The organism is Rhizobium hidalgonense, from assembly GCF_005862185.2.
Lineage (GTDB): Bacteria > Pseudomonadota > Alphaproteobacteria > Rhizobiales > Rhizobiaceae > Rhizobium > Rhizobium hidalgonense.
The window spans coordinates 112,009-167,631 of the sequence record NZ_CP054028.1 but is presented as its reverse complement, the minus strand read 5'-3'; the positions used below and the strand labels follow the sequence as shown (position 1 = coordinate 167,631).

The following is a 55,623-nucleotide window of genomic DNA, read 5'->3' as shown; positions in this document are numbered from 1 at the left end:
CGGTGCTGCAAGGGCTTGTAGCCGGACCGCCACATTAATGCCGTCCCCATGAAAGTCATCCGCATCGAAGACGATGTCGCCCAAATTCAAGCCTATTCGAAACGCAAAGTGCCTGTCGGCTGGAAGCCCCATGTTGCGCTCCAGCATGCCGCGTTGGATTTCGACTGCGCATCGTGCAGCACTCAGCACGCTACCGAACTCGACGAGGAAGCCGTCACCCATCACCTTGATGATACGCCCGTCGTGGGTCGTGACAGCTGGTTCGAAAAGCTCGCGGCGATGCTGCCGAAGGGCATTAAGCGTCTCCTCTTCGTTTGCCTCCAAGAGACGGCTGTACCCCACCACATCGGCCGCCAGGATGGCCGTCAATCGTCGCTCGACAAGCTCTGCACACATGCCCGTCTCCCCAACGTGCTGGTGGCAATACTATGCAATTCGAGAAAGCTAGCCAGTAATGTTGCCGGACGAACGTATTACTGACAACTAGAATCTGCCTCTAGCTCGTAAGAACCTTCGGAGCCGCTTGATTTGAGTGCAGCTTCAAAATTGATAGTGCGGCCCCTCATTTCGCGAGATCGCCGGTGCCGGCATCAAGTCTTCGCAGCGGCAACGCTCTCCCGCAGAATAAGCCTGCTGCGGATGACGGTGCGTACAGCCGCTGTATCTTGCGCCTGGCCGATGGCATCGAGCAGGAGATCGACCGCCGCGCGCCCCATCTCTTCCACCGGCTGCTCGATCGTCGAGAGCGGCGGTGAAGAGAATTCGCAGACTGGGGAGCCGTCGAAGGAGACGACAGAGAGATCATCGGGAATGCGCAAGCCTTTCCGCTTGATGCAACTGACAAATGAAATGGCCATGTCATCGCTGGTGGCGATCACCGCTGTCGGCTTTTCGGTCAGTTGCGCGAAATCCTCTGCCGCCTGCACGCCGATATCGAAACCGTGCTGATAATCGAGACGGCCGCCAGAGCGATGCACTGTCTCCTTTGATAGGCCAGCTGCCTCAAGCGCTTCGAGCAGGCCGCCATAGCGCTCGACGTCGTGATAATTGCCTTCTGGCCCCGCCAGATAGAAGAATCGTTGATGACCCAGTCGGATCAGTTCGGCGGTCACGTCGCGCACTGCTTCGCGGTCGTTGGTGACCACGCTCTGCAGGCCGGCATCGCTCATGTCGAGCAGCATCGAAACGATCGGCAGGCCGGAACTCGCCAGCGAGCGCCCGTCGACCTCCGGAAGCTTCGACGACAGAATGATGGCGCCGCGCACGCTGCCGCCGAAGGCGAGGTCGAGTATGTGCCGCTCGGAAATCTCGTCGCGATCGAGGTTGGCGATCATCAGGTTGTAGCCGCCCTGGATCAGCGATTTGTTGATGCTTTGCAGCACTTGCGGAATGATCTGCGAGACGCCGTAATAGAGCGATCCCGGCAGGATGATCATGATGATGTTGGATTTACCGACCCTGAGGCCGCGCGCCATCGCATTGGGGGTGTAGCCGAGCTGCTTGGCCGCGGCATTGATCTTGGCGCGCGTCTTCTCGTTGACCCGTCCGGGATTGGCGAGCGCGCGGCTGACCGTAGAGATCGCAACGCCGGCGAGCCGAGCGACGTCGGCCATCAGCGCCCCCGATTGATCCTCTCCCGCCACATCCTTGTTTTTATTCACGTTTACTTCACTCTCTCGGATGCTTCGGTTTGCAACTGTAAGGCACCCAGCGATTTATAGCAAACGTTTGCCAAAAATCGCTTGCTTAAAAAACCAGCTTGATTATCATCTAGGCATGGCAAACGATTGCCATTCCTTAATGCATTGAAAATCCATGACTTATTGGACGTGGAACTGGTGTTCCGCCGCGGGTAGGTCATGCCTGGAGAAGTGGACAGTTTATGGCTAGTGGCGACAGGCTGCGCTTCGGTGTCGATCTCGTGACATTCTTCCATCCTGGTTTCTGGGGTGTCGATAGCCATGATGCGATCGTCGACCATGCGCGCACCGAGCCGCGCGCCTTCTGGGACAAGATCCTCGACAGCGTCCAGGCCGCCGGCGTCACCGGGGTCGAGCTGACCTTCTCTCCCTTCAATTGGCAGGATGCGATCAAGACCTATGGTTCCGTCGATGCCTTCGCCGCCGAGCTGGCAAGACGTGGGCTGACGCTGTGCAGCGGCTTCTTCGCGGAGCTGGAGGCGGCTGGCGACTTTGCCGAGCCCGAGGCCCAGCGCGCGCTGATCGACAAGGCGGAACGCTATGCCGACTTCCTGAAAGCCTGCGGCAGCGATATCATGGTGATTGGCGCACCGTTGCGCCAGACGCTCGGCGCCCAGCCGGTGCAGTTCCATGATTTCGACCGCGCCAAGGTGATTGCCGATTTTCTGAACCGGCTCGGCGCGACCCTCCATGCCAGGGGCGTGCGGCTGGCGCTGCACACCGAGGCGCATTCGATCTTTGCAGGCGCGCGCGATGTCGATCTGATGATGCTTCTGACCGATCCGGCCTATGTGCATATGTGCCCGGACACGGCCCATATCATCGTTGCCGGCTCCGATCCCGTCCAGCTCGTCGATCGCCATCACGAGCGCATGATCATCGCCCATTGGAAGGATGCGATCGGGCCGATGCCCGCCGACACCCCGATCGACAGGCATATCCATGAACGCCACCAGCCGTATTTCTGCAGCTTCGGGCTCGGACGGGTCGACTGGCCGGCCTGGATCCGGCTGCTGCGCGACCGGTCCTATGAAGGCTGGGCAATCCTCGAACTCGATGCCGCGCCGGATCCCGTCCGCGACATCGCCAACGGGCTAACGCTCGTCCGGCAGGCGCTCCTGCCGATCTATCGCTGACAGTCACTCCCAAGACAACAAACGCCCCGCAAAGAGGGCATTTTTTCAAGAGGTGGAACGATGAAGACCATGATGAAACTTTTTCTGGCCGGCGCGGCATTTGCCGGTCTGTTCGCCTCGGCGCATGCCGAGGACAAACCGACGATCGAGATCATGTCGTCCTGGACGTCGGGCGGCGAAGCGGCAGCCCTCGACGTCATCAAGTCCGAGTTCGAAAAGCGCGGCGGCGTCTGGAAGGACTCCTCGATCGCTGGATTCGGGGCTGCTGACGCCGCCTTCCAGAACCGTATCGTTGCCGGTGACGCGCCCGGCGCCAAACAGGGCGTCATCGGTCTTGCCGCCGCCGATTTCGTCAGCCAGGGCCTGTTCAATCAGATCGACGACGTCGCTGCCGCCGGCAAATGGGCGGACGCCCTACCGAAATCGATCCATGATCTGATCTCCTATGAAGGCAAGGTCTATCTCGCTCCGACCGGCGCCCATGGCGAAAGCTGGGCCTTCTATTCCAAGGAAGCCTTTGGCAAGGCAGGCATTTCAGACGAGCCCAAGAGCTGGGACGAATTCTTCGCCGACCTCGACAAGCTGAAGGCTGCCGGCATCGTTCCGGTCGCCTGGGGCGGTCAGCCCTGGCAGGAGACCAAGGTCTTCAACATGATCCTGCTGTCGCAGGTGGGGATCGACGGTTTCCTGAAGATCTATGTCGACAAAGACAAGAGCCAGGCCTCCGTCGAAGGTGTGAAGAAGACCCTTGCAATCCTCGGCAAGCTGCGCGGCTATGTCGATGCGGGGGCCGCCGGCCGCAACTGGAACGACGCGACCGCCATGCTGATCACTGCCAAAGCCGGCGTGCAGTTCATGGGCGACTGGGCGAAGGGTGAATTCACCGTCGCCGGCAAGCAACCGGGCAAGGATTATGGCTGCATGATCGTGCCGGAATCCAAGGGCATGGTCTATATTGCCGACGCCCTGTGGTTCCCCAAGACCAAAAATGCCGGGACCGACAAGGCGCAGAAACTTCTCGCTGAAGTCGTCATGGACCCGGCCGTCCAGGTCGAATTCGCCCTCAAAAAGGGAGCGATTCCGATGCGCTCCGACGTCGACAAGACGAAACTGGATGTCTGCGCCCAGAAGGGTGCTGAGCTGATGGCCGCCGGCGCCATCGTACCGGATCAGGCGATCGTGCTCACGCCACAGCAGGTCGGGGCGCTCGACGATTTCGTCGATGAATATTGGAGCGGCGGCTCGGACGATGCGGCTTCGTCGGCCGAAAACTTCTTTGCCATCTTCGAGTAGGATCGTGACCGTGGCGTCGGCTTGATGTCGGCGCCACGGCTGTAGACCGTTGCGCTCCACGCGGCGGCGCGAGCCCCGCTTTCATCCGTCAACGAGCTGGCCGATGCCCATCAAACGCAAGCCCAATCTTTCCGCCACCATCGCGCTGCTGCCGACATGGTTCGTCGCGGTCGTCGTCTTTATCGGCACCATGGCCTGGTCGATCCGCCTCTCCTTCACCAATTCGACGCTGTTTCCATCCTCGACCTATGTCGGTTTTGCGCAATATTCGAAGCTGTTCTCATCTGCCAAGTGGCTGGCATCGCTGCAGAACGTGTTGATCTTCGGCCTTCTCTATGTCGCAGGCTGCCTGCTGCTCGGCTTCCTGCTGGCGGCGGCGCTCGACCGGAAGATCCGTTTCGAAAGCGCCTTTCGGACGATATTCCTCTATCCTTACGCCATGTCCTTCGTGGTGACCGGGTTGATCTGGCAATGGATGCTCAATCCGACGCTCGGCATCCAGGCGAGTATGCGTTCGCTCGGCTGGGAAAGCTTCGTCCTCGACTGGGTGGTCAATCGCGACATGGCGATCTATGCGCTGGTGCTTGCCGGCGTCTGGCAGGGCGCCGGACTGGTCATGGTCATTGCGCTTGCCGGCATGCGCGGCATCGAGGCCGAGCAATGGAAGGCGGCGCGCATCGACGGCATTCCCGTCTGGCGGATCTATGTCTCGATCATCCTGCCGCAGCTCGGGCCGGCGCTCGCGGCTGCCGGCATGCTGCTCGCCATGGGCGTGATCAAGACCTATGACATCGTCGTCGCCATGACCAATGGCGGCCCCGGCAATGCGACCGAGGTGCCGGCGAAATTCATCATGGACAATCTGTTCGGCCGCCAGAACCTCGGCCTTGCCACTGCAGGCGCGACGGTACTCGTCCTCGGTGTGATCATCGCGGTCGCCCCGTTCCGCTACGCGATGCACATGCGCAACCGGGCGAAGGGAGGCGCGTGATGGTCCATCCTTATCCGAACGGCCCGAAGCCGGCACGCATCACGGCCGGACGCGCCGGCCTCTATGCCTTCCTTGTCGTCGCTGCGCTTTTCTTCCTTTTGCCGCTCTATACGATGGTGGTGACTTCGCTGAAATCCATGGACGAAATCCGGCTCGGGCAGATCTTCGCCCTACCGGCCAAGCTCGATTTTTCCGCCTGGGTTACCGCCTGGTCGGGCGCCTGCATGGGAACGGTCTGTGTCGGCATTCGCAGCGGCTTCTGGAATTCGGTGGCGATCACCCTTCCCGCGGTCGCACTCTCGGTCTTCATCGGCGCCGTCAACGGCTATGCGCTGTCGCTCTGGCGGCCGCGCGGCGCAAACCTGCTCTTCGGCCTGCTGATGGCCGGCGGCCTGATCCCCTACCAGATATTCCTCTATCCGATGGTCCGGGCGATGGCGAATATCGATCTCTACAATTCGCTCGCCGGCATCATCCTCGTGCATGTCATCTTCGGCCTGCCGTTGGTGACGCTGCTCTTCCGCAACTATTTCGTCACCGTGCCGGAAGAGCTTTGCAAGGCGGCGCGCGTCGACGGCGCCGGTTTCTGGCGCATCTTCTTCGAGATCATGCTGCCGATCGCCGTGCCGATGGTTGTCGTGGTCTCCATGCTGCAATTCACCGGCATCTGGAACGACTTCCTGCTCGGCCTCGTCTTTGCCGGCCGCGACAACCTGCCGATGACCGTGCAGCTCAACAATATCGTCAACACCACGATGGGCGAGCGAACCTATAACGTGAACATGGCGGCAACGATCCTAACCGCCCTCGTTCCGCTTGCCATCTATTTCCTGTCCGGCCGCTGGTTCGTCCGCGGTATCGCAGCCGGCGCAGTCAAGGGGTAACGCTTCCATGCAATCTGCCGTCTCCGTCAAGGACCTGAAGATCGTCTACGGCCACCACGCGGTGATCGAGAAAATGTCGATCGACATCGCGCCCCGCGAGTTCCTGGTGCTGCTCGGCCCTTCCGGCTGCGGCAAGTCCACGCTTCTGAATGCCATTGCCGGCCTTCAGGACATTACCGCAGGCGAGGTGTGGATCTCAGGCAGGAACGTCAGCTGGGAGGAGCCGAAGGACCGCGGCATCGGCATGGTCTTCCAGTCCTACGCCCTCTATCCCCGCATGTCGGTCCGCAAGAACCTCTCCTTCGGGCTTCGCGTCGCCGGTCTGCCGAAGGCCGAAATCGAGGCCCGTGTTGCCCGCACCGCGGCGCTCCTCCAGCTCGACAGGCTGCTCGACCGGCGCCCCGCCGAACTATCGGGCGGCCAGCGCCAGCGCGTCGCCATTGGCCGGGCGCTGGTGCGCGAAGTCGATGTCTTTCTCTTCGACGAACCCCTGTCGAACCTCGATGCCAAGCTGCGCAATGAATTGCGGGTCGAGATTAAGAAGCTGCACCAGCGCCTCGGAAATACGATGATCTATGTCACCCACGACCAGGTCGAGGCCCTGACGCTGGCCGATCGGATTGCCATCATGCGCGACGGCGTGATCCAGCAGCTCGCCTCGCCGGCGGAGATCTATCGCCGCCCGGCCAATCTCTTCGTTGCCGGGTTCATCGGCGCTCCGGCAATGAATTTCATCGAGGGTCAGATCGAGCGCGGCCGCGGATCGGCGGTTTTCCGAAGCCGTGAGCTTATCGTCGATCTCCGCGGCTATTCCTTCAGCCAGGCAGCGGCAGAAGGACCTGCCACACTCGGCTTTCGCCCTGAGCATCTTGTGCTCGACGGTGCATCGAGCGGCCTGCCGACCATTCCAGGCCGCGTTTCCGTCGTCGAGCCGATGGGTTCGGACGCCGTCGTCTGGTTCGATTGGGCCGATCAAAGCCTCTCGCTCCGGCTGATGGGCGACGTCGCTCTTGAGCCCGGCGATCCTCTCGCGCCCGGGCTCGATATCGCCAAAGCGTCGCTCTTCGGCGCCGATGGATCGCGGCTCTGATGCGCGGTCCCTTTGTTTCCCGCAGTTCCGAATGCGTTTTGCACTGCTTTGAGGAATTGCCCCAGGACAGGATTTGAAAAGACATGTCTGAGATTGTCTATGATGCGCTGGTGATCGGCTCCGGCGCGGCGGGTTCCTTCGCGGTTAGGGAATTGACGGAACAGGGGCTGTCGGTGCTGCTGCTGGAGGCCGGCCCTGCCGTCGGGCCGAAGGATTTCGACCCCGCGCGCAAGAAGGCGCCGGCAAGCAGCATCAATATCTGGGAGCGCGCGCGGGCCACCCTCAAGGGTCAACCGATCCAGGCGCGCGCAGCGTTTTTTACCGAGCGCTTCAGCCATTTTTTCGTCAACGACCGCAAGAACCCCTATACGACGCCGAAGGGCGAACCGTTCCTGTGGATCCGCGGCCGCCAGGGCGGCGGGCGCCTGCACAGTTTCGGCCGCGTGCTGCTGCGTTGGACCGACGACGATTTCAAGATCCGGTCGCGCACGGGAAAGGGCGTCGACTGGCCGGTCTCATATGACGAACTGACGCCGTTCTACGACGAGGTCGAGACTTATCTTGAGCTCTACGGCAACAAGGACGATGTGACCACCCTGCCGGACGGGGTCTATGCGAAGCCGGCAAACCTGACGCCGGCCGAACAGATCTTCAAGCAGGCTGTGGAAAGCCGCTGGCCGGAAAGACACGTCGTCTCCTGGCGCTATATCGCGCCGGACGCTGACCGCATGCCGCGACCGTTGCGCGATGCCAAGGCGACCGGCCGGCTGACGATCCGCTACGACGCCGTCGTCCGCCGCATCACCACGGACGAGAAAACCGGCCGCGCCACCGGCGCGGAATTCATCGATCGCAACACCGGCGAGCTATCGACCGCGCGTGCCGCCACGGTGGTTCTCTCCGCGTCGCCGATTGAGAGCGTGCGGCTGCTCCTGAATTCGGCTTCGGCAAGACATCCAGGCGGGCTCGGCAACAGCTCGGGCGCCCTCGGACGTTATTTCATGGACCAGCTTCCCTGTCTTGCCTTCGGATCCTTTTCGAAGGCGAAGGGCTGGGCGCACGACGAATCTGCCCCGACCGATCCGTTCTACAATCCGTCGGGCGGCATCTTCATCCCGCGCTTCGGCGAGGGTGACACGGCCCGCGGCGATTTCGACTACCAGGGCAGCGTCGGCCGGGCGCCGGTATCCGGGGAGACCGATGCGCGTCTCGCCTTCTTCGGCTTCGGCCGCATGCTGCCCTATGCCGACAATCGCATCACCCTCGATGGCAAGCGTCGGGATGCCTGGAATATTCCCGTGCCGCACATTCGCTGTGTCATGCAGGCGGAGGAGCAGGCGCTGCTTGCCCGGCAGGAGGAGACGCTGATCGCGATGATCAGGGAGGTCGGCGGCGAGCTCGAATTCATCGGCTCGCCCACCGGCCTCAAGGAGATGGGCAAGGGCGCCTTCCCCGAGGCTGATGCCTTCAGCCGCTTCATGTTCCGCAAATGGTTCCGCAAGACCATGTGCATGGGTGCGGCGATCCATGAAACCGGCGGTGCGCGCATGGGCGAGACCCCGCAGGCGTCGGTGCTCAACCCCTATAACCAGGTCTGGGACGCTCCGAACCTTATCGTTACCGACGCCAGCGCCTTCCCCGGCAGCGGCATCGCCGGCACGACGCTTACCGTCATGGCCCTGACGATCCGCGCCTGCCGGAACCTTGTCGACCAATACCGGACGGGGCAGCTATAGGCGTGGGAACGAGAGACGCGACTAATCCGTTTCAGCTTCGATCAGTGGTCGTCATATAACCTTCGCACTGACATGCTCCTGTCAACGAAAGCAGGAAGGAAAAGCCTATGTCGCAAACACATCAGGACCAACTCAGCCGGATCAAGGCCGAGATCGCCGACAGCTTCGATGAGGAGCTGGAAATGCAGATGGAGGAGGACCGGCTGGACGATCTGGTCGCCGAAGGAATGTCGGAACCGGCCGAGCAGACCCTCGAGCGAAAGATCTATTTCCGGGAACTCTTCCGGCTGCAGCACGAGTTGGTGCGGCTGCAAGATTGGGTTCAGCATAAGAAGCTGAAGGTGGTGGTGCTGTTCGAGGGCCGGGATTCGGCTGGCAAGGGCGGCGTGATCAAGCGCGTGACCCAGCGGCTCAATCCGCGGGTCTGCCGGACGGTGGCCCTGCCTGCGCCTACCGAGCGGGAACGCCATCAATGGTATTTCCAGCGTTATGTCCCGCATCTTCCCACAGCTGGCGAAATGGTGCTCTTCGACCGAAGCTGGTACAACCGCGCCGGCGTCGAGCGCGTGATGGGCTTCTGCTCCCCGGAAGAGCTCGACGAATTCTTCCGTTCGGTGCCTGAATTCGAACGCATGTTGGTCCGTTCCGGAATCGTTTTGATCAAATACTGGTTTTCGATCACCGATGAGGAGCAGGAATTCCGCTTCAAGATGCGCATCCACGATCCGCTGAAGCAATGGAAGCTTTCACCAATGGATATGGAAAGCCGTGTCCATTGGGAGGAATATACCAAGGCCAAGGAAGAAATGCTGGCGCGCACGCACACCAAGGAAGCGCCTTGGTGGGTGGTACAGGCAGTGGACAAGAAACGGGCGCGGCTGAACTGCATCGCCCACCTTCTTGAGCAGATTCCCTATGAGGATGTGCCGAAGCCGGATATCCAGCTGCCGGATCGCATCCGTCATGCCGATTACAACAGGGCGCCGGTCCCCGCTGAAATGCTCGTGCCGGAGCGATACTGAAAGCGCGGTCGTGGCCGATCCCTCTGGACCGTTTCCCAGCCGACACTAGGTTAGCTTGGAGAAATGAGACTTCGGACGTGGCGTTTGCGCTGAAAGACTGAGGTGACAGGAGGCTGGTTATGACGCGCTTTGCGAAACTGATCGTCCAGGAGGTTGCTCTGTCGGCGGTTCTGGCGGTCGGCACCGTCATCGGCATTCCAAAGCTGGCCGATCCGAATGCGATTGCCAATTATCCATTGGCAATCGTGGTTTTTCTGGCGATGTCATTGGCTCTCGTGGCCTATGAGCTTCTCACAAGGAAGCCATCCTGATTTATCGTCCGGCTTGAAAGCGTTAGAATTTTTCAACGGCCGGAAGGCACGTATCCAAGGTTATGATCGGTTTCGTCCAGCCGCGCCGGAGAAGATAGCGCACGCTCACATGGCTGTCAGGCGGCGATGTCAGCCATGCTGTTCAATTTTTCGACAGCATCATCCGGCAGCACCAGCTCGGCAGCTGCGAGGTTTTCCCTGAGATGACTGAGCGACGAGGTGCCGGGGATCAGCAGGATGTTCGGCGCGCGACGCAGCAGCCAGGCGAGTGCAACCTGCATGGGCGTGGCAGTAAGGCGTGCGGCGAGATCGGACAGGGTGGAGGATTGCAGCGGGGTGAAGCCGCCGAGCGGGAAGAATGGCACATAAGCGGTGCCCTCCCGGATAAGATCGTCAATCAGGCGATCGTCAGCCCGATGCACAAGATTGTATTGGTTCTGCACGCAGACGATTTCGGTGATCCCGCGACCTTCGACGATCTGCTTCGATGTGGCGTTGCTTAAGCCAACATGGCGTACCAGGCCTTGCCGCTGCAAATCGGCAAGCACCGTCAGCGGCGCTTCGATCGACCCTTCGGCAGGGCCATGCAGGTCGAACGCAATCCTGAAGTTGACAACGTCAAGCACGTCGAGGCCGAGATTGCGGAGGTTGTCGTGTACCGCCGCCGTCAACTCTTCACGCGAGAAGGCCGGAATCCAGGATCCGTCCGTGCCGCGGCGCGCGCCGATCTTGGTGACGATGACAAGGTCGTCGCGATAGGGATGGAGCGCTTCACGAATGATCTGGTTGGTGACGTGCGGACCATAAAAATCGCTTGTGTCGATGTGGTTGACGCCTGAAGCAACTGCCTCGCGCAGCACGGCCAAAGCCGCACCGTGATCCCTGGGCGGGCCGAACACGCCGGGGCCGGCAAGCTGCATGGCGCCGTAGCCGAGCCGCTTCACGCTGAAGTCGCCGAGTTTGAAGGTTCCGGACTGATCGATTATGGACATGATCTTACTCCTTTCAAGAGGTGACGCCAAGATAGGCGCTGTTGACGCGCGCGATAATCCGGTACAATCCGCACGGGCTGTGCGGAAAGGCGAACAATGAAGACAGACCTCGGTGATCTCACCGCCTTCGTGGCTGTGGCGCGGGCCGGCGGTTTTCGCGAGGGCGCGCGTGTCAGCGGCAGTAGCGCCTCCTTTCTCAGCGAGGCGGTGCGTCGCCTGGAGGCCGAGCTCGGTGTCCGGCTCTTCAACCGCACAACACGCAGCGTCGTCCCGACCGAAGCGGGCAAGGGCTTGCTGGAGAGGCTCGGCCCTGCTCTGACCGAGGTGGAGTTGGCACTGGACGTGGTCAACGGATTCCGCGACCGGCCGGCCGGCTCGCTGCGGCTCAACGTGCCGGTCAGCGCGGCGCGGCTGGTGCTGCCCGCCATCGTTCCGCCGTTCCTCGCCGCCTATCCCGACATTCGCCTGGAAGTGATTGCTGAGGAGAGTTTCGTCGACGTGCTCGCCGCCGGCTGCGATGCCGGCATCCGTTATGACGAGCGGCTGGAGCAGGATATGATCGCGGTGCCGATCGGGCCGCGTGTGCAGCGGTTTGCCACGGCCGCCTCCCCTGACTATCTCCACCGCCATGGCCGGCCGCAGCATCCAAGCGAACTGCTCGGTCATGCCTGTCTGCTGGGTCGTTTTGCCAGCGGCGTGCTGACGAGCCCATGGGAGTTCGAACGTGAGGGCGAAGTGGTTCGGGTGGAACCTTCAGGGCCATTGATCGTGAGGGTCGGCGGGGCGACCGACCTGACCGTCGACGCAGCGATTGCGGGCACGGGGATCATCTGCGTTTTCGAGGATTGGCTGCGCCCGCATCTCGACAGCGGCGCTCTCGAGCCCATCCTCGAACCCTGGTGGCAGCACTTTTCCGGTCCGTTCCTCTATTACCCCGGACGGCGACTGGTGCCGGCCCCGCTCAGAGCATTTATCGATTTCATCAAGGCCTCGGCCAGGCAGGCTTGAACGGCGCTTCATGCGTCAAAGCTTAACCTCGGCATTGTCGCCCATATCGGGCTTGCTGTTCGAAACCGCTGCGGCCGCCATTTTGATATAGCTGATGATCGTGCCCGGGCTGTCCCAGTATTCGGCCGAAGTCGGGGTGATCTTGAGGATGCGGATGGAGGGATCATCGGCATTGTCCCACCATGCCTTGGCTGGCGTGGCCCACAATTCTTTGATCTTCTCGCGATCGTTCTGCACCTCGGCCACCCCCGACACGGAAACATATTTTTGTCCCTTGGTGTCGGCAAAGGCGAGGCACACCTTTGGCGATCGGGCGATCTCGTCGTCCTTGTGGCTGGCCACATCCGTCAGAAAATAGACCGCATTCTCGAGCTGTGCGGAATAGGCAGACATCGGGCGGGCACGCAGATCGTCACCGCTGCGGCTCGTCAGCATGCAAAATCCTATTTTGTCGATCAACTCCCATACCCGTGTCGCATCGTCCTGCTCGGCCATCATTATCTCCATCTTTGCAGAAGACGGGATAACCATCTGCCGAAGCAGAGGTTCCGGCGTGTTGGCTGCTACTGAGCCAATTCCCGGAAGGTGATCGAATAACGCAGCCGATCGACGGGCGGGATGGAATGTTCCCAGAGTACTCGCGACGCGCCGGCCATGAGATAGGCCGAGCCGGGTTCGACGATGAGAGACCGCCGCTGCCATTTGCCGCCGTCCCGCAGCCTCAGCCTGAAGGTACAGGACGAGAGCAGGGAAATACCGACGACCCGGCCGAATACGAACTTGTCTTTGTGCCAGCCGATCGGAGCACCCGGGCCATATTCGGTTACCAGAACCTGCTCGAGCGCAGCCGGTTCGATACCGGCGAAACTTGCGGCTACCTCGCGAAGGGGCAGCAGCAAATGCGGTATCGGCTCGGCTTTCCTCACGCACCGGCTGTCGAAGTCGTATTTCCAGCCGAAAGAGACGGTCCTTCGCTTGCCTTCAAAACCGTGAAAATCAAAGGCTTTGAAGGGAAGCGTAGGAATTGCCTCTAGAACAGAATGCTGAAGCTCCAAGGGAACGATATCGGGAGAATATCGAAAGCCCTCAGGAAGTGGCTCGTCGGGCGCACCAAAGAGATCCTTCTGTGCCGTTACCTTCACGCGATTGTGCCTCAATGCACGCTTGGGGTTTCCATGACCATTGCGAAGTCTTCGGCCACCAGCTCGCTGACGGCGATGAGAATTTCCTCGCGGGAAAAGCCGGAGGACAATGCGCGTTGGATCAGATCCTGCAGATCCGGCTCCACGACATCGCGGCAATCCTCGAGGCGCTCTTCTGAAACGGTGAGGCTATTGAGTTCGTCCATGTTCTGTCCTTTCCGGGGAATATAAACACTAGAAGCCTGGGAAGGCCGGTCGAGATGGGCCTTAACGGGCGGCCGTCCGCTTTGGCCCGGCGATCAGGCCTTCGCGCTGCATTTTCTTGCGGGCAGCCTTGCGATGCCGGCTGATCGCCTGCGCCTTTTGCCTGACGCGCCGTTCGGAGGGCTTCTCATAGGCGCGCCGTTCCTTCATTTCGCGGAACAACCCTTCACGCTGCATTTTCTTTTTCAGAACCCTCAGCGCTTGGTCGACATTATTATCTCGGACGAGTACCTGCATTTCGAATTCTCCTTGTTTGGTTGATGAGCCGATCGCCGTTCAGCCAAGCTGCTCGGCGATCAGGGCCTGCAATTCGCGGCGGGTGAGAAGGCAGGGAGACGGCTTCCAGGCTCTGGCAGCACAGCGGGCGGCCTCGTCACGCTCACGCGGGTTGACCGCCGCGACCGCGGTGGCTGTATGTGTGTCGTTCAAAAGTAATCCTTTACCGGCAAGCGCCGGCGTCATCGATTGTTTGTGGGATTGCCTGTCGCAGCCTCGAGGGCGCGCAGCGGTTCAGCCGACTAAGAGGGCTCTGCTCGGATCGGTTATAGCCCTAAAATAGTCGTCTCGGGACGAGATTGCAACGACAGGCCGAATGGCACGGTACCAGCGTCCCGAATCACCTATAGATATATAAGTTCTAGATCTTCAAGTTAACCGGGTATAGTTTTCGCCCAATTTTCTTCAATTTCGCTTAAATATGACATTATTCCGTCGGCGATGAAGCAACGGGTAAATCGGCGAGGACATTAACCTTTCATTAAATAACCCATTGACTTGCAGTATTAATAGGTTGTTAAAGGAGCCGCTCGCTGAGGTCGAAATTGACCCGCCAATAAACAATTTTAGGAGATAGCGATGGCTTCGCCGATACACGCAACTGATGATAGTGCAACTTTTCTAGAAACTGACGTTATTTCCGGAAATCTGCTTTCCAACGATTCATCTGACAATGGCCACTTGTTCCTGCGCGCCTTTGACGGTGCGACCGTCGGCGCCAAGAGCGGCAACAGCCAGGTGACCGAGATCAAGGGCGACTACGGCACGTTCTTCGTCAAGCCGGACGGCAGCTACACCTATGTCCTGAGCGACGCTGCCAAGATCGGTTTCGCCAACGGCGAATCGTACCAGGAGAGGGTTTCCTACAAGATCTCCGACGGTAGCGGTCACACCGACGTCGGCGTCTTCTCCCTGAACATTCAGGGCGTAACCCAGGTCAAGCCGGTCGCGGTCGACGATACCTTCCACTTCACCGAAGGCAGCGCCATCGGCGGCAACGTTCTGGACAACGACATTGCCGGCGACAACGGCAAGATGTTCCTCCGTCAGTTCCTGAGCACCCAGGTAAACGGCAACACCAACGCCGTGACCGACGTCGCCGGCACCTACGGCACGTTCCATGTCAAGTCGGACGGCTCGTTCACCTATGATCTGAACACCAATCTGAACGACGGTCAGACCTACACGGAAGTTCTGCGCTACTACAAGATTTCCGATGGCGAAGGCCACACGGACACCGCCAAGGTGACTCTCAACATCACCGGCACCGATTTTGATGCGACCCATATTGCTTGATCAACCGCAATAGATGAGCGAGACACGCCCGCCGCGCAATCGGCGGGCGCTTTCGTATATTCGCCTACGGTGTGGCTGAAGTATTCGGTCGAATGCCCTTATAATTCTTTTTAGCTAGTTCTTATAAATGCCGGGGAGGCGTAGTCTCGAAGTTCGGAGGACACGCCCTTGACCGAACACATCGAACCAAAGCAAATCGAAACGGATGATCTGACGAAAGTCTGGTCCGTCACCGAGTATTGTGCTCGCCATCGGATAGATGCCGAGGAACAGGCGCTGTTGCTTAAACTTTTCGGGCCTTTCGCGACAGCCTGCGAACTACTCCACAACGCCAAGCGCGCACCACGATTCAGATGAGCCTTTCTCTATTCCCTGATTGATCTTCTCGAAAATATAGCTGGCTGGTCGATGAGCGAGGCTGCGCCAGATATCGCTTGATTGGGTGACCCCTGCCACCCTCCTGCTGAATACGGCCGGCGCGGGAGCCGAGTTCGAAATCAACATACCCGTGTAATTCTCTTATGACTGGCCGATTCCGTGGGAGGCGACGAACCGCCCTTCCCCGACCCATCGCTTGCGTCTTACCGCGTTGTATAACCGCCATCGATGACAAGTACTTCGCCGGTGACATAACTTGCCGCCGCCGAGCAGAGAAACAAGGCGGCACCCGCCACCTCCTCCGGCTGCCCGACGCGGCCCATCGGGGTCATGCTGCGCCAGGTCGGGAACCAGTCGGGATTGTCGATGCCGCCGCGTGACAGGTCGGTCTCGATGTAGCCCGGCGCAATGGCATTGACGCGGATGTTTTCGGCGGCGACTTCGCTCGCCAGGCTCTTGGTCATCATATGAACCGCCGCCTTGGAAGAGTTGTAGGCGACCTGGTTCTGCGGAATGTTGGAGACGATACCCGATATCGAGCCGATATTGAGGATGACGCCGCCCCCCTGGCGTCGCATGGGGGCAAGTGCCGCGCGGCAGGCGCGGAAGACGGCGTCGACGTTGACGGTCATGATCTCGCGCCAGATCGCGTCGGAAAACGCGCCGCTGTCGCCATGAATAGCGACGCCGGCATTGTTGACGAGGATGTCGAGCCGGCCCGCCCGTGAGAGCGCCTCTGTGACGAGCGCGTCGGCGGCATGATCTTTGGTCAGGTCGGCGGCGATGAAATCGCAATCGACGCCGGCCTTGGCGAGCCGGTCTTCCGCAGCCGCATTGCGCGACCTTCCCGCAATGAGCACCTTAGCGCCCGCCTCGCCGAGCGCCTCGGCGATCGCAAGCCCGATGCCACGCGTGCCGCCGGTTACCAGCGCCACCTGCCCGTCCAGGCGAAATCTGTCGAAGATCATGGTGGTTTCCTTTCTGGTTTGGGAAGGCGGCAAGCGCTGATCAGATGTCGGTGCTTTGCGGCAGGATGACGAGGTCGCGGATCGTGACGTTGCGCGGGCGCGTCAGCATGAACAGCACCGCCTCGGCTACTTCCTTCGGCTCCATCAGGCCGCCGGCGGCAAGCGCCTCATCCAGCTTCTCCTGCGGCCAATCGCTCAAAAGAGCAGTGACCACGGGGCCCGGCGCGACCGCCCCGACCCGCAGGCCATGCTTTGCCACCTGGCGCCTCAGCGTATGGACGAAGGCCTGCACCGCATGTTTGGAGGCTGTGTAGATCGGCTCCCATACAACGGGAACCAGACCGGCGACGGAACTCGTCAGGATGATATCGCCGGACTTGCGTTCGACCATATGCGGCAGGACGGCATGCACCGAGCGGAAGGCGGCGTTGACGTTCAGATTGAGCATCCGATCCCAGGCGTCGGGGTCACCGCCCAGCACCTCGCCGCCGATATAGGAACCGGCATTGGCGTGGAAAATATCCAGCTGGCCTGCCTTCTCCAGGATCGCAGGCATCATGCAAGCCATGCTCTTCGGATCCATGAGATCGATGACCAGCGGAATGGCGTCTGCACCGAGCGTCGAGCAGATTTCCTTTAGCGCTTGCTCGTTGCGATCGACCAGCACGACCCGGGCGCCGGCGGCAAGCATGGTCTTGGCGCATTCCAGACCGATACCCGATGCCGCCCCGGTGACGGCCGCGACTTTTCCAGACAGATCCTGTCCCATTTTCTTCCTCTGCTTTCCTGTTGATTAGGCCCGGCCGTGCGAAATACGCGATCGGCGGGCCAGCGAGTCGACAATGACGGCGACGGCAAGGACGGCGCCGGTGATCATGTACCGAAGCGACGACGACAGATCGAGAAGCGTCAGCCCGCTGGCGATCGACTGGATGACGATGATGCCGAGAAGGGCCGAATAGGCACTGCCGCGCCCGCCGAACAGGCTGGTGCCGCCGATAACCGCCGCTGCGATGGCGTTGAGATTGACGTCACCGGTGCCGGCCTGCTGGCTTGCGGTCGCCAGCCGCGCCGCCGAAAGCACGCCCCCGGTCGCCGCAAGCAGGGCGCAGGTGACGAAGGCGCTCGCATAGATGCGCGACACATCGATGCCCGAGCGGCGGGCGGCTTCCCTGTTGCCGCCGACGGCATGCATGGAGCGCCCCCATTTCGTGCGCGTCAGCGCATAGTTCATGGCGGCGACGAGCCCGACGAAGAGGCCGAACATCCAGGGGATGCCGCGCGACTGGTTGAGATAGAAAGCAACCGCTTCCAGGGCGACCGTGATGACGACGGCACGCAGAAGCAATCCTCCGACCGATTTCGAAGATAGGCCGGCAGCCCGCCGCCGTGACGCCGTGCGGTAGCTGGAGTAAAGGAAGGCAGTGCCGGCAAGTGCGATGAGCGCATAGGCGATCGGATCCGGCATGACCATGATCTGGCCGAAATTCACCAGCCAGGAGCCATAGGTCAGATTGATCGAGCCTGTCGATCCGAGGATATAGAGCTGCAGGCCGAGAACGGCGAGAAGTCCCGACAGGGTGGAGACGAAGCTCGGCATGCCGAAGCGGTTGAAGAGGAAGGCGTAAAGCGAGCCGATCAGGGCCCCGACTGCCATGGCGGCGAGAATGGCCAGCACCACCGGCCAGCCCTGATTGATCCAGAAGACGCCGGTGAGTGCCGAGGCGAAGCCGCCGACGGAGCCGACGGACAGATCAATCTCACCGACCATCAGGATGCAGACGATGCCGAGCGAGATGACGCCGACCGTCGAGCAATCGAACAGCATGTTGACGAGATTGGCGCTGGAGAGAAACACCGGATTGAGCGCCTGGAACACCGTCCAGATGATCGCCAGGCCGACGATGACCGGCAGCGAGCCGAGGTCGCCGGAGCGGATGCGGTCCCAGAAGGCGCGGACCCATCCGGCAAGGCTTTCGTCGTGGCGCACTCTTTCGTCGCGCCGGTCGAGGAGAACAGGTGCGGCCGGTTCATTCTGCATGGTCTTCGTCATGGTCTTCCCTCCTCGTTCTCTCTGCTTTGCGCCTTGCGGCGCGTGGCGCGGCGGGAGACGGAATTGTTGGATGCGCCCGTGATCGCGCTGACGAGCTCTTCGTTGGAGGCATCGGGCATGAAGGTGCCGTTGTTGCGCCCCAGCCGAAGCACGACAATGCGGTCGGCGACGGCACGCACATCCTCCATATTGTGGCTGATCATGATGACGGCGAGACCGCGTTCACGCACGCGCTCGATCAGATCCAGCACCTCGGCGGTCTGGGCGACACCAAGCGCTGCTGTCGGTTCATCGAGCATGATCAGTTTCGGCTCGAGCAGCAGCGACCGGGCGATCGCCACGGTCTGGCGCTGGCCGCCGGAGAGCGAGGCGACGGGCTCGCGCACGCTTGGGATTCGGGCCGAAAGCTCGTTCAGCAGCTTCCAGGCGCGGATCTCCATCGCGACCTCGTCGAGCTGGAAGGGATTGAGCTCCTTGCCGAGGAAGATATTGGCGACGACGTCGAGGTTTTCGCAAAGGGCCAGATCCTGGAAGACGGTGGCAATGCCGAGGTCGAGGGCGGCACTCGGGCTCGACAGATTTGCCTGTTTTCCCTCGAACAGGATCGTGCCCGAGCTCGGCTGATGCACACCGGCCAGGATCTTGACCAGCGTCGATTTGCCGGCGCCATTGTCGCCGACGAGGGCCACGACCTCGCCGGCATGCACGTCGAGCTCGATATCGGTGAGCGCCGACACGGCCCCGAAGTTCTTCGATATTCCGCGCAGGCTGAGGACAGGCTGACGGGAGCCGTCAAGGATATGAGAGGTTTCAGACATCGCCTGGCCTTTCGGAAAAATGAAACCGGAAGCGCGACCGGTGGCCGGCCGCGCTTTCCCTTGGCTCGATTATTTGGTGATGCCGAGCTTCTTGCAGCCTTCGGCATAACGGCCGGTGCACAGTTCTTCGGCGGTGTTGATCTTCTTGTCGATGATCTCGGCCTTGAGGTTTTCGGCAGTGACGACGGCAGGGACGAAGAGCTGCGCCGGCGTGTCGTAAAGCGTCATTTCGGCCTTGATCGTTTCGCCTGCCAAGAGCTTGACGGCGACGTCGGCGGCAGCCGCGGCGACGATTTCGCTCGGTTTCGAGATCGTGTTGTACTGATCCCCCGATATGACCAGTTGCAGCGCGGCGATCGTCGCATCATTGCCAGTCACCGGTGGCACGGGATCGACACCGGCCGCCTTGAAGGCGGCGATGGCGCCGCCACCGGTGCCGTCATTTGCGGCGACGACGCCGACGATCTGTTTGCCGAAGCGGGTGATCTGGCCTGCGGCCCATTGCTGGGCATTCGCCGGCTGCCAATTCGGCGTGTCGAATTCGGCCAGCGTTTTATAGCCACCGCTGGCGAGCCCCTCATGAATGCCGTCCTTGATCAACCCGGCGGCCGCATCGGTCGGCGAACCGTTGATCTGCAGAATGCCGCCGCCATCGGTCGGCACGTTCTTCGCTTTTAGATGCTGGACGAGCGATTCCGCAATCGCCTTGCCGATCGCCTTGTTGTCGAAGGAGACATAGAAATCGGCCTTGCCTTTCGGGATCGGACGATCATAGGCGATGACTTTGACACCCTGGCTCTGGGCGAGCTGGACCAGAGAGGCGGCGGCTGCCGAATCCACCGGGTCGAGCACGATGACCTTGGCACCCTGGGTGATGGCCGAATTGAACTGCTGCTGCTGTTTGGCGATATCGGCATCGGCATTCTGGTAGATGACCTTGCACGAGGCGCAAAGCTTCTTCATTTCCGCAACGAAGCCCGGGTGATCGTGCTCTTCGTAACGGGTCGAGCCTTGGTCCGGCATGAGGAAAGCGACCGTTGCATCGGCAACGGCGGTTTGTGCAAAGGCGGACGTGCCGCCGAGCATGGACAGTGCAAATGCTGCGGCGCCTGCCGTTTTCATCGAGAATTTCATCATTTCCATCTCCTCCCATTGGAAAAATTGTGTAGCGTCATCATTGCAGTATTCTGCTGTGGCCGTTCGGCTGATCGAACCGCCACGCCTGTCCTGGCGATTTGCTGTTTTGCGGACAAGCGTCTCCCGTCACGAACCGCTCGTTGCGCGCTCGCGTACAAATCAGTGTCGGTTTGGTTCCTCCTCCTCGTCCTCCCTATCGCCGTCTTCGGCGACCTGCTTCGTATTCTCGTCCGGCTGGCTCAGGCCGCCTTCGCCACGTTGATATTGTCACCCAGCAGCCGCCGAAAGCGGGACGGCGTCATACCTTTTTCCGCCAGAAACTGCCGGTTGAAGTTGGACAGATTGTTGAAGCCGACTTCGAAGCAGATATCGGTGATCGATGCGTGGTCGTCGCTCATTAAGATCTGACAGGCGAGATTGATGCGCAGGCGTTTCACATATTGCACGAGCGACATGCCGGTGTGGCGGCGAAAGGCGCGCGAAAAGGCGCCTGTGGACTGTTCTGCAATCCTGGCGAGATCGGCTTCATCGAAGGATTTCGTCAGGTTCTCTCTTATATAGGCGAGCGCCTTGTTGATGCCGGCCGACATGTAACCGGACGGATCGGGCAGATAATTCGGGCTGGCGAGGAGCTGGGCATCCTGCGCCCGGCTGAGCAGGCCGACGATCATCATGAAGAGCTCAATGCGGCGTACGCCCTGCGCCCGCTGCACCTCGTTCATCAGCGGCGCCACCTGCCGGCTGGTTTCGGCGCCGAAGAGCACGCCGCGTCGGGAGGCTTCGAGCACCGGCTCGAAGGGGCCGAGTTCTGCCAGCACCTTCATCGTGTCACTGATGAAATTTTCGCTGAACTGGATGAGCTGGCATCGAAGTGGAATGCTCGATCCCTTCGGCACATCGCTGATCCAGTTGTGGGGAAGATTGGGGCCGGCAAGCACAAGATTGCCCGGCTCGAACTCGCCGATGAAGTCACCGACAAAATAGCGTCCGGTCGTCGCCACGACGAGATGCAGCTCGTATTCCGGATGAAAATGCCAGCGAACCGTATGATAGGGATAGCCATGCGCCTTCGTTGCGAAAGATTCGCCCGGCCTGATCTGAACGACTTCCAAGTCAGGTTCCATGTTTCCTCCTCCGAGGGCGGGTTCTAAGCCCACTGCCAAATTCCCGGTTTGGCTTAATTGTCAGGGAGTGTAGTGGGCTTGTTTCGCGCCCGCCACCACGATTCCCAGTCAAAACTGATACTTTTTTGACGATTGTCGCCGTGCATCCGGCGTGTAGACGGCAACAACACGCATCCGATATCTCGTACGGACGTATCTCAGGCGGCCAGGGCGGCAATGACGTTCCTGACCAGCGCAGCCGAGGACAGCCGGCTCGTGGCGCAGCTCGGGGCGCCGATGGCGCCGACACGCACCGAAACGCCGCCGCGTGCATTGGCGATTGCAAACATCGACTCGTCTGTCAGATCGTCGCCGATGGTGATCGGGCTGCGGTTTTTGAAAGGGTCGGCTTGGAAAAACCGCTCCAGCGCATCGCCCTTGCTCGACCGTGCCGGGCGCAGCTCAAAGACTCTCTTTCCGAGCTGCAATGCCCAATTCGGCCCGGCGAGCTCGGCATAATGATGCATGCGCTCTTCGAGTACCTTTTCATAGTCGGGCGCGAGCCGATAATGCGCGGCAACGGCCGCGCCCTTGTCCTCGATCAGGACGCCGGGATAGTGCTCGGCTTCTGCCGTCAGCGCATGCTTGAGCGCCTGAAACTCCGGTGTTGGCTCGACTGTGTGCATTCCGGCAGCACTCCTTATTTCCGCACCGTGAAGGCCCGCTGTCGGAAAGGAAAAGGGTTCGAACAATGCGTCCGCATAGGCAAGCGACCGTCCTGTAACCAGCGCCAAGGCGCCGCCTAGCTTGTTCGACAGGCGGTGAAGTTGTCCGGGAAGCGCCTCCGGGACCTCGATCGCATCCGGCGTGGGCGCGAGATTGAGCAGGGTCCCATCGATGTCGAGAAACATCGCCCAGCGCTCCGGTTCTTCCAAGACCAGTGAAAGCATTTCCTGGGTAGCGGTATCGTCCTGCACGGCATTCTCCAAACTCTGCAATCTTTGAAGCTAGGTCACCGGCCGACGAGGGCAAGTGACCTTTCGGACGCTGGAACATCCGGCGCTAGTCTGCGTTGTATCTCGCCGCCCGTTCGAGCCCTCGCGCCGTAGAAGGTACCTTGATGGCCAAAAGCAGTTCCGAGCCCCGTGATGAGGTCAAGGCCCCGTTGGCGCATGGCGCGTCAAACCTGCCATTGGTGACGGTCGACGACTACAACAACGAACTGCGTGACAAGGATGGTTTCGTTGGCGACAACGCCAACAAGAAGACTTTTCAAATGAAGCTCGACGATTGGAGGAAACGTGTCCGCAAAGTCGGAGATGACCCGATCGGCAAGACCGCGACAGCGAAGCTCTCCAAGAAAAAGATCGATGCCTTTCTGAAGGGCGACGATATGGAAGCAGCGGCATTGGTCATGGGGGCGGTGGAGGACTTCGCGCAAGACTTTGCCGATGTGATTGGAAAGTTCCTGAAGGACAAGCGCTGGCTGAAGACGGAGCGTATCGTCGTCGGCGGGGGATTCCGGCATAGCCGCTTTGGCGAGCTGACGATCGCCAGGACGATGGTCATTCTCAAGGCGGCCGGCATCGATGTCGAGATCGTACCGATCGTTCACCACCCTGATGAGGCCGGACTGATCGGCTCGGTCCACCTGATGCCACGCTGGATGTTCAAAGGCCACGAGGCGATCCTGGCCGTCGATATCGGCGGCACTAACGTTCGCGCCGGCGTCGTTAAATTCGGAAAGGACGACGTGCCGAACTTTGCGGATGCGAGTGTCTGGGAATCAACTATCTGGCGTCATGCCGACGACGAGCCAAGTCGTACCGCAACCATCGAGAGGTTGGTCGCGATGTTGCTCGAACTGATCGCCAAGGCCGAAAAGGCCAATCTCAAACCCGCTCCCATCATCGGGATCGCATGCCCCGGCATCATCAAGGCCGATGGCTCGATCGAACGAGGCGGACAGAACCTGCCCGGCGGAAACTGGGAAAGCGACAGCTTCAACCTTCCCGCCGCGCTGATGAAGGCCATTCCTGAGATCGGCGAGGACAGCACATTCGTTATGATGCACAACGACGCCGTCGTGCAGGGTTTGTCGCAGATACCTTTTATGACCGACGTGTCGCGATGGGCTGTGCTGACGATTGGCACGGGTTTGGGCAATGCGCATTTTACCAATCGCGAGACAACGAAGGCACGATAGGCTCAACTCTACCTCACGCGACGCCCACGAATGACGGACGCGGCTCGGCCAGCATCGCGGAGTACTTATGGTATAGGTAAATAGAAGGAATTTAGGCGGAAACGAACTCACCCATTCGTTCCACCAGGAAGGTTGCGTTATTAATATGGAGCCCAGGTCAAACTGGCTGGCTGCAACTCCACCACACTCCGTCATGCCAACGCGACCGAGCATAGCCACCGAATTCGCCTGGATGCGCTGTTGTGATCTTGCAGTTGATGTGATCATTAGGCCTCGGATGTCGCCTCGCCATCAGCTGCCGGCATGGGAGAGATGAAACATGCTCCCTCCCCTTCCTCCTTCGCGTCGGAAAGATGGTGATAAACGCCGACGGGCTGTTCTCGGCGGGTGCAAACTGCGCTTATCTCTGCAGCGTTACACAAGCCATGCGCAGACGAAAGATGGATGATGAACTTCAAGGGAATAAGCGCTCCGCTCAATGCCGGTCGCCTTGAGCAAATGCTCGGACTTGCCCCCTCACGCCGCGACCCAGAAACCCAGGATGCAAACGACAAGCCTTCCGGCAATGGTCCTGTCCGCGGGCCGGACGCCGAAAACCTGTATCATGCCTCCGCCTATAAATGAGAGACGGGGTGCCAGGTCTCCGCGCCCAGCTGCGGAATCCGTCTTCGGTGCGCCGGCGCCAATGCTGGGTCGCATCGAGGATGTCACGATATGTTGAAGGCCGGCCGACTTTAGCGGGTGGAGAAAACCATAGTTGTCAGCGGACAACGCGCTAAGGCTCCGGAATTGCACATGATTTTTTTGTCGAATCCGGATTGTTATCCATTTGCCAGAACGACCCGAGGGCAGATGCATGGGCGGCATCAACATGTCGTTGGCGCGGATAGGTTTGCCGGCGGCCTCCAGTTCGGCCCGGATGCCGCCGTACTCGGCATCGGCCGGCGCGTCCAGCACGAGCACGGGCACGCTGTCGAGGAGGATCGCCTCGATTTGAGCCAGAAGTTTCGCTGACCCCTTCTTGGCGCAGCCGTAGCGCAGTTCGCACGCCATGATAATTTTGACATATATTGCATTTGGCCCAACCTCGCCGATGCGTCGAGCGACGATGCCCCTCGGGTTTTCGGGCAAGTTCGGACACGATACTGGTATCCAGCATATAAAGCCTGCTCACAGGTCGATTGCCTTCGCAGGAAGCAGGGACTCGTCGACATCATCTTCAGGACAAAGTACGTCACAACCTGCCAGAACATCCTGCAGTTTCTTGCGGTGCACCGGCTCGATGGTGATCCGATCGTCGCGGTAGATCATCACGCCGTCACCGGGGAGCTCAAAGTCAGCCGCGATGCGGACGGCTTGGCTCTTGTTGTTTCGGAAAAGTTTGGCTTCGCGCGAAGGGACAGTTCCTTGACGATGCGACATCCCGCCGACTGTCAGAGCGCAGGCGGGCAATCCGCTTCGCGGCGAGGAAAATGCTGCACTGCCGAAAAAATCGCCACGTGCATCCCTGCGCGTTTTTTCAGCATGACCCATTGACAATTTGCCCTTGATGGCACTTGATACAGTATTCCAGTAAAACAGACATGCATCCATTATACTGGAATATTGAGAACCATCCATAAGGGGAACGCCATGACCATTTCCTTTCGCGCCGGCGTGATGTCGCTGGCCGCCGCCGCCCTGCTCTCCACGCCCGCACTGGCCGACGGCAGCAAGCTCGATGAAGTGCTCGCCCGCGGCCATCTCGTCCTTGGCACGGGCAGCACCAACGCGCCCTGGCACTTCAAGAGCGCCGACGACAAGCTTCAGGGCTTCGACGTCGACATGGGCCATATCATCGCCAAGGCGCTGTTCGGCGATCCTGAGAAGATCGAGTATGTGAATCAATCCTCGGACGCCCGCATCCCGAACATCACCACCGATAAGGTCGATATCACCTGCCAGTTCATGACGGTGACCGGTGAACGCGCCCAGCAGGTCGCCTTTACCATTCCTTACTATCGCGAGGGTGTCGGCCTGATGCTCAAGGCGGACGGAAAATATGGCGATTACGCCGCCCTCAAGGCAGCCGGTTCCTCCGTCACAATCTCGGTTCTCCAGAACGTCTATGCCGAGGCCATGGTGCATGCGGCATTACCGGAGGCGACCGTCGATCAGTATGATTCCGTCGACCTGATCTATCAGGCGCTGGAGTCGGGGCGCGCCGATGCCGTGGCAACCGACCAATCGTCGCTCGCCTGGTACATGACGCAGAACCCGGGCCGCTACAAAGACGCCGGCTACGGCTGGAACCCGCAGACCTATGCTTGCGCGGTCAAGCGCGGCGATCAGGACTGGCTGAACTTTGTCAACACCGCCCTGCATGAAGCCATGACCGGCGTCGAGTTCGATTTTTACGCCAAGTCCTTCAAGACCTGGTTCGGCAAGGATCTGACCCCGCCGCAGATCGGCTTTCCCGTCGAGTTCAAGTAACGGCCAGCGGAGCGGGATTGTTTCCCGCTCCGCTGCTTGCGCCGCGCGTTTTTTCAGACGCGCAAAGCACGCCGTAATATTGTGAATCTGCGCATCGTGCCCGATGCGTCAGTCCTGAAAGGGCGGCCCGCATGGGTTACACGCTGAATTTTGCTGCCGTCTGGCGCAATTTCGATTTTCTTTTGAGCGGGCTTGCACTCAGCCTCGGCCTTGCAGTGATCTCGATCCTGATCGGAGCTGTGATCGGCCTCGTCCTGGCCTTCGCGCTGACCTCCAAAAACCGCTTCGCGGTCGTGCCGGCGCGGGTCTATGTCACTGTCATCCGCAACCTGCCAATTCTCGTCCTGGTGCTTTTCGCCTTTTTTGCGCTGCCGCAGATGGGCTTGCGCCTCGACAAGATAAAAAGCTTCGTGCTCGTTCTCTCCCTCTATTCCGGCGCTTATCTGGCAGAGGTGTTCCGCGCCGGACTGTTGTCGATCCCGAGAGGATTGACGGAAGCCGGCCTCGCCATCGGCCTGACGGGGATGCAGATTCGCAGCTCCATCATCGCACCGCTGATGCTGCGCAACGTCCTGCCATCGCTATCGTCGACGATCATCTCGCTCTTCAAGGACACTTCGCTCGCCGCCGCCATCGCCGTGCCGGAACTGACCTTTGCTGCCCGCAAGATTAATGTCGAGAGTTTCCGCGTCATCGAAACCTGGATGGTCACCTCGGCCCTCTATGTCGCCACCTGTTTCCTCATCGCCGCCGTGATGCGCTTCGTCGAGCGCCGTCTGGCCCTGCCGAGATAGACCGATGTCCCACACCTTTCTCGAACAACTCTGGATCGCCCGCACCGTCATCATCAACGGCGTCGGCGTGACTGTGTCGATCTCGCTGCTGGCCATTCTCGCAGGGTCCGTCCTCGGCGTTTTCGTCGGCTTGGCGCTCGTCTATGGCGGCGTTGTCTTGCGGCTCATCGTGCGCGCCTATACCGATATTATCCGCGGCACGCCGGTGCTTGTGCTGGTGCTGGCAAGCTATTACGTCTCGGCTGCCGTCGGGCTCGATCTCGGGCCGTTTTCCGCCGGTGTGCTCGCCCTTGCGATCTTCTGCTCTTCCCATGTCGGCGAAATCGTACGCGGCGCGCTTCAGGCGATCCCTAAGGGGCAGACCGAAGCCGCAAAGGCGATCGGCCTGACCTTTACCCAGACCTTCACCTCGGTGTTATGGCCGCAGGCCATGCGGCAGTGCCTGCCAGCCTGGGTCAATACCGCGGCCGAAATGGTAAAGGCCTCGACGCTGCTCTCCGTCATCGGCGTCGCGGAGCTGCTCCTGCGCACGCAGGAGATCATCTCGCGCAATTTCATGAGCCTCCAGTTCTATTTCCTGGCCGGAGGTCTCTATTTCATCGTCAATTACGGCATCGAGCACTTCGGCAAATATGTCGAGCGCAAGACCGCCCTGCCGTCCTGAGGAGATCCCCCGATGGCCAAGACCATTCTCGACATCAAGGGTCTGCGCAAGACTTACGGCATCCACGAAGTCCTCAAAGGCGTCGATTGCGCCGTGGGGGAAGGCGAAGTCATTTCCATCATCGGCTCGTCCGGTTCGGGAAAGACCACTTTGCTGCGCTGTGTCAATATGCTGGAAGAATTCCAGGGCGGCACGATCAGCCTCGATGGTGAAGAGATCGGCTACCGCGTCGACGGCGCAACGCGGCGGCGCAAGAGCGAGAAGGAGATCGCCCGCCAGCGCGCGCTGACCGGCATGGCGTTTCAGCAGTTCAATCTCTTCCCGCATATGAGTGCCGCTGAAAACGTCATGCTCGGCCTCGTCAAGGTCAAGAAAATGACCAAGCCAGAGGCCCGCGCCATCGCGGAAAAATGGCTCGATCGGGTCGGCCTCGCCGCCCGCACAAACCACTATCCCGGCCAGCTTTCCGGCGGTCAGCAGCAGCGCGTCGCCATTGCCCGCGCCATTGCCATGTCGCCGAGGCTGATGCTGTTCGACGAAGTGACCTCGGCGCTGGACCCGGAACTGGTGGGCGAAGTGCTGCAGGTCATCAAGGGGCTTGCCGCCGACGGCATGACCATGCTGCTCGTCACCCATGAGATGCGCTTTGCCTACGAGGTCTCATCGCGCGTCATCTTCATGAACCAGGGTGTTATCTGCGAAGAGGGCGATCCGAAGGAAATGTTTGTCCGGCCGAAGACTGAACGGCTCGCGGAATTCCTCAAAACCTCGAGTTTCAACTGATGCATGTCGCCCGGAAGCGTGCAACGGTTCCAGGATAACGACCCGCACAAAGACAAAGAGCCAGAGCACATCGAGCGATCCTCGTTGCGACTGTTCAGCCATTGCAGGACATGTGATGAGACCCGAAGCGCTTCAGCGGTCGATGCTGACCCGGCTTTGCAAGACCTGCGGGGACCCCGCCTAATTTATGCTCAGACTGCATCCCCAGTGCGCAGATTCCAGGCAAGGCATTCCTAACGTCTTGGAAATTCTGAACGCAGAGTTTTGGCATGGGCTTTGCTTTGCTGTCTTGTATGCAAGATAGCCAGACATCCGAGATCATACAGAAGACCATCGAGGAAACGATCGTCTCCGGGATTCTGTCCGCCAAGATCCGGCCGGGTACCCGTCTCAGTGAAAACCAGCTGGCAACGCTCTTCGGCGTGTCTCGAACCCGCGTTCGTGAAGCCATGATGCGCCTGGAAACCCGCGGCATCGTGCATGTAAGTCCGAGGCGAGGCTGGTTTGTCGTCGAGCCGTCCGCTGAAGAGGCGATCGCGGTCTATGAAGCGCGGCGCGTCATCGAGGCCGGATTGCTGCGCAGCATGCGCGTCCTGACAGACGAGGGACAGCAAGCGCTCGACGCGCATTTGAACGATGAGAAGAGCGCGATGGCGGCGGGCGACCGCCAGCGCCTGACGTATCTGATGGGTGATTTTCACATCCGTATCGCGGAATTGAGCGGGAACGCCATCATCGTCGATATCCTTCGCGATCTGACCGCGAGGACGATCCTCATTTCGATGCTCTATCAATCCGAATTTCATGCGGCCCAGTCTCATGCCGGGCATTGCCGCATCTTCGAGGCCATGCAAGCGGGCAATTTCGTCCGCGCTGCGGAGCTCTCCGTCGAGCATCTCGACGAGGTGGAAATGGGTCTCGACCTCACGACACGCCCCGACCCGCTCTCGGAATTGCGCAATTCCCTGTCACTTCCTCCCAAGACCGCGTCCTCACCTCTCAAATCGCACAAACCACAACTTCAAAGGAGTCATTAACGCATGCTGACAAGACGAGTCTTCTTCGCACTGGCGACCCTGGCGGCAACTATCGGCTTCGGCTCCGCGTCTCACGCTGATGCTCTCGCTGACATCACGGCGCGCGGTACGCTGCGTGTCGCCGTGCCTCAGGATTTCCCGCCCTTCGGCAGCGCGGCACTGATATGGCGCCGATGGGCTACGATATCGACGTCGCCAATCTCATTGCCGAAAAGCTGGGCGTCAAGATCGAGCTCGTGCCGGTCACCAGTGCCAACCGCGTCCCCTATCTGCAGACCAACAAGGTTGACCTCGTGATATCGAGCCTCGGCAAGAACGCCGAGCGCGAAAAGGTGATCGATTTCTCCGTAGCCTACGCACCTTTCTTCAACGGCGTTTTCGCCCCCGCCGATCTTTCGGTCGCCAAGGCGGAAGATCTCGCGGGCAAGAGCATCGGCGTCACCCGCGGCGCGGTCGAGGATCTGGAGCTGACGAAGATCGCGCCCGCCGACGCAACGATCAAGCGTTACGAGGACAATAACGGCACCATCTCGGCCTTTCTTTCCGGTCAGGTCGAAACCATCGCCACCGGCAACGTCGTGGCTGCTGCGATCCTCGCCAAAAATCCTCCCAAACGCCCTGAGCTCAAATTCCTGATCAAGAACTCGCCCTGCTATATCGGTCTCAACAAGGAGCAGGCGGCCCTGCTGGAGAAAGTGAACGGCATTGTCACCGCCGCCAAGGCCGATGGTGCGTTGAACGCCATATCGCAAAAGTGGCTCGGCGCCGATCTCCCGTCGGATCTCTGAGACCCGGTCTTACGGCTGTCATCCCGCGCTCGCACGCGGGATGACGGACGCTCGTCACCGCAAGAGGGGAAAATTTCTTGAGCTACCATTTCGAATTCGGCTGGCTGCTTCAATATTACCCTGAGGTCATCAAGGGCATATTGGTCACGCTGGAGCTGATCGCGATCGGCGGAGTGCTCGGCATTTCGCTCGGCATCTTCTGCGCCTGGGTACGCGCGCTCGGGCCCCGTTGGCTGAAACCTGTCATTGCGACCTATGTCGAACTGATCCGCAACACGCCGTTCCTGATCCAGCTGTTTTTCATCTTTTTCGGTCTGCCGTCGCTCGGCCTCCAACTGCCTGAGCTGACGGCCGCCAACCTCGCGATGGTCATCAACCTCGGCGCCTATAGCTGCGAGATTATCCGCGCGGGCATCCAGGCAACCCCGAAAGGCCAGTTCGAGGCAGGCGAAAGCCTCGCCATGACGCGCTTCGAAACCTTCCGCCATGTCGTTCTCGTGCCGTCGCTGCAGCGCATCTGGCCGGCACTGTCGTCGCAGGTGGTCATCGTCATGCTCGGCTCATCGGTCGTGTCGCAGATCGCCGCCGAAGATCTGACTTTCGCCGCCAACTTCATCCAATCGCGAACCTTCCGCGCCTTCGAGGCCTATATCGTCTCGACATCAATCTATCTTGTTCTGGCAATTCTGCTTCGGCAGCTGCTGGCAGTGGTCGGCGGGTTCATCTTCCCGAGGAGAGCGGCACGATGATCACGTTCACACTCTGGGACATTCTGCGCAACCTGCTGCTTGCCACCCGCTGGACGATCCTGCTCTCGCTCGTCTCGTTCATCGGCGGCGGCGCCGTCGGACTGGGGCTGCTGTTCCTGCGCATCAGCAAGCGCAAGGCATTCAGCGTGCTTGCGAAATATTATATCGAACTCTTCCAGGGCACGCCGCTGCTGATGCAGCTGTTCATCGCCTTTTTCGGTCTTGGCCTCTTTGGAATTGACGTCCCGGCCTGGCTTGCGGCGGGATTGGCGCTCACCCTGTGGAGTGCCGCCTTTCTCGCCGAAATCTGGCGCGGCTGCGTCGAGGCGGTCGCGAAGGGTCAATGGGAAGCTTCCGCCAGCCTCGGCATGGGGCGGTTGCAGCAGATGCGCTACGTCATCCTCCCGCAGGCGCTGAGGATCGCCATACCGCCCACGGTCGGTTTCTCCGTTCAAATCGTCAAGGGTACGGCGCTGACCTCGATCATCGGCTTCGTCGAATTGTCGAAAGCCGGCACCGTGGTCACCAATGCCACTTTCCAGCCCTTCACCGTCTACGGGCTCGTTGCCCTCATCTACTTCGCCCTTTGCTGGCCTTTGTCGAAAAGCAGCCAGATCCTGGAAAGGAAGCTCAATGTCGCTCATCGCAGTCACTGAAGTCCGCAAGAGCTTCGGAAGCACGGAGGTGCTGAAAGGCATCAATCTCGATGTCGAGGCCGGCGAAGTCATCGCCATTATCGGCAGGAGCGGTTCGGGCAAATCAACCCTGCTTCGCTGCATCAACGGCCTGGAGACCATCACCGACGGTTCGATCTCCGTCGCCGGTGCGCAGCTCATCGATGACGAAGTGCATCTGAAGGCCCTGCGCCTCAAGGTCGGCATGATCTTTCAACAGTTCAACCTCTTTCCGCACCTGACGGCGGGCGGCAACGTCATGCTGTCGCAGACCGTGGTCAAGAAGACCCAGAAGGCCGAAGCCGAGGCCACCGCCCGCACAATGCTGGAGCGGGTGGGGCTCGCCCACAAGTTCGATGCCTATCCGGATGAGCTCTCGGGCGGCCAGCAGCAGCGCGTCGCCATCGCCCGTGCGCTCGCCATGCAGCCGGCAGCACTTCTTTGCGACGAGATCACCTCCGCGCTCGATCCGGAGCTGGTCGCCGAAGTGCTGGCCGTCGTGCGCGAGCTCGCCGCCGAGGGAATGACGTTGCTGATGGTCACCCACGAAATGAAGTTCGCCCGCGACGTCTGCAGCCGCGTCGTCTTCATGCATCAGGGCCGCGTCCACGAAATAGGCCGGCCGGAGGAGGTCTTCGCCAATCCGCAGACCGCAGAGCTGAAGCAGTTTCTCGGCGTCAGTTAAGGAGCGACGATGTGCTGCCGCTTATGCTGGTCCACGTCGTCGTCGGGGGTGCCATTATTTGATATTGAGATTCGAGCCCCGTTGCTGCTCCGCGACGTTCATGACGTGGGCGGATGCAGCCGCGTGTCGAGGGCAAAGGCCTCCTGAAACTTCAGCGCATAGGCGCCCATCGCGCCGCCCGCCAAAAAAATCAGGTTCCAGCTATGCCGCGAGACCGCGCTCGGGATCGCGACGAAACGGTGCTGGCGAAGCAAACCGTCTCCGAAGGCTTGCTGTCCGGCGCCGGGGATGCCCGGGTGCAGCCAGTTGGGATTGGGCACGCTTGTCGGATCGACAAGATGGATATCGCCGGCATCGGCAATGACGGCTGCCGTCATCGTATGCGCCACGGTGTCGAGCGCCCGGAACCCCTTATGGACCGCGACCTCAAGGATCGCCGTCGCGGGATCGAGCGAGCAGTAGACCGCGCGAACCCCTTTGCTGTTCCAGCGACCCCCCACCCGATAGGCGCCTTCGCCGTTATCCCATGTCGGCGCGTGGACGGCCTGATCGAGCCGCCACACGACCAGTTCGGTCCCGCCGAGTGCGATCGGCAAAAGGGTCACGCATAGACACCGTATTCTAGGCGATCGAGATGATCCTCCACAAGCTCGACACCTGCGGGTGTCCCGAGAAGATCGATCGGGCGGCGCTGCTCAAATCCGACCGCTGGACGCTCCAGCCACTGTTCGGCCTCTGCCTGTGATCCGAAGATATCCGTTGCCTTTGCGAGGATCTCAGCGAATTTCCACGCGCGGCCGCTCTGTTCCCGGCTGAGCGGCTTGGATGGCGTGTCTTTCCGCCGCTGCCATGTGCGTAAGCTCATGCCCACGGCCTTTTCAAGGGATTCGTTCTTGCCGATGACGACGAGGGTGTCGACAAGATGATCGAGCGCCGATGCAGGCAGGCCGTGCAGGAGCAGTTCATGGGCATCGAGCGCATTGGTCAGGCGACGCGATAAAATGCGCGAGCCGCCGAGTAATGCTTCGATTTTTTGCAGTTCACCGCTGCCTGCCGCTGGAGACGGTGTTTTTGCTGCGACGGCCATGATCTTTCTCCTGCGTCATCTGACGCTCTATATATGTCATGTGTCGCAATTTTTATCAAGTTGACGGGCTCCACTGGCGTGCCCGCGAAACCTGCCTTCTCGCTGCCGCGCCGAATGAGCGGGGAGCAGCGATGTTACCGCCTCAGGGTACGGCAGCCAGGGCTGCCGTACCCTGAGGATTGTCAGCTTTTGGTGCCGGTGGGCGCCGGCAGCAGGACGGGCTCGGCCGACTGTCTGGGCAGCATCAATTGGGCAAGAATATCGTCGGCCGAATGGCTCGAGCCACCAATGCCGGCTTCGCGCAATTGACGATCGAGATCGCCGCCGTTTTCCAGTGCGGCCAGTTCAGCACCGGCTTCGATGCGGCCGGCCGTAATTTCCTGGCGTTTCTTGATGCGTTCGAGACTTTCGACGGCGCTGCCGAGACGAGTGTTGATGCCCGACTGGTTATGGGCAATCGCCGATTGAGCGCGCAGCAGCGACTCGTTGGCTTTGACGTTCTCAACCTCGCGCTTCATCTGGGCAATACGACCTTCGGTGTCCTGGATCGTCCGCAGCATCTGCTGCTGGCGCGGCAGCAGCCGATCGAGTTCTTCCTGGTCGCGCTGCACTTCGGCACGGCTGGTGGCGATGCGCTGAGCGAGAGCCTGAGCGAGATCGGTGCGGCCCGCCGAGATTGCAGCGCGCGCGCTGTCGGTATCCTTGGTTTCCTTTGCGCGGTTTTCTTCAAGCCGGCGCATAACGCTCTTGTTGGACGCCATGATGCCGGCCAGATCGGAGCGCGCCCGGCGCAGCGACTGTTCGGCGTCGCGGATTTCCTGGTCGAGAATGCGCATCGACTGGTTGTCGGCGGCAGCTTCCGCTGCCTCGTTGATGCCGCCACGAATGGCGGTGAAAATCTTTCCCCAGGTGCTCATGCGGCAATCTCCCCGCTTTTCCATTCTTCGATCATGTGTGCCGCATCGACGGCATTGGCCGCCAGAATTGCCACCTCTTCGACCACCGTGTCGGCCGGCGAGTGCGCAGACAGCGAACCGAACAATTCATACCACTCCTCACTGTCGATCGTGGTGATGCCGAAGCTGGAGAGCGGCACGAATTTGTGCGTCTTGAGCACCATGCGTTCGAAGGCTTCGCGATTGGGCACGTCTTTGCACGGCAACAAAACGGCGCTGACTAGGATATCGCGCTCCCCGCTCACCGCAACGAAGACGTCGAGATCGCCTTTTTCCTTGAGAGTGACGCAGATGACGTCGCCATGCTCGGGTACGGCGACGTCCACATCGCCGAGTGCCTCCGGATCGGCGGCGAACAGACGCGTTAAGGTGGTGAGGTTCCAGGTCTCCAAAAAGTCCTCCATCAGTTAGAATTCCGAAAAATATCTGGGTATTCGATATGCCACTTAAAGGGGTGGCGCGCTAAATAAATTTCGCTAGGTTACGCACTGGGAACGGGGGCGAATCGCGTGCCATTTATCGCTTCATTACTGCGGCGCGTATATCTCTCGCTCAGCGAATTGGCCTGGTCCGCCCTTTTTATTCTTCTCGTGATCCATCTGGCCGCCTCATACCTGCTCTTTTTGCTGGCCGGCGAAGGCGATCTCGTCGGCAATCCGATCGATTTTCTTTACTACTATATGGTGACAGCAACGACCGTCGGCTATGGAGATCTTTCCCCAAAATCGGGACTTGGACGCATTATTGCCGTCCTCGTCGTTCTTCCCGGCGGCATCGCCATCTTCACCGCCGTTCTTGGCAAATTGTTGACAACGATCGGCACGATCTGGAGAAACCGCATGCGCGGATTGGGTGACTATAGGGAACGCACCGGCCATATCATCGTCTTGGGATGGCAGGATGGGCAGACGCATCAGACGCTGCGGCTGCTGCATGCAGAACGGCAGGCCGACGAACCGATGAGCGTTCTGGTTGCCAAGGATCTGGCGGAAAATCCCGCCAGCGATTACGCCGACTATATCAGAACCGAGCGGCTTTCCGATGCCGACGCTCTGATGCGGGCCGGGGTGGCCCAGGCGCGCGCAATCATCGCGCGCGGCGCAAATGACGACGAGACGCTGGCCGCCGTGCTGATTGCCGAAGACCATGCGCCCAATGCCCACATCGTCGCTTATTTCGCCGACGACCGCACAGCACAGATGGTCAAACAACTCAGGCCGCGCGTCGAGGCGGTGGGCTCGCTCGCCGAGGAGCTGTTGTCGCGTGCAGCCCGGGATCCGGGTTCTTCGGAGATCGCCGCACGGCTGCTGTCGGCCGCCTCTACCGACACGGCCTTTTCCCTGCCGGTCCCGACTTTGCAACGGCCGCTGCTCTATGGAGACGTGTTTTTGAGCCTCAAGCGTGAGCATAACGTGACGCTGGTGGGCTTGCTCAGCCAGGGCATCACCGACCTCAACTGCCGCGACGAGGTGCTGATGCGAGGCGGCGAAATCCTTTACTACATCAGCGGAATGCGGCTAGATCCCGCCGCCATCGCTTGGGCTCGAATGGGAGACGTATCATGATCGGCTGGTTTGGCAGAGACAAGAACGAAAAGCCCTTACCCAGGGAACTCGGCCCCTTGAGCGCCGCTGTCGGCGGCGCACTGGAAATCGATTTCCTCTCCCTCGAGGCCGAGGCCCTGAGTGGCGAGCCGGCCATGCCGCTGCCGCTGAGCGGCCCCTTCATCATTGCCGGCTACGGCGAGATTTCGCTCGATGCCGCGACGGTTCTGTCGCGTTACTACGATGAAGACCACCGGATGATCCAGGTGATGTCGACGTCGGGCCAGCCGGGGGATGCCGTCGACGACATCAGCTTTTATCAGCCCTGGGACAGCGTCGTGCCTGCCGGGCAAAGCGAATGGAGGCGCTGGACCGGGCCGGACGGCCTGATCGGCCAGCCATCTTACGATGCCGACGGTATCCTCTATAGCCGCTTCTGGGGCGAAGGCCCGGAGCGCGCCCAACTGGTGGAGTTTGTCGAAAAGGTCGACGATGGTGAAGAGCAGCGCTCCATTCACCAGACCTGCATGTTGTATTATCGCCCGCTCGGCTCAACGCGTGAAATGCTTCTGATCAATGTCGAGCGCGACCTCGATCTCGGGCAGAGCCAGGCGGGAAGCTCGGTGGAATTTCTGATCGGCTATGGGCTCACGCCAGCCGATGTTCGTCGCGTCTGACACCATATCAATTTTTGACGGAGGAGTTTTTCAATGCTCGATTATGTGGCGGGTCTGCCTGCCTTCCTTGGTTATTTCGCCGTCGGTCTGGGCGCCTTCACCGTTTTTTCGGTGATTTACACGTGGCTCACGCCGCAAGCGGAGGTCCAGCTCATTCGCGCCGGCAATCTTGCCGCCGTTACCGCATTCCTGGGCGCGCTTGTCGGTTTCAGCCTGCCTCTGGCTTCAGCCGCGGCCAATTCGGTCAGCATCATCGATTACATCATATGGGCGGTGATAGGCATCCTGGCGCAGATCCTCGCTTACTACATCGCGAATTTCACCATGACGGACCTGCATGAGAAGATCACTGCCGACAATATCGCCGCGGGCATATGGGGCGGCGGCATCGCACTCGTCATCGGTATTCTCAATGCCGCCTGCATGACCTATTGAGGGGGGCAACGATGCGCAGACGCAAGAGCGGGCACAGACGACCTTTCCTGGCCCTCGGCACGATCGCTGCCTCGACCCTGGCGCTATCCGGGTGCGGCGAGCAGACTCCTTCGGAGGTCATGTTCACCTCCGTCGACCAATGCGTGGCATCCGGCATGGACCGGCAGGTTTGCCAGGCCAGCTATCAGGACGCCATGCGGGCTCATCTCGCCACCGCGCCGCGTTTCAACGGCATGGCCGCCTGCGAGGCCGAATACGGCTCGGGCCATTGCACGGAGCAGCCGGCCAATACAGTCCCCAACAATACCGGCGGAAGCGGCAGCTTCTTCATGCCGTTCCTGGCGGGCTATATGCTGTCCTCGGCGCTGAACAACATCGGCGACTACAATGTTTATCGCCAGCGCCAGGTCGACAGTGGCTACTACTACGGTTCGACGCCGATTTATCGCAATCGTTCGGGGCAGACGGTGACAACGACAGTTCGCTCAGGCGGCACGGGCAACGACGCTCTGACTGCGCCCTCGCGCCAGAGTGTCAAGCCGGTCAACGTCAATACTCGCACGGTCGCCCGTCAAGGCTTCGGTGGCCGTTCGTCGTTCAGTTTCGGCGGTTGACATGAAACGCATCACCCTTCCGGCCCGTCCTGACTGGCGTGACAAGGCGCGCGCCGTCGGCTTCGGCTTTCACGTCATGTACGGCGAGCCCTACTGGCTCGACGATGCCGCCTATACATTCACGCTCGATGAGATCGAGACTGGGATCGAAGAGCCGAGCCAGGAATTGCACGACATGTGCATGGATATGGTCGGTGATATCGTCGAAAGCGAAGAGGCGCTCGACCGGCTGGCCATTCCGGAAGATCTGCGCGATGTCGTGCAGCGCTCCTGGCAGCGCCGCGACCGGCATCTCTACGGCCGGTTCGACCTTGCCTATGACGGCACCGGCCCCGCCAAATTGCTCGAATACAACGCCGATACCCCGACTTCAGTGTTCGAGACGGCCTATTTCCAGTTCAACTGGCTGACCGACCAGATGGCTTTGGGTGTCTTGCCCGATGATGCGGACCAGTACAATTCCTTGCAGGAAAGCCTGGTCGAGGCGTTCGAGCAATTTTCCAAAGGGCCGATCTTCCACTTCGCTGTGATGACCGACAACGAGGAGGATCGCGGCACGACGGTTTATCTGATGGACTGTGCCGTGCAGGCCGGCCATCGCGTCGAGCTTCTGGATATACGCGAGATCGGCATCGATCCGCAGGGCCGTTACACCGACCTCCAGGACCGGGTGATCGACCGCTGCTTCAAGCTATATCCTTGGGAATTCATGCTGCGCGAGCCGTTCGCCCGCGAGCTCGCACGCTCCGGCGATGTTTTCATCGAGCCCGCCTGGAAGGCCGTGCTTTCCAACAAGGGGCTTCTGCCTCTGCTCTGGAAGCGCAACCCCAATCACCCCAACCTGCTGCCCAGCTATTTTGCCGACGACCCGGCGGCCTCGGCCTTGACCGACTATGTGCGCAAGCCGCTGCTGTCGCGGGAAGGTGAGAACGTCACGATATTCCGGGATGGTCAGGAAGTAATGTCCGCTCCCGGCGATTACGGCGAGGAAGGCTTCGTCGTTCAGGCCTATGCCCCGCTTTTCGAAAGCGATGGCGGCTTCGCCGTTCTCGGCAGCTGGGTCGTCGGCGACCGTGCCTGCGGCCTTGCCGTTCGCGAAGACCGCTCGCGCATAACCGCCAACCTGTCGCGTTTTGTGCCGCACGTCATCATAGATTAAGGCGACACAACAGTTCTCCTTATGCCATCCTCTTACGCAAACATCAGAAACGCCCTCATGACCAATCCCGTCAGCGCCTATTCAATGCCCGGAACGTGTTTTTTCGACCTGGCTCCGGCTGCAGGCGGCGAGCCCTATCGCATATTCCTGTCCATTCCGGCGGAAAAACCGCCGGCGGGAGGATGGCCTCTTCTCGTGATGACCGACGGCAACGCCACATTTCCCTTCGCGGTTGCCAGCCTGGTGACACAGGCGCCTTATCCCACGGGTACGAATATCAGTTGGGGGGTGATCGCGGCGATCGGCTACCCAACCGACGAGCCCTACGATGCGCTCCGCCGGTCCTGGGACCTCGGTCCTCCGCCGGTCAAATCCTATCCACCCTTCGTTGAGGGCGGTCCTCCGGTTGTCATTGGAGGGACCGGTAAACTGGTGGACTTCATCGAGAACGAGTTGATAGCGCGGATTGCCGAGATGGCGAGCCTGGATCCGCTGCGCCGATCGCTTTTCGGGCATTCCTTCGGCGGCCTCTTTACGCTCTATGCTCTGTTCGAACGGCCGGGACTGTTTGCGAATTGGATTGCGGCAAGCCCAAGCATCTATTGGGAAAACAGCGAAATCCTCAACAATGAGGCGCAACGTCGACCGATGCCGGGACATGCGGCTTTCCTGCATTTGTCGGCCGGAGAATACGAAGGCGATGAGCTGGCGCCCTTTCAGTATCGGAACGACGATGCCGCGATACGCCTCGAGAAGAGGAAGACGGAGCGGACCATCCTCCTGGCGCAGGAGATGGCGGAGCGCCTAAACGGCACTGCAGACGGATTGCGTGCCGAATTCGAGCTTTATGCCGGTCAGACCCACATGTCGGTACTTGCGGCGGCCGTAAACCGTGCGGTCAGCATCGCCTTCGCCATCGGGTGATCGACCGACAGGTGAGGGCCTTCGCTGATCTATTTCTGGCCAGCGCCGCTGGCCTTTCGGCGCCTATGGCGTGGCATTTAAACCATCGAGCAACTGCCGCGCCTCGGCCCGCGGCGCGGCGACGGAATGACGCTTGACGAGCGAGCATTCGAGCTTGGCGATTGGATAACGCTTGCCCGGCATCGTGTCCGGGGTGAGATGTTCGATCGCCCATTGCCCCATGGCAAGATGTGGAAGGACCGACGTGGTTAGCGGGGGGACGAGATGCCGAGAAATTTCCTCGTCGTCATAACCCACCACCGACATGTCCTGGGGAATGCGAAGTCCTGCATCCTTGAGCGCTTCGTAGCAGCCGATGGCGGTACGGTCGTTCTGGCAGAAGATCGCGGTCGGCGGCTCTTTCAGGGCAAGCAGTTTCATCGTGGCGGCATAGCCGGCGCCGGCCGACCAGTCGCCTTCAATGACCAATTCCGGATCGAAGGGTATATCGGCGGTCGCCAGCGCGCGGCGATACCCCGTCAGCCGGTCCTGCGCGGCCTGCATCCAGATTTCACCGGTGATCGTCGCGATGCGATGGTGTCCGTGCGTGAGCAGATGCCGGGTCGAGCTCTGCCCTCCCGCGATCTCGCTTGGCACAACCGCCGGAAAAGCATGGTCCGCCGTATAACAATTCAGCAGCACAGTCGGGATGTTGAGCTTGCCGATATAGGAAGGAAGCTCGACCTGGCGGGTATAGATCGTCATATAGATCAGCGCCGATATGCCGCCGCTCGTCAGCGCCTTGATGGCTTTCGGCTCCATTACGGGGTCACTGAGCGTCTGGGCAACCAAAAGGACATTGCCGGCATTCCACGACGCTTGCCGCGCGCCTTCGATCGCAACGATCGCTTCTGGGCTGGTGGCGAGTTGATCGACCGCAAAACCGATCACATTGTCCAGCCCCGAATAAGAGGCCTTCGCCGTATAAGTCGTCCCGGTGTAGCCGAGCGCGCGCGCTGCCTCCCAGACGCGGTCGCGGGTCTGCTGCGAGATGCGGGTGCCGGGTGTGTCGTTGAGAACAAAGGAGACGGCTGCCTGCGAGCAGCCAGCCGCCGCGGCGATATCCATCATCGTCACGCGGGCAGGCTTGTCCACGGCGGGCCTGTGGCTTTTTTGGCTCTTGGGTCGTCGCATTCGCGGAAATTGTCTCGCCTTGGTTTACCGTTTTGGTAATTACTATTAGCATCTATCTGAAAGCGCTGGCAATTGCATCAACTGCTGTAACCCCGGAAGTTACTGGACCAATACGAATGCAAAATTGCACCCTGCTTCGTTCACGATCAAATGTTTTGATCTGAATTGATAATACTATTTACTAATTAAAATTCTTCTATACCGTCACGGAGCGATCGGAACCAATGCCACTCGTCGCCTTGCGACGGCCCTGGGAGGGGGCGCATCCGGCCGGCCGTAAGTCGAAAACGGGCCCATGCCTGCGGCCCCTCGGGAGGTGTATTATGAAACAGCTGAAACGCAATGCAGCCCTGTTCTTCGCCGGTTTGATGCTGAGCGCGGCGCCGGCTGCCGTATCGCAAGCCACCGACAAGCCGACACTTGCATTCGTCGTCAACGGCGCGTCCGACTTCTGGAAAGCCGCAGAGGCCGGCGTCAAGAAGGCGCAGAGCGAGATGCCGGATTACCAGATGGAGCTTAAATACCCTGAGCAGGCGGCTGTCGCCATACAGCAGCGTCTCATGGAAGATCTTGTCAGCGCCGGCGTCAAGGGGATCATGGTCTCCGCGGTCGATCCCAAGACCCAGACGGACGGCCTGAATAAGATCGGTTCGCAGACGGCACTCTTCACCACCGACAGCGACGCACCGAAGACCAACCGCGTCGCCTATATCGGCTCATCCAACGTCGACGCCGGCATGCAGGCCGCCGAGATCGCCAAGAAGGCGATGCCGGACGGCGGCAAGTGCATCGGCTTCGTCGGCCTGCTCGGCGCCGATAATGCCAAGGAACGCATCCAGGGCATGAAGGACGGCCTGAAGGGCACGAAGATCGAGCTGACGGACGTACGCGGCGACGATATCGACCAGACGCGTGCAAAGAAGAACGTCGAGGACGCGCTGGTGGCCAGCCCCGACGTCACCTGCATGGTCGGCTTCTATTCCTACAATACGCCGCGCATCTATGAGGCGCTGCGCGACGCCGGCAAACTCGGCCAGATCACCGTCGTCGGCTTCGACGACGATCCGATCACGCTCGGCGGCGTCAAGGAAGGCACGGTCGCGGCGACCGTCGTGCAGCAGCCGTTCGAGTGGGCCTATCAGGGCATGAAGCTGATGGCCGCCTACCTCAAAGGCGACAAATCAGGCGTTCCCAGCAACGGCTTGATCATCATCCCGACGGTGATCATCGGCAAGGATGACGTGGACAAATATGCCGCCAGCCTGAAGGCCATGGCTGGAAAGTAACCCTCCTTCGCGGCGGCGGCGCTTGCCGCTGCCGCGAGTACGTTTCATGCCGACCGCATCAGCAGCCATGGACAGGCGATGAACCATAGCTCCGACATTCCGTCACCGGACGCGCCTGCAACGCCGTTCCTGTCGCTTTCCGGGGTCGGCAAGACCTATCCGGGCGTCGTTGCGCTCGAGAGTCTATCGATCGACATCATGCCGGGGGAGGTCATCGGCCTTGTCGGTGAGAACGGCGCTGGAAAATCGACATTGATGAAGATTCTCGGCGGCGTGATCACCCCCGACCGGGGCACGATCCTGCTCGACGGTGCGGAGCTTCGTTCTCTGACTGTCGAATCGAGCATCTCATCCGGCATCGCCTTTGTGCACCAGGAACTCAATCTCTTCGACAATCTCGACGTTGCCGCCAATATCTTCCTCGGCCGCGAGCCGCTGAAGGCAGGACCTTTCAAGCTCGTCGATCGCGATCGGCTGCGAGACATGGTCAAACCGCTCCTGAAGCGGGTAGGGGCCCATTTCTCCGCCGACACGCCGGTAGCGTCGCTTTCCCTTGCCGAGCAGCAAATGGTGGAAATCGCCAAGGCGCTGTCCATCAACGCCAGGCTCGTCATTTTCGATGAACCGACTTCCAGCCTGCCGCTGGCCGAAACCGAGCGGCTCCTGAGCATTATCAAGTCGCTGAAAGCGGACGGCATCAGCGTCATTTTCATCTCGCATCGCCTTCACGAGGTCGAGCGCGTCGCAGACCGGGTCGTCGTGCTGCGCGACGGCACGCTGGTCGGCACGCTCGCCAGGAACGACATCGGCCACGACCAGATGGTCAAGCTGATGATCGGCCGGGTGCTTGCGGCCCGAACCGCAAAACCGCAGCGCTCGCCCGGCTCGGTTGCGCTGAAGGCAAGCGGCGTGCGCACCGAGGCCTATCCCGGCCGTCCCGTCGATCTGGAAATCCGCTATGGAGAAATCATGGGGCTTGCAGGCCTCGTCGGGTCGGGGCGCACCGAGCTTGCAAGGGTATTCTTCGGCATCGACCGAAGCTACGGCGGAGCCATCCTGCAGGATGGGCAGGAGATTTCCGTCCGTTCCGCCCGCGACGCCGTGGCTCGCGGCATTTTCCTGGTGCCCGAGGATCGCAAGCGCAACGGGATTCTTCTCGATTTCCCGATCGCCCAGAACATCACCCTTGCCGATCTTCCCAAGCTTTCCAGCCGTTTCATGCTTTCTGCCGAACGGGAGACGGCGGCGGCCGAAAAGCAGCGCCTTCGACTCGCGATCAAGGCGCCCTCGGTTTCGACGCGAACCGGTACTCTGTCCGGCGGCAACCAGCAGAAGGTGGTGCTTGCCAAATGGCTGTCGATGAGCCCGAGGGTGATGATCTTCGACGAGCCGACGCGCGGCATCGATATCGGCGCCAAGAACGAGATTTACGGGCTCATGCGAGCGCTTGCCGATGCCGGGGTGGCGATCCTGATGATCTCCAGCGACATGGAGGAGGTGATTGGCGTTTCCGACCGCATCGCCGTCATGCACGAGGGCCAGATCGCCGGCATATTGGAAGAGGACGAATTCAGCCAGGAAAGCGTGCTTTTGCTTGCGGTCGGCAAAAGGGTAAAATAGCGGCGCGGCCAATATAGAAATATCGGGGAATGGATCTCGAATGGTCAAAAAAGATCTCGGACTGCTGCTTTTGATCGTCGTCGTCGGCATCGTCGTCGCCATCATCAATCCGCGCTTCCTGCTGCCGATCAACCTGGCCAACACCGCAAACCTGATCGGCCTGTTCGGCATCCTGTCGATCGGCCAGGCCTTTGTCATCATCACCGGCGGTATCGAGCTTTCCGTCGGCTCGCTGGTCGCCCTTCTCGGCGTGCTGTTCGTCGATTTCATCGCGGTTCAGGATATGTCATGGATGCTGGCGCTGCCGCTCATTCTCGCGCTTGGCGCGGTCATCGGCGCCGTCCACGGCTGGCTGATCACCCGGCTCAACCTGCAGCCCTTCGTCGTTACCCTCTGCGGCCTCTTGATTTATCGTGGGGCAGCGCGCTTCTACACCGCCGACGGAACGGCGGGCTTTGCGTTCGGCCAGAATTTCCCGGACCTCGAATTCCTGACGGCCGGGCGGTTCTACGGCGTTCCGAACACCTTCATCGCGCTCGTCATCATTGCCGTGGTCATGTGGATCATGCTGCATCGCTCCGTCTTCGGGCGTTATCTCTATGCGATCGGGAAGAATGAGGAAGCGGCCCGCTATTCCGGTATCCGTACCGGCCGCATGGTCATGTCGGCCTATGTCATCTGCGGGCTGCTGACGGCGCTTTCGGCGATTTATTTCGCCATGTATACACGCTCGATCTCGCCGGCGAGCCATGGTCAGTTTTACGAACTCTATGCCATTGCCGCCGCCGTGCTCGGCGGCTTTTCGCTCCGCGGCGGCGAGGGCTCGATCGTCGGCGTCGTGCTCGGCACGGTCCTGCTCCAGGAACTGCAGAATCTGGTGAACCTGCTTGGTATCCCGTCATCGCTGAATTTCGCCGTCATGGGCGGCGTAATCTTGATCGGCGTCCTGATCGACCAGCAATGGCACGCCATCCGCGCAAAGCGCCGCCTCGTCTCCGCCGCCCGGCATACCGAGACCCGTCATTCGAACGAAGGCAGCTTGCCGGTGGCTGCCAATCAGGATTAGGTCATCCGCTGTAGATCGCGCTCGTCAAATCTCATCGGCATGAGACGCGGGCGAATGCGCAGTAGCGCAACGTAAAGATGAAAATTGTCAACGTTATGGAACCAAAGCGGACCGGCCCTTCACCGCTGCGGCGGCACCCGATTGATGCCGAGCCGATCGCGCATCATGCCGGAGATTGAAATCTGGGAGCAAACGATACGCCAAGCCGCCGCGTGGCGAGGCCACCTCCTTGAATGCCAGACGGTTGACACCTAAATTAGCGAAATGCTTGACCATTCGTCTCGACCGTCATCGCCGTCAAACATCCCAATGGATGCCCTAAGCGAAGTCCTGCAAGACTTTCGCTTGAGTGGCGTCAATTACGGGCGCTGCGAACTCAGACATCCCTGGAGCATCGCGTTTCCGCAACAACAACTGCTTCGCTTTCACTTCGTTAGCCGGGGTCCATGCTGGATTCATACCGATACCCAAGGATGGCAGGAGTTAAATGATGGCGATCTGGTGCTGCTGCCTCGAGGCATTGCGCATCGACTGGCCAGCGCGCCAGATGTTGAGGGCGACTCGCTTGAAAGCTGTCAGATAACAAGGTTGGGAAGCAATGTCTGCGAAGTGGTGCGGGAAGGAACGGGGGCGATCAGCACCCTCTTCTGCGGCTCCATGGCCTTGGGTGCCTATGCGCTCAACCCCTTGATCGCTCTGATGCCACCAATCATCAAGGGCTGCGATGTGGCCGGCAATGACCCGATTGTTGGCCCGCTGCTGGCGGCTATGTCGGCCGAGGCGACACAGCCACAAATGGGGAGCGCGACCGTCCTATCACGCATGGCGGATTTGCTCGCAGCGCGGCTTATCCGCTGCTGGGTTAATTGCAGCGGAGCCTCGACCACCGGCTGGCTCGCCGCCATCCGCGATCCCCACATCGGTCGCGTCTTGGCGGCCATGCACCGGGATCCCGGCCATAATTGGACCCTCGAAAGCCTCGCCGGTGTGGCGGGCCAGTCTCGCTCGATCTTCGCCGAACGCTTCAGCACCATTCTGGGAGAAGGCGCGGCACATTACCTCGCCCGTCTGCGTATGCAGCTTGCCCGCGAGTTGTTGGGACAAAGCGGCATGTCGGTTGCCGAAGTGGCTTCCCGGTTAGGCTATGAGTCTGAGGCATCCTTCGCGCGTGCCTTCAAGCGCGTTACCAGCGTTTCGCCAGGGATTGTGCGCCGCACAAGTTCCGGACGAACGGACATGAATTTCGGACAATAAGACACATATCGTCCCGATAACTTCGTTTATGAAATCTCCGAACGTAGGAGATATTTTGATGACGGACACAACATCACAGCTCGACGATACAACAATTGAGCTCGGCAGCGCCGAGCAATCCGCATGGTCGGCAGCGACCTGGTTTGCCGTCCTTTCGATGGCGGCCACGAGCTTTGCACTGGTATCGGCTGAGTTCCTGCCGGCGGGCCTGTTGACGCCAATGGCGCGCGATCTCGGGATTTCTGAGGGAACAGCGGGACAGGTCGTCACCGCTACCGCAACGGTCGGCGCCGTCACGGCGCTATTAAGCAATGTTCTGATCGGCAAATTAAACCGAAAGGCGGTGTTGGTCGGTCTCACTGCGTTGGCGATCGGCTCCAATATTCTTGCGGCGTTGGCGGCAGATTTTTGGCTATTGTTGTTGGGCCGGGCCGGATTGGGCATTGCGCTTAGCGGTTTCTGGGCGCTTTCAGTTGCCGTCGTGGCGAGGCTGGTCGGCGCGAATGCGACAGGTCGGGGCATGGCTATCGTTACCCTCGGCGTCTCGCTCGCCACGATAGCTGCACCATCAATGGGCGCTTTGATCAGCGACTGGTTGGGCTGGCGCAGCGCGATGGCGATGACCGCCGGGCTTGCCGCGATCGCCATGCTGCTGCAGGTGCTCAGCTTGCCAACACTGCCTGCAAGTACAAGCAACAGTCTCGCCGACGTTTTTCGGCTGACAAGGCGGCGCGGCATTCAATTGGGAATGCTTGCCATCCTCTTGTTGATGACGGGGCATTTCGCCGGCTCGGTTTATGTGCGTCCCTTCCTCGAACAGGTGACGGCCCTTGACACCAGATCGATCGCCCTGGCGCTGCTTGGCTTTGGCATCGCCTCTGTGATCGGCAATGTTGCCGGCGGTCGAATGGCCGACGCCAGTATCGGCGTGGCGCTCGCGGTTACCGCCGCGCTGATGACGTTCGCGGCGGCCGTTCTGGTGATTGGAGGCGCTCATAGTGGCATTGCGTTCGCGCTCGTTGCACTTTGGGGCTTCGCCTTCGGCATGGCGCCGGTGGTTCTGCCGACCAATCTTTCACGCGGTGCGCCCGACGCTCTGGAGGCGGCAGGCAGCCTGATGGTCGTCTCTTTTCAGGTGGCCATCAGTATCGGGGCGGTTTTCGGCGGCTATGTCGTCGACCACTACGGTGCCGTTGGGCCATTGACCCTCACCGCTGTCCTGGCTGCATCGACGGTAGCCTTGGCGCTGCTGCAGCCTCGCAAGCTGGTCGTTGATTCAGCTTGAGCAATCATGCGCAGTTAGACTGACGTAGCGGTTCTGTACCTATGAGGGCAACACTGTCCCGCGGTGATAAGTAAAGATCACCGCGCCTCATCGCCCCTCCCCCATCCCGATTGGATCACCTCGCCCGGGAGACGCCAGCCGGATTCGAAGCCTCGCTGCCCGAGAAGATGATGACGGCGAACATCAGCACGCCGGCGAAGGCGATGAGCGAGGAAATGGCGACAATCGGTTCCATCACCGTGTTTCCGGAAAGCAGCAGATAAAGCGATGGGATCAGCACCGCGACGCCGAAGGTGTAGACGACGTATTGGATCATCGCCAGGCGCTTCTCGGCCTTGTGTGGATTGAGCGCGTGGTAAACGCCGAAGAGCGCCATGGTGACCCAGCCGAGCAGGTTGGCGTGGGCATGGGCCCCGGTCGGTGCGTGATTACCTGAAATCGACATGTGAAGGCCGATCGTGATGCCGGCGATCAGAAAAATGATGGCGGTCTTGAAGTAAAGATTTGCGATGCGTGGCATTGGTTTCCCCCTCTGTAGCCGGCGAAACCTAGCATGTTTTCAAGCTTCTGAGAACGAGCGCATCAGAAGATCTTTGGAGCGCCAGCCCAGTTACCGATATTACAATAGAAATATTGTCGGGAAGTAAGGCGACACTAGACAATATTGCCGGCGGGCGAAGCGCACTTTTCAGTGGAGTTCGTTGCGGCGCCGGGAATTGACTTTGCCATGTCCGATCAGAGCCGCGCATGGGTTTCGAAGGCTATGTCGACCTCGTGCGCAAGCTGGCACGACGTTTTCGCTCTTCTATGCACCCGTCTACGAAAACATGAAGGCTCGCGGCGATGGCGCTCTGGCCTCTGCCGACGTGGTTCATCCGAACGATGCCGGACATCGTGCGATCTTCGACGCCTTTACAAATACGGATCGGTCATAGCGCTTCAGGCTCAAGACCAGTGCTGCACTCGCCGCGCAGTCCTTCAAAGGCGGCCGCTCGCCGCTTGGTGGACCCCGCAATGCGTTCATTCTCCAGACGGCGCGCAATCCGTCAGATTGATCAGGCCTCTAAAGTGCATTCCTGATCGGAAACATGTCTTCGCCGTAATGGTGAAGCCTCGTGTGGTGCCGTCGGCATAACCACCGTACCCTTAAAGGCTCGTCATATTGATCATGATGGGCATCGACTGCTTCGACCCCGCAGACTTCACAGCTTTGCTTTTCCAGCTCGCCGGCGTTGACTGCTCGCTGCACGGCTAGGTGAGCATCATATTTGCCTGGATTGGCACGACGCCAATTCGCTTGGCGGGTATCGGTTTTCAGCATCGCTGCATCCTGCCTCATGTCAGTCTGGGCTCTCGTCGGAGACGATACCTGTATCACAACGTCGCGCCTGGCTTCCGGGGCGAACATCCCGACAACTGCGAATCTACCTTGGCTGGTGTGAGATTGCCACCTCCCCTATATCGCCGTGTCATCAATGGCTCCGCGCCGCACTGTGGATCACCCGTCAACCGCATGGGATACCAGACTGAGTTGAGGAAAGCTTAGCCCACCGCATCAACGTGCGACCGTTAGCCAATCGCCGATCGTTGTCCCAAAATGCCGCATGGAAGGTGTTGCGGGGATGGCGGGGCACTCGGTTGCTATGGTCTTTCTGACTTCACGCGGGCTGAGCCCGAATTCATGGCTGAATGCGCGCGTGAAATTGGCAGCGACGTCGAAGCCGGCGGCCTCGGCAATCGCCGAGATCGGCCGGTTGTCGGTCGGGTTGGTAAGATCCGCATATGCCTGCAGCAATCGACGTTTGCGAATGTAGTTGAAGACGCCCCCGCTCGTTTCGAACAATTGGTAGAGCCGCGTCCGCGAGATGCCCAGCGCACGGCACATGACGTCAGGCGTCAGGTTATCTGAATGAAGATTGAGATGAATATAGCGATGCGCCCGCTCCATCAGCCCCATATTGGTCTGTTCCTGGCCGCGATCCAAACTTGCGGAGGATGCAGCGCATGCAACGACCATATCGCCGATCGTGCGTATGATCCGCGGCACCTCCTCCACCGTCAAATTGCCGAGGTTCGCTTCCAGTCCGTCGAGATAGCTGACGAGCAATTCGGCGAGGCTACCGGAGAGGGCGATGTTGTGGGCGTTCTGCAGAAGACCCGCATCACGGGTCAACAGTTCATAGGGCAAGAAGACGAGCACCGCGGCTGAGTCGGTCATCCGCCCACGATACGGATAACCGAGAGACCTGAAAAATATCTCACCCGCGCCGGTCTCCGTTACATGGCGGTTGGCCTCCGTCCAGGCCCGGCCGCTGCGAAGTACGCCGACGTTCCAGTGATCGATTGGGCTCGATCGCAGCATGGCCTGATCGCGAATATAGCTGCATGCCTGCGCGCGCTGCTGGACGATGAGGATATCGCCGAGATGCCAGCCGGTCTGTTCCGCGAGAAAACCGTCGTCCTCTGCCTGTCCGTCCGGCAGATGAACATCCACAAGCGGCGCCATATGAGATCGCCAGGACTGGAATTGCTCTTTCGGCGGCAGGTCTCGCGTCGAAAATCGCACGGGCACCAATGCCGGCGGAACGTCCAGCCGATGTTCTTTTTGCGCGGACGGTTCGCGCGGCCAGCGCCGCCGCTCCAGATGGGCCGGCCATTCCTGTCCAGCAGCGGGGTCATCTCCAGGTTCCGTAACCATCCAGTTCCCCCCGCGCATAAGTCGATCCGGGCTGTTGAAAACAGCGAAAATCGTTTTCGCGGCTATATGTCCGCGCAGCCGATAACGCCGAATCGACTGAAGTCTAACGTGCATAAGCTACTTATCATATTCCTATACGAGCAGAAATGGACGGACCGATAATTTTCGGGATGCGGCGATAACGACATTGGCGTCCCGTTCCTGTATCTAAATGAGCACGGGTTAACTCCGAAGGACGTACGGAAAGCCCAAATATTCACTTGCCAGTGCAATGCAGTTTCAAAGCACTCTCAACGTGAAGCGACAAATAATCACAACAAAATATGCAAGCAGAGGAGGATAGGTCGTGAACTATCGGGGCAATATTCGTGCGCGCTTTGCGCGAGTGTCCGCTTACGACAGGAATTCGGCGGGTTTTCTCTGCTCACCTTCGTGCGAGGCGCTCCTGAGGCCGGACATCGGCAAATAAGGACGCGAAGGGGTTGCGCGCAGGCCGAGGCCGTCTGTGTCGATGCGTAAAAGGCCGAGGCTTGCACGCAACCCTTACCATATCCAACCATTGGCGAATTGACGCTGCCAATTTCTATGGCAGAACGGAGGCTAAGATGACCACCACATGTGATGAGAAACATACCGAATTGAAGCCGATTTCGATCTGCAGACGAGAGGTCGAAGTCGCCATGGTGGAAATGCTCGTCAGTTTGCAGAAACGTGGATGGACGGCTGCGGAATTGGCATTGGAGCTCGCAGATGCCTCCGAAGATCTCGTCATGCTGATCGCGACCAAAAGGCTTCGACCGCATTAGAGCAGTTCCAGGAAAAGTGCGAAGCGGTTTTCCGTCCGGGATTGCGAAAAAACAAAAGGTAGAGCGGTTCGGCGCTTCCGTGAAAAGCTGCACCGCTCTAGAAAAAAATCGCGTGGAATTGTGGCAGCACTGTCGGGCGCGGCGCAGTGATTTCCCACCCGATCATTACCCATCACGTCAGTCGCCGCGCCGGAGATGGCTTGACCATATCCCTGCGCCGCATCGATACGATGCCACGCCTCCCGTCGGCGGCGGTTCCTCCACTTCCGAACTCTTTCTGCCTCAGCTTTACGACCATCACTTGTCTACTAATTTTCGATGCGCTAATTTACAAGAATGAGTTGCATCCGTTTGTGCCGGCTCGATTGGGACGGATGGCTGCAGCAGCGATATCTTCGGATGCCAACATGATCTGGAACCATCGCATTACGCGCATCGTTGTCGGCTTGCTGCTGCTGGCACTCGTGACTGTTGTCTCATTGCCGACGATCACCGGCTTTACCAGCCTTGATGGCACGGTCAACGCGCGGTTTGCTGTCGTTAATGCGCCGATCGACGGCACGATTGCGGAAGACCCCCTCAAGGTCGGCAGCCCGGTCAAAGCGGGACAATCGCTGGCTGAAATCAGAAATACGCGCATCAATCACGCAATCCTCGCGTCGCTCGAGGCAGATCGCAATACGGCGCTCGACCGCGTTGCGGCGCTAAAAAAGGAGCGGGAGGAGCTCTCGACGCTTCGCGAGGAATTGTCTGCCAGATTGGAAGTCTACAGGCAGACCACCATTGCCAATCTTGAGAGCGAAGTCGAAATCCTGCGGAAAAAAGTCGAAGTGTCGCAAGCGCAGGATCTGGTCGCGCAGGTCGACCTGAGCCGCCGGATGCAGCTCGAGTCAAAAGGCATTCTGACGCAGAAGCTGGTTGAGGCCGCGCGTGCTGCCGGCGCTGCGACCGGCGGCGAGGTCGAAATCAGCAATCTGACTGTCGATCAATTGCAACAAAGGCTCAATGCGGTCCGCCAGGGTATCTTTGTTTTCGGCGACGGACAGAATGACGTGCCCTATTCGCGACAGCGTGAAGACGAGGTGGTCGTTCGCATCAATGACTTGAACTCGCGCATAGCGGAAAACGAGACACGAGCGACCGAAGTTCAAAAGCAGCTGGTCAAAGAGGCGGGCCGCGTCAGCAGCCTTGAATCCGCAACTGCAACAGCGCCGTTCGACGGCGTTGTTTGGACCAGGAGTATCGTCAACGGTTCCAACGTCGTGCTGAACGACGAGTTGATGCGCCTTCTCGACTGTCGAGAGCTGTACGTGGATATCCTTGTCCCTGAGGTCAACTATGACGAGATCTATCCAGGGCTCGTCGCGCAGGTGCGATTGTTCGGCCGCAGCGATGTCTTCCCAGGGACGGTCGTGTCCGTCAGAGGCAGTTCGGCTTCGGTTGACGCCGATTCCTTTGCCGCCAGTTTGCCGCCATCGACACAACGCAATGCCCGCATTCGGGTTCGCCTCGATCCATCCTTCATGAACGACGACTTTGCGAACTCCTGCCAGGTCGGACGCACAGTGCAGGTACGGTTTTCCAAACACGGCATCAACGTATCCAACTGGGTCAAAAGCCTGTGGTTCAGTATCTTGTAGCGCTGGCTCCGACCTTTGCAGTTTTGGCCTTCTTCTTCCTGGGGCCGTTCAATTGGTCGCGCCATCACACCTGGACACGGGCGGTGACCTGCGCGTTTGTCGCAGCAATCGCATTGCGATACATGTTCTGGCGTTTGACGGAGACAGTGCTTCCCTATCCCGACGGCGGTGCGAGTTTCTACTGGGTCTGGATCCTCTTCATCGTCGAGATTCTGGCGTGCGTCGAAGTCATCCTTTTTCTGGTATTGATGAGCCGCTACGTCGATCGCAGCGCAGAGGCGGACAGGCTGGCGCGGGTTTTCTTTGCGCGGGAGCAGCGTGAGCTGCCGACTGTCGATGTTTTCATTCCTACCTATAATGAGCCGCTCGACGTACTCGAGCGAACCATCATCGGCGCCCGCTCGCTGGATTATCCTGCCGACAAGTTGAATGTGTATGTGCTTGACGATCAACGCCGAGATTGGCTGAAGGCCTATTGCGAGGAAAAGAAGGTCATCCACGTCACGCGCGGCGACAACAGCCACGCCAAAGCAGGCAATATGAACAATGGGCTGAAGGTCAGCTCGGGCGATTTTATTGCGATTTTCGACGCCGATTTTGTCCCCTATCGACATTTCCTTCGCCGGACGCTGCCCTTCTTTTGCGATGACAGCATCGGCATCGTCCAGACACCTCAACATTTCTTCAATGTCGATCCGGTGCAATCAAACCTTGGCCTGGAGAATATCTGGCCGGACGAGCAGCGCTTGTTCTTCGACGAGATCGCGCCCAGCCGAGATGCCTGGGACGTCAGTTTCTGCTGCGGTTCATGCTCGATTGCCCGCCGCAAGGCCGTCGACGCAATAGGCGGGTTTCCGACGGAGTCGATCACGGAAGACCTGCTGACAACGCTTTCGATGCTCAACAAAGGCTACAAGACGCGCTATCTGAACGAGCGGCTATCGATGGGGCTGGCCGCCGAAAACCTGACCGGGTATTTTGTGCAGCGTGAACGGTGGTGTCAGGGAGGTATTCAAACCCTTTACCTCTATAACGGGCCGCTGCGCGGCCCGGGATTGACGCTCTTTCAACGGATCATGTTCCTGCCGGCATCATGGCTGGTGCAGTATCTGGTTCGCTTCACGATATTGCTCGTCCCCATCGTCTATCTTTGGTTCGGCCTGCTCCCGCTCTATTTCACTGATATAGCCGATTATGTCTCGCATCAGGTGCCGTTGCTGGCGGCGTATTTTCTGCTCATGCTGTGGATCACGCCGACCCGTTATTTGCCTGTGGTTTCCAGCGCCGTCGGGACCTTTGCGACATTCCGCATGTTTCCGACCGTGGTCTCGAGCCTGGTGAGGCCGTTTGGTAAGCCGTTCAGGGTGACGCCAAAGGGCAGCGGCAATGAGTCGAACCAGTTCGACCGCTACAGCTTTACCTGGATCGCAAGCATAGTCACGGTCACCGTCCTTGGTCTGCTGCTCAACGTCGTACCGGAAACGTCGCATGTACAGGGCCAGTTTTCGCCGGTCGCAGCCTGGTGGTCCGGTATCAATATCGTCGTCCTGCTCATCGCGTCGCTCATCTGCTTCGAGAAACCCCGGCGCCTGTTTCATGCGTTCAAGCTCGATGAGCCTGCTGTCGTCGACGATGTCTCCGGCCAAATCGTCAGCCTGGCACTGGACAAGGCCGTCGTTGCAGTCCCCACCATGGCCCGATTTCAATCCAAATCGGTCATGCTGAAACTCCACGGCTTCGCTCCGTTCAAGGCGGAGCTCGGGCAGGTCACTCAGCGAGGAAGGAGCGTAAGTCGCAGCGGCGACAAGCAAGCTTATTACCTGCATCTGTATTTCGAACTCAGCGGCGCTGCTCGCGACAGCATGATTGTCAAACTCTACACCGGTCAATATTCGAGGGATATTCGCGACATCGACAAGGTTGCCGTCTCTCTCAATCTTTTGTTGCGGTCATTCGGGCGAACGCGAACCTTGTAGTGCGATGCGCAAATCGCAGCAATAGGTTTCCCGGTATTACATACGGCGTCGCTTTCGCTTCTAGGGGAGGCAGAGAGCTTCGCCCATGACGAAGGCGATCAAACGACGATAGAGGATCCGGATCTGCTTGCAGGCGTGATCGTCGCCCCCCCGGTTAGCGATGGAAATGGCAAACCTGATCTGCTTCAAGACCGCAACGCTGACCGCTCTCGGATTTCAGAGAAATGACGTATAGGGGGAAGAGACGGCGTCCCAGAAGATCGAACATCTCGGCTTGATGTTTGGTTCGTTGGGACAATCACCGACTAGCGCGGTAAACGGCTTTGGCGTCCCTCCCGGTCAATTGACCTTTGGCCTCCTGGTCTTCCCCGATATTTGGGACTGGTATCTGCAATGGTGCGAACAGCGCCGTGAGGCGGCGGCACGAATGCCCGCAGGGACTCGCCCGCCACAGAGGATTCGACAAAGCGGCCATACCGCTGATTAGGCTCGGAATCAGACATGGCGTGAGTGTGATTTTCAACTATTTAAGCAAGGCGCTGTTTTCTTTAATAAGGAAGAAGCTAAGTAAGCCCCCTTAAATAAGCGTCTCTCAATTCCACGCCTTGAAGGGATATGAACTGCCGACCCGTGATTATTGCCCCACTACGCCCCCCGTTCGACCTTTGGGATGAGTTCAAAAGGCTGTTGAGTTTATGCTTGCATAATCAGCAAGCGTCTCTATATTTGCTAGCATGAACAGCAAGCAGAGAAAGACTCTCGCGGCGGTCTTCAAGGACCCGGTCTCGGGAACCATTGAATGGGCCGCTATAGAGAATCTGCTTGTGGCTGCCGGAGCCGACCTCATTGAGGGGAACGGCTCCCGCGTTAAGTTTGAAAAAGACGGGATCATTGCGAGCTTCCACAGACCACATCCGGACAAGGAAGCAAAGCGTTATCAGGTGCGCGATGCTCGCGAGTTCCTGATGCAGAT

Annotated in this window: 59 protein-coding genes and 2 pseudogenes (2 of these 61 cut by a window edge); 36 read left to right on the top strand and 25 right to left on the bottom strand. The window is 59.9% G+C overall.

The window, feature by feature from the left end; translation table 11 throughout:
• Both FFM81_RS22090 and FFM81_RS22085 read right to left on the bottom strand, forming a co-directional pair.
• A protein-coding gene (locus tag FFM81_RS22090) for an adenylate/guanylate cyclase domain-containing protein (protein ID WP_003572178.1) crosses the window boundary here: on the bottom strand, positions 1-396 show its 5' end (the start). Its footprint begins 1,479 nt before the window's first position; the window shows 396 of its 1,875 coding nt (coding positions 1-396); its start codon is at positions 394-396; the stop codon falls past the left edge of the window.
• A gap of 194 nt (positions 397-590) precedes the next feature.
• Positions 591-1,661, bottom strand: a complete 1,071-nt coding sequence (locus tag FFM81_RS22085) for a LacI family DNA-binding transcriptional regulator (RefSeq protein ID WP_138384592.1) — start codon at positions 1,659-1,661, stop codon at positions 591-593.
• A 221-nt stretch (positions 1,662-1,882) separates the two neighbouring features.
• On the opposite strand from FFM81_RS22085, the gene FFM81_RS22080 reads away from it, so the two are divergent.
• The 8 genes from FFM81_RS22080 to FFM81_RS22045 all read left to right on the top strand — a co-directional run bounded on the left by FFM81_RS22080 (position 1,883) and on the right by FFM81_RS22045 (position 10,163).
• A complete protein-coding gene (locus tag FFM81_RS22080) occupies positions 1,883-2,836 on the top strand; it encodes a sugar phosphate isomerase/epimerase family protein (RefSeq protein ID WP_003572174.1) in 954 nt (317 codons plus the stop codon).
• Positions 2,837-2,896: 60 nt separating this feature from the next.
• Positions 2,897-4,129 carry an ABC transporter substrate-binding protein gene (locus FFM81_RS22075; protein WP_138384593.1) on the top strand — a complete coding sequence of 411 codons (1,233 nt, stop codon included), beginning with the start codon at positions 2,897-2,899 and terminating at the stop codon, positions 4,127-4,129.
• 103 nt (positions 4,130-4,232) lie between these two features.
• Positions 4,233-5,120 (top strand): carbohydrate ABC transporter permease, encoded by an 888-nt coding sequence (locus FFM81_RS22070; protein WP_003572171.1) that lies wholly within the window; start codon positions 4,233-4,235, stop codon positions 5,118-5,120.
• Positions 5,120-6,004, top strand: a complete 885-nt coding sequence (locus FFM81_RS22065) for a carbohydrate ABC transporter permease (protein ID WP_003572170.1) — start codon at positions 5,120-5,122, stop codon at positions 6,002-6,004. The genes FFM81_RS22070 and FFM81_RS22065 overlap by 1 nt, the downstream gene beginning before the upstream one ends.
• Before the next feature lie 7 nt (positions 6,005-6,011).
• Positions 6,012-7,094 carry an ABC transporter ATP-binding protein gene (locus tag FFM81_RS22060; protein WP_003572169.1) on the top strand — a complete coding sequence of 361 codons (1,083 nt, stop codon included), beginning with the start codon at positions 6,012-6,014 and terminating at the stop codon, positions 7,092-7,094.
• Between the two features lie 83 nt (positions 7,095-7,177).
• A complete protein-coding gene (locus FFM81_RS22055; protein WP_128397876.1) occupies positions 7,178-8,830 on the top strand; it encodes a GMC oxidoreductase in 1,653 nt (550 codons plus the stop codon).
• 107 nt (positions 8,831-8,937) lie between these two features.
• Positions 8,938-9,852, top strand: coding sequence for a polyphosphate kinase 2 (gene ppk2 / locus FFM81_RS22050; protein WP_003572166.1), 915 nt, complete (start codon positions 8,938-8,940; stop codon positions 9,850-9,852).
• A gap of 119 nt (positions 9,853-9,971) precedes the next feature.
• Positions 9,972-10,163, top strand: a complete 192-nt coding sequence (locus tag FFM81_RS22045) for a hypothetical protein (RefSeq protein ID WP_003572164.1) — start codon at positions 9,972-9,974, stop codon at positions 10,161-10,163.
• A 116-nt stretch (positions 10,164-10,279) separates the two neighbouring features.
• Here FFM81_RS22045 and FFM81_RS22040 read toward each other — a convergent pair whose 3' ends face one another.
• The gene (locus tag FFM81_RS22040) at positions 10,280-11,155 is read right to left on the bottom strand and encodes an aldo/keto reductase family oxidoreductase (protein ID WP_128397875.1); all 876 of its coding nucleotides are present in this window, start codon (positions 11,153-11,155) and stop codon (positions 10,280-10,282) included.
• A gap of 96 nt (positions 11,156-11,251) precedes the next feature.
• On the opposite strand from FFM81_RS22040, the gene FFM81_RS22035 reads away from it, so the two are divergent.
• Entirely contained in the window at positions 11,252-12,163 is a 912-nt protein-coding gene (locus FFM81_RS22035) for a LysR family transcriptional regulator (RefSeq protein ID WP_128397874.1), read from the top strand.
• Between the two features lie 15 nt (positions 12,164-12,178).
• Here FFM81_RS22035 and FFM81_RS22030 read toward each other — a convergent pair whose 3' ends face one another.
• The 5 genes from FFM81_RS22030 to FFM81_RS22010 all read right to left on the bottom strand — a co-directional run bounded on the left by FFM81_RS22030 (position 12,179) and on the right by FFM81_RS22010 (position 13,998).
• Positions 12,179-12,658 carry a pyridoxamine 5'-phosphate oxidase family protein gene (locus FFM81_RS22030; RefSeq protein WP_003572155.1) on the bottom strand — a complete coding sequence of 160 codons (480 nt, stop codon included), beginning with the start codon at positions 12,656-12,658 and terminating at the stop codon, positions 12,179-12,181.
• Between the two features lie 68 nt (positions 12,659-12,726).
• Entirely contained in the window at positions 12,727-13,305 is a 579-nt protein-coding gene (locus FFM81_RS22025; protein WP_003572154.1) for an alpha-ketoglutarate-dependent dioxygenase AlkB, read from the bottom strand.
• Between the two features lie 11 nt (positions 13,306-13,316).
• Positions 13,317-13,511: a hypothetical protein gene (locus FFM81_RS22020; protein WP_003572153.1), complete on the bottom strand. Its 195-nt coding sequence runs from the start codon at positions 13,509-13,511 to the stop codon at positions 13,317-13,319.
• Positions 13,512-13,572: 61 nt separating this feature from the next.
• Positions 13,573-13,806: a 30S ribosomal protein S21 gene (rpsU, locus tag FFM81_RS22015; RefSeq protein WP_003572152.1), complete on the bottom strand. Its 234-nt coding sequence runs from the start codon at positions 13,804-13,806 to the stop codon at positions 13,573-13,575.
• A gap of 39 nt (positions 13,807-13,845) precedes the next feature.
• Entirely contained in the window at positions 13,846-13,998 is a 153-nt protein-coding gene (locus tag FFM81_RS22010) for a hypothetical protein (protein ID WP_003572150.1), read from the bottom strand.
• Between the two features lie 426 nt (positions 13,999-14,424).
• Here FFM81_RS22010 and rapA2 point away from each other — a divergent pair, with 426 nt between their 5' ends.
• Together rapA2 and FFM81_RS22000 are read left to right on the top strand one after the other, a co-directional pair.
• Positions 14,425-15,141, top strand: a complete 717-nt coding sequence (gene rapA2 / locus FFM81_RS22005) for a calcium-binding lectin RapA2 (protein WP_003572148.1) — start codon at positions 14,425-14,427, stop codon at positions 15,139-15,141.
• Positions 15,142-15,309: 168 nt separating this feature from the next.
• On the top strand, positions 15,310-15,498 hold the full coding sequence (locus FFM81_RS22000) for a hypothetical protein (protein ID WP_003572146.1): 189 nt from the start codon (positions 15,310-15,312) through the stop codon (positions 15,496-15,498).
• 224 nt (positions 15,499-15,722) lie between these two features.
• On the opposite strand, the gene FFM81_RS21995 is transcribed toward FFM81_RS22000, so the two are convergent.
• From FFM81_RS21995 to otsB, 7 genes are all read right to left on the bottom strand, one after another.
• A complete protein-coding gene (locus tag FFM81_RS21995) occupies positions 15,723-16,487 on the bottom strand; it encodes an SDR family NAD(P)-dependent oxidoreductase (protein WP_003572144.1) in 765 nt (254 codons plus the stop codon).
• Between the two features lie 40 nt (positions 16,488-16,527).
• Positions 16,528-17,256, bottom strand: coding sequence for an SDR family oxidoreductase (locus tag FFM81_RS21990; protein ID WP_003572143.1), 729 nt, complete (start codon positions 17,254-17,256; stop codon positions 16,528-16,530).
• 24 nt (positions 17,257-17,280) lie between these two features.
• Positions 17,281-18,540 carry a sugar ABC transporter permease gene (locus FFM81_RS21985; protein ID WP_138384594.1) on the bottom strand — a complete coding sequence of 420 codons (1,260 nt, stop codon included), beginning with the start codon at positions 18,538-18,540 and terminating at the stop codon, positions 17,281-17,283.
• Positions 18,537-19,358: an ATP-binding cassette domain-containing protein gene (locus FFM81_RS21980; RefSeq protein WP_025417942.1), complete on the bottom strand. Its 822-nt coding sequence runs from the start codon at positions 19,356-19,358 to the stop codon at positions 18,537-18,539. The genes FFM81_RS21985 and FFM81_RS21980 overlap by 4 nt, the downstream gene beginning before the upstream one ends.
• Positions 19,359-19,427: 69 nt before the next feature.
• Positions 19,428-20,501, bottom strand: coding sequence for an ABC transporter substrate-binding protein (locus FFM81_RS21975; RefSeq protein WP_025417943.1), 1,074 nt, complete (start codon positions 20,499-20,501; stop codon positions 19,428-19,430).
• A 233-nt stretch (positions 20,502-20,734) separates the two neighbouring features.
• Positions 20,735-21,619 (bottom strand): helix-turn-helix domain-containing protein, encoded by an 885-nt coding sequence (locus FFM81_RS21970; protein WP_003572137.1) that lies wholly within the window; start codon positions 21,617-21,619, stop codon positions 20,735-20,737.
• A gap of 197 nt (positions 21,620-21,816) precedes the next feature.
• A complete protein-coding gene (gene otsB / locus FFM81_RS21965; RefSeq protein WP_173883833.1) occupies positions 21,817-22,596 on the bottom strand; it encodes a trehalose-phosphatase in 780 nt (259 codons plus the stop codon).
• Between the two features lie 122 nt (positions 22,597-22,718).
• Between otsB and FFM81_RS21960 the strand changes: the two genes are divergently transcribed.
• Positions 22,719-23,804, top strand: a complete 1,086-nt coding sequence (locus FFM81_RS21960) for an ROK family protein (protein ID WP_025417945.1) — start codon at positions 22,719-22,721, stop codon at positions 23,802-23,804.
• Positions 23,805-24,579: 775 nt separating this feature from the next.
• On the opposite strand, the pseudogene FFM81_RS21955 reads toward FFM81_RS21960, so the two are convergent.
• Both FFM81_RS21955 and FFM81_RS21950 read right to left on the bottom strand, forming a co-directional pair.
• Positions 24,580-24,978 (bottom strand): annotated as a pseudogene (locus tag FFM81_RS21955) (PIN domain-containing protein).
• Positions 24,975-25,226 (bottom strand): antitoxin, encoded by a 252-nt coding sequence (locus FFM81_RS21950; RefSeq protein WP_025417946.1) that lies wholly within the window; start codon positions 25,224-25,226, stop codon positions 24,975-24,977. The pseudogene FFM81_RS21955 and the gene FFM81_RS21950 overlap by 4 nt, the downstream one beginning before the upstream one ends.
• A gap of 210 nt (positions 25,227-25,436) precedes the next feature.
• Between FFM81_RS21950 and FFM81_RS21945 the strand changes: the two genes are divergently transcribed.
• From FFM81_RS21945 to FFM81_RS21905, 9 genes and pseudogenes are all read left to right on the top strand, one after another.
• Complete coding sequence (locus FFM81_RS21945) at positions 25,437-26,276, top strand: transporter substrate-binding protein (RefSeq protein WP_003572128.1); 840 nt, start codon at positions 25,437-25,439, stop codon at positions 26,274-26,276.
• A gap of 131 nt (positions 26,277-26,407) precedes the next feature.
• On the top strand, positions 26,408-27,070 hold the full coding sequence (locus FFM81_RS21940; protein ID WP_003572126.1) for an amino acid ABC transporter permease: 663 nt from the start codon (positions 26,408-26,410) through the stop codon (positions 27,068-27,070).
• A 4-nt stretch (positions 27,071-27,074) separates the two neighbouring features.
• A complete protein-coding gene (locus FFM81_RS21935) occupies positions 27,075-27,734 on the top strand; it encodes an amino acid ABC transporter permease (RefSeq protein WP_003572125.1) in 660 nt (219 codons plus the stop codon).
• A 12-nt stretch (positions 27,735-27,746) separates the two neighbouring features.
• Complete coding sequence (locus tag FFM81_RS21930) at positions 27,747-28,517, top strand: amino acid ABC transporter ATP-binding protein (protein WP_003572124.1); 771 nt, start codon at positions 27,747-27,749, stop codon at positions 28,515-28,517.
• Between the two features lie 293 nt (positions 28,518-28,810).
• Positions 28,811-29,554 (top strand): GntR family transcriptional regulator, encoded by a 744-nt coding sequence (locus FFM81_RS21925; protein ID WP_097533080.1) that lies wholly within the window; start codon positions 28,811-28,813, stop codon positions 29,552-29,554.
• A 3-nt stretch (positions 29,555-29,557) separates the two neighbouring features.
• Positions 29,558-30,342 (top strand): annotated as a pseudogene (locus FFM81_RS21920) (transporter substrate-binding domain-containing protein).
• Positions 30,343-30,419: 77 nt separating this feature from the next.
• Positions 30,420-31,091 carry an amino acid ABC transporter permease gene (locus tag FFM81_RS21915; protein ID WP_097533022.1) on the top strand — a complete coding sequence of 224 codons (672 nt, stop codon included), beginning with the start codon at positions 30,420-30,422 and terminating at the stop codon, positions 31,089-31,091.
• Entirely contained in the window at positions 31,088-31,747 is a 660-nt protein-coding gene (locus tag FFM81_RS21910) for an amino acid ABC transporter permease (protein ID WP_003572120.1), read from the top strand. Before FFM81_RS21915 ends, FFM81_RS21910 begins: the two co-directional genes overlap by 4 nt.
• Complete coding sequence (locus tag FFM81_RS21905; RefSeq protein WP_097533023.1) at positions 31,725-32,450, top strand: amino acid ABC transporter ATP-binding protein; 726 nt, start codon at positions 31,725-31,727, stop codon at positions 32,448-32,450. Before FFM81_RS21910 ends, FFM81_RS21905 begins: the two co-directional genes overlap by 23 nt.
• Positions 32,451-32,548: 98 nt before the next feature.
• On the opposite strand, the gene FFM81_RS21900 is transcribed toward FFM81_RS21905, so the two are convergent.
• The 4 genes from FFM81_RS21900 to FFM81_RS21885 all read right to left on the bottom strand — a co-directional run bounded on the left by FFM81_RS21900 (position 32,549) and on the right by FFM81_RS21885 (position 34,897).
• Positions 32,549-33,055 (bottom strand): RES family NAD+ phosphorylase, encoded by a 507-nt coding sequence (locus tag FFM81_RS21900; protein WP_003572118.1) that lies wholly within the window; start codon positions 33,053-33,055, stop codon positions 32,549-32,551.
• Positions 33,052-33,537, bottom strand: coding sequence for a type II RES/Xre toxin-antitoxin system antitoxin (parS, locus tag FFM81_RS21895; RefSeq protein ID WP_003572115.1), 486 nt, complete (start codon positions 33,535-33,537; stop codon positions 33,052-33,054). The genes FFM81_RS21900 and parS overlap by 4 nt, the downstream gene beginning before the upstream one ends.
• A gap of 182 nt (positions 33,538-33,719) precedes the next feature.
• On the bottom strand, positions 33,720-34,454 hold the full coding sequence (locus tag FFM81_RS21890; RefSeq protein ID WP_003572113.1) for a PspA/IM30 family protein: 735 nt from the start codon (positions 34,452-34,454) through the stop codon (positions 33,720-33,722).
• Entirely contained in the window at positions 34,451-34,897 is a 447-nt protein-coding gene (locus FFM81_RS21885) for a YjfI family protein (protein ID WP_003572110.1), read from the bottom strand. Before FFM81_RS21885 ends, FFM81_RS21890 begins: the two co-directional genes overlap by 4 nt.
• Positions 34,898-35,002: 105 nt before the next feature.
• Here FFM81_RS21885 and FFM81_RS21880 point away from each other — a divergent pair, with 105 nt between their 5' ends.
• From FFM81_RS21880 to FFM81_RS21855, 6 genes are read left to right on the top strand one after another with little or no spacing between them, the layout of a single operon-like run.
• Positions 35,003-36,058, top strand: a complete 1,056-nt coding sequence (locus tag FFM81_RS21880; RefSeq protein ID WP_025417949.1) for an ion channel — start codon at positions 35,003-35,005, stop codon at positions 36,056-36,058.
• Entirely contained in the window at positions 36,055-36,714 is a 660-nt protein-coding gene (locus FFM81_RS21875) for a YjfK family protein (RefSeq protein ID WP_003572105.1), read from the top strand. Before FFM81_RS21880 ends, FFM81_RS21875 begins: the two co-directional genes overlap by 4 nt.
• A 33-nt stretch (positions 36,715-36,747) precedes the next feature.
• Positions 36,748-37,149, top strand: a complete 402-nt coding sequence (locus FFM81_RS21870; protein ID WP_003572104.1) for a DUF350 domain-containing protein — start codon at positions 36,748-36,750, stop codon at positions 37,147-37,149.
• A gap of 11 nt (positions 37,150-37,160) precedes the next feature.
• The gene (locus tag FFM81_RS21865; RefSeq protein ID WP_003572103.1) at positions 37,161-37,763 is read left to right on the top strand and encodes a DUF1190 domain-containing protein; all 603 of its coding nucleotides are present in this window, start codon (positions 37,161-37,163) and stop codon (positions 37,761-37,763) included.
• 1 nt (position 37,764) lies between these two features.
• A complete protein-coding gene (locus tag FFM81_RS21860; protein ID WP_003572102.1) occupies positions 37,765-38,922 on the top strand; it encodes a glutathionylspermidine synthase family protein in 1,158 nt (385 codons plus the stop codon).
• A 57-nt stretch (positions 38,923-38,979) separates the two neighbouring features.
• Positions 38,980-39,846, top strand: a complete 867-nt coding sequence (locus tag FFM81_RS21855; RefSeq protein ID WP_025417951.1) for an alpha/beta hydrolase — start codon at positions 38,980-38,982, stop codon at positions 39,844-39,846.
• Positions 39,847-39,909: 63 nt separating this feature from the next.
• Here FFM81_RS21855 and FFM81_RS21850 read toward each other — a convergent pair whose 3' ends face one another.
• Positions 39,910-41,019: a LacI family DNA-binding transcriptional regulator gene (locus tag FFM81_RS21850; protein WP_037092666.1), complete on the bottom strand. Its 1,110-nt coding sequence runs from the start codon at positions 41,017-41,019 to the stop codon at positions 39,910-39,912.
• 323 nt (positions 41,020-41,342) lie between these two features.
• Here FFM81_RS21850 and FFM81_RS21845 point away from each other — a divergent pair, with 323 nt between their 5' ends.
• From FFM81_RS21845 to FFM81_RS21825, 5 genes are all read left to right on the top strand, one after another.
• Positions 41,343-42,305: a sugar-binding protein gene (locus FFM81_RS21845; protein ID WP_138384596.1), complete on the top strand. Its 963-nt coding sequence runs from the start codon at positions 41,343-41,345 to the stop codon at positions 42,303-42,305.
• Positions 42,306-42,383: 78 nt separating this feature from the next.
• The gene (locus FFM81_RS21840; protein WP_003572094.1) at positions 42,384-43,925 is read left to right on the top strand and encodes a sugar ABC transporter ATP-binding protein; all 1,542 of its coding nucleotides are present in this window, start codon (positions 42,384-42,386) and stop codon (positions 43,923-43,925) included.
• Between the two features lie 40 nt (positions 43,926-43,965).
• Entirely contained in the window at positions 43,966-44,991 is a 1,026-nt protein-coding gene (locus tag FFM81_RS21835) for an ABC transporter permease (RefSeq protein WP_003572093.1), read from the top strand.
• A 264-nt stretch (positions 44,992-45,255) separates the two neighbouring features.
• Entirely contained in the window at positions 45,256-46,245 is a 990-nt protein-coding gene (locus FFM81_RS21830; RefSeq protein WP_025417954.1) for an AraC family transcriptional regulator, read from the top strand.
• Positions 46,246-46,303: 58 nt separating this feature from the next.
• Positions 46,304-47,530, top strand: coding sequence for an MFS transporter (locus FFM81_RS21825; RefSeq protein WP_025417955.1), 1,227 nt, complete (start codon positions 46,304-46,306; stop codon positions 47,528-47,530).
• 115 nt (positions 47,531-47,645) lie between these two features.
• Here FFM81_RS21825 and FFM81_RS21820 read toward each other — a convergent pair whose 3' ends face one another.
• The 3 genes from FFM81_RS21820 to FFM81_RS21810 all read right to left on the bottom strand — a co-directional run bounded on the left by FFM81_RS21820 (position 47,646) and on the right by FFM81_RS21810 (position 50,228).
• Positions 47,646-48,050: a hypothetical protein gene (locus FFM81_RS21820; protein WP_003572083.1), complete on the bottom strand. Its 405-nt coding sequence runs from the start codon at positions 48,048-48,050 to the stop codon at positions 47,646-47,648.
• Between the two features lie 543 nt (positions 48,051-48,593).
• Positions 48,594-48,851, bottom strand: coding sequence for a hypothetical protein (locus FFM81_RS21815; RefSeq protein ID WP_003572082.1), 258 nt, complete (start codon positions 48,849-48,851; stop codon positions 48,594-48,596).
• Between the two features lie 234 nt (positions 48,852-49,085).
• Positions 49,086-50,228 carry a helix-turn-helix transcriptional regulator gene (locus FFM81_RS21810; protein ID WP_025417956.1) on the bottom strand — a complete coding sequence of 381 codons (1,143 nt, stop codon included), beginning with the start codon at positions 50,226-50,228 and terminating at the stop codon, positions 49,086-49,088.
• 605 nt (positions 50,229-50,833) lie between these two features.
• Between FFM81_RS21810 and FFM81_RS21805 the strand changes: the two genes are divergently transcribed.
• From FFM81_RS21805 to FFM81_RS21790, 4 genes are all read left to right on the top strand, one after another.
• Positions 50,834-51,034, top strand: a complete 201-nt coding sequence (locus tag FFM81_RS21805) for a hypothetical protein (protein WP_003572080.1) — start codon at positions 50,834-50,836, stop codon at positions 51,032-51,034.
• A gap of 407 nt (positions 51,035-51,441) precedes the next feature.
• Entirely contained in the window at positions 51,442-52,674 is a 1,233-nt protein-coding gene (locus FFM81_RS21800; RefSeq protein WP_003572079.1) for an HlyD family secretion protein, read from the top strand.
• Positions 52,656-54,650 (top strand): glycosyltransferase, encoded by a 1,995-nt coding sequence (locus FFM81_RS21795; RefSeq protein ID WP_003572078.1) that lies wholly within the window; start codon positions 52,656-52,658, stop codon positions 54,648-54,650. Before FFM81_RS21800 ends, FFM81_RS21795 begins: the two co-directional genes overlap by 19 nt.
• Before the next feature lie 734 nt (positions 54,651-55,384).
• Positions 55,385-55,623: the 5' portion of a type II toxin-antitoxin system HicA family toxin gene (locus tag FFM81_RS21790; protein WP_003572077.1), read on the top strand. It continues 16 nt past the right edge of the window; the window shows 239 of its 255 coding nt (coding positions 1-239); it begins with the start codon at positions 55,385-55,387; its stop codon lies beyond the right edge, outside the window.

Coding starts and splice junctions, on each gene's coding strand:
- FFM81_RS22080 (WP_003572174.1), top strand. CDS start 1,883: ATGGCTAGTGGCGACAGGCTGCGCTTCGGTGTCGATCTCGTGACATTC.
- FFM81_RS22075 (WP_138384593.1), top strand. CDS start 2,897: ATGAAGACCATGATGAAACTTTTTCTGGCCGGCGCGGCATTTGCCGGT.
- FFM81_RS22070 (WP_003572171.1), top strand. CDS start 4,233: ATGCCCATCAAACGCAAGCCCAATCTTTCCGCCACCATCGCGCTGCTG.
- FFM81_RS22065 (WP_003572170.1), top strand. CDS start 5,120: ATGGTCCATCCTTATCCGAACGGCCCGAAGCCGGCACGCATCACGGCC.
- FFM81_RS22060 (WP_003572169.1), top strand. CDS start 6,012: ATGCAATCTGCCGTCTCCGTCAAGGACCTGAAGATCGTCTACGGCCAC.
- FFM81_RS22055 (WP_128397876.1), top strand. CDS start 7,178: ATGTCTGAGATTGTCTATGATGCGCTGGTGATCGGCTCCGGCGCGGCG.
- ppk2 (WP_003572166.1), top strand. CDS start 8,938: ATGTCGCAAACACATCAGGACCAACTCAGCCGGATCAAGGCCGAGATC.
- FFM81_RS22045 (WP_003572164.1), top strand. CDS start 9,972: ATGACGCGCTTTGCGAAACTGATCGTCCAGGAGGTTGCTCTGTCGGCG.
- FFM81_RS22040 (WP_128397875.1), bottom strand. CDS start 11,155: ATGTCCATAATCGATCAGTCCGGAACCTTCAAACTCGGCGACTTCAGC.
- FFM81_RS22035 (WP_128397874.1), top strand. CDS start 11,252: ATGAAGACAGACCTCGGTGATCTCACCGCCTTCGTGGCTGTGGCGCGG.
- FFM81_RS22030 (WP_003572155.1), bottom strand. CDS start 12,658: ATGGCCGAGCAGGACGATGCGACACGGGTATGGGAGTTGATCGACAAA.
- FFM81_RS22020 (WP_003572153.1), bottom strand. CDS start 13,511: ATGGACGAACTCAATAGCCTCACCGTTTCAGAAGAGCGCCTCGAGGAT.
- rpsU (WP_003572152.1), bottom strand. CDS start 13,806: ATGCAGGTACTCGTCCGAGATAATAATGTCGACCAAGCGCTGAGGGTT.
- rapA2 (WP_003572148.1), top strand. CDS start 14,425: ATGGCTTCGCCGATACACGCAACTGATGATAGTGCAACTTTTCTAGAA.
- FFM81_RS21995 (WP_003572144.1), bottom strand. CDS start 16,487: ATGATCTTCGACAGATTTCGCCTGGACGGGCAGGTGGCGCTGGTAACC.
- FFM81_RS21990 (WP_003572143.1), bottom strand. CDS start 17,256: ATGGGACAGGATCTGTCTGGAAAAGTCGCGGCCGTCACCGGGGCGGCA.
- FFM81_RS21985 (WP_138384594.1), bottom strand. CDS start 18,540: ATGACGAAGACCATGCAGAATGAACCGGCCGCACCTGTTCTCCTCGAC.
- FFM81_RS21980 (WP_025417942.1), bottom strand. CDS start 19,358: ATGTCTGAAACCTCTCATATCCTTGACGGCTCCCGTCAGCCTGTCCTC.
- FFM81_RS21975 (WP_025417943.1), bottom strand. CDS start 20,501: ATGGAAATGATGAAATTCTCGATGAAAACGGCAGGCGCCGCAGCATTT.
- FFM81_RS21970 (WP_003572137.1), bottom strand. CDS start 21,619: ATGGAACCTGACTTGGAAGTCGTTCAGATCAGGCCGGGCGAATCTTTC.
- FFM81_RS21960 (WP_025417945.1), top strand. CDS start 22,719: ATGGCCAAAAGCAGTTCCGAGCCCCGTGATGAGGTCAAGGCCCCGTTG.
- FFM81_RS21950 (WP_025417946.1), bottom strand. CDS start 25,226: ATGTCGCATCGTCAAGGAACTGTCCCTTCGCGCGAAGCCAAACTTTTC.
- FFM81_RS21945 (WP_003572128.1), top strand. CDS start 25,437: ATGACCATTTCCTTTCGCGCCGGCGTGATGTCGCTGGCCGCCGCCGCC.
- FFM81_RS21940 (WP_003572126.1), top strand. CDS start 26,408: ATGGGTTACACGCTGAATTTTGCTGCCGTCTGGCGCAATTTCGATTTT.
- FFM81_RS21935 (WP_003572125.1), top strand. CDS start 27,075: ATGTCCCACACCTTTCTCGAACAACTCTGGATCGCCCGCACCGTCATC.
- FFM81_RS21930 (WP_003572124.1), top strand. CDS start 27,747: ATGGCCAAGACCATTCTCGACATCAAGGGTCTGCGCAAGACTTACGGC.
- FFM81_RS21925 (WP_097533080.1), top strand. CDS start 28,811: ATGCAAGATAGCCAGACATCCGAGATCATACAGAAGACCATCGAGGAA.
- FFM81_RS21910 (WP_003572120.1), top strand. CDS start 31,088: ATGATCACGTTCACACTCTGGGACATTCTGCGCAACCTGCTGCTTGCC.
- FFM81_RS21905 (WP_097533023.1), top strand. CDS start 31,725: ATGTCGCTCATCGCAGTCACTGAAGTCCGCAAGAGCTTCGGAAGCACG.
- parS (WP_003572115.1), bottom strand. CDS start 33,537: ATGGCCGTCGCAGCAAAAACACCGTCTCCAGCGGCAGGCAGCGGTGAA.
- FFM81_RS21890 (WP_003572113.1), bottom strand. CDS start 34,454: ATGAGCACCTGGGGAAAGATTTTCACCGCCATTCGTGGCGGCATCAAC.
- FFM81_RS21885 (WP_003572110.1), bottom strand. CDS start 34,897: ATGGAGGACTTTTTGGAGACCTGGAACCTCACCACCTTAACGCGTCTG.
- FFM81_RS21875 (WP_003572105.1), top strand. CDS start 36,055: ATGATCGGCTGGTTTGGCAGAGACAAGAACGAAAAGCCCTTACCCAGG.
- FFM81_RS21870 (WP_003572104.1), top strand. CDS start 36,748: ATGCTCGATTATGTGGCGGGTCTGCCTGCCTTCCTTGGTTATTTCGCC.
- FFM81_RS21865 (WP_003572103.1), top strand. CDS start 37,161: ATGCGCAGACGCAAGAGCGGGCACAGACGACCTTTCCTGGCCCTCGGC.
- FFM81_RS21860 (WP_003572102.1), top strand. CDS start 37,765: ATGAAACGCATCACCCTTCCGGCCCGTCCTGACTGGCGTGACAAGGCG.
- FFM81_RS21855 (WP_025417951.1), top strand. CDS start 38,980: ATGACCAATCCCGTCAGCGCCTATTCAATGCCCGGAACGTGTTTTTTC.
- FFM81_RS21850 (WP_037092666.1), bottom strand. CDS start 41,019: ATGCGACGACCCAAGAGCCAAAAAAGCCACAGGCCCGCCGTGGACAAG.
- FFM81_RS21845 (WP_138384596.1), top strand. CDS start 41,343: ATGAAACAGCTGAAACGCAATGCAGCCCTGTTCTTCGCCGGTTTGATG.
- FFM81_RS21840 (WP_003572094.1), top strand. CDS start 42,384: ATGAACCATAGCTCCGACATTCCGTCACCGGACGCGCCTGCAACGCCG.
- FFM81_RS21835 (WP_003572093.1), top strand. CDS start 43,966: ATGGTCAAAAAAGATCTCGGACTGCTGCTTTTGATCGTCGTCGTCGGC.
- FFM81_RS21830 (WP_025417954.1), top strand. CDS start 45,256: ATGCTTGACCATTCGTCTCGACCGTCATCGCCGTCAAACATCCCAATG.
- FFM81_RS21825 (WP_025417955.1), top strand. CDS start 46,304: ATGACGGACACAACATCACAGCTCGACGATACAACAATTGAGCTCGGC.
- FFM81_RS21820 (WP_003572083.1), bottom strand. CDS start 48,050: ATGCCACGCATCGCAAATCTTTACTTCAAGACCGCCATCATTTTTCTG.
- FFM81_RS21815 (WP_003572082.1), bottom strand. CDS start 48,851: ATGCTGAAAACCGATACCCGCCAAGCGAATTGGCGTCGTGCCAATCCA.
- FFM81_RS21810 (WP_025417956.1), bottom strand. CDS start 50,228: ATGGTTACGGAACCTGGAGATGACCCCGCTGCTGGACAGGAATGGCCG.
- FFM81_RS21805 (WP_003572080.1), top strand. CDS start 50,834: ATGACCACCACATGTGATGAGAAACATACCGAATTGAAGCCGATTTCG.
- FFM81_RS21800 (WP_003572079.1), top strand. CDS start 51,442: ATGATCTGGAACCATCGCATTACGCGCATCGTTGTCGGCTTGCTGCTG.